The organism is Cytobacillus sp. C11.1, from assembly GCF_058145115.1.
The window spans coordinates 3,970,245-4,027,915 of sequence record NZ_CM176935.1; the positions used below are offsets into that span (position 1 = coordinate 3,970,245).

Genomic DNA, 57,671 nt, shown 5'->3' on the forward strand with positions numbered 1-57,671 from the left:
GCTGCTTAGTGCAAACCTTCGTTCAATATGATGCCTGTTTGCATTTTTTATTCCTAAAGCATCATTAGCAATGAGGATTCGCTGAATATTAGCAGAACCTTCACCGAAATGAAGCATATTTGCGTAATTTACATATTTCATAATTGGGTATTCATCTGATATGCCATTGCCTCCAAAGATTTCTAAAGCATTCCTGGAGACTTTGGCAGCTACTTCTGAGGCAAAATATTTTGCATAAGAGCTTTCCCTTGTAGCCGTTTCTCCTTTGTCCTTCAAGTATGCACTTCTGTAGGTTTGGAGTCTCGCTGCATCTGTTTCCACAACCATGTCTGCAATCAAATGCTTGATCATCTGGTATTCTCCAATCGGGTTCCCGCCTACTATTCTTTCATTACAGTATTTAATAGATTCATCTACACACCCCTGGGCAATGCCAACAAGACGGGATGAGACAGTAAGCCTGCCGTAATCCAGTGCATTCATTGCAATTTTAAATCCTTCGCCTTCTTTCCCAAGAAGATTTTCTTTCGGGATTCGGTAATCCTCTAAAAATACTTCGCAGCTTCTCATCATGTGGCCCAAAGAGCTAATCTCTATGGGTTTGGCGGTAAAACCAGGGCGGTTTGTTTCAATAATAAATGCTGAGATCCCTTTGTGGCCTGCTTTCATATCCGTTTTAGCAAAAAGGACTCCCACATCTGCTTCGTTCGCAAAAGTAATCCATGTCTTAGAACCATTGATTACATATTCATCGCCATCCAATCGTGCAGTCGTCTTCATGGATCCGGCTGGGTCAGACCCCCCTCCTGACTCTGTAAGAGCAAACATACCAATGAGATTTGCTTTTATTAAATCGGGGACATATTTCTTGATTTGTTCCTCTGTCCCCCAATTTAAAATTGTGAAAGGACAAGTCATCGCCTGCATATTGAAAGCGTATCCAAAAGAAGGATGGGCTTTGGAGATTTCCTCTGCAATAATGGCTAAGTTCAGAAAACCCATTTCAGATCCGCCATACTTTTCCGGAAAACAGGCTCCAAATAATCCTGCTGCCCCCATTTTCTGTAATATTTCCTTCGGGAATCTTCTTTCTTGCTCAAAATATTTTACATTCTCTAAAATCTCCTTTTCAGCAATGGCTTTTGCCATGTTTTTCACTTGTAAATTTTCATTGCTTAATTCAAAATTCATATAATCAAACCTTTCTATAAGTCTTTTATTCATCTCCAAGAATCTCAATTCTCTTTTCTAATGAATCTTTATATGGCTGCTCCCATTCTATTAGCTGCATCAGCAAGCCAAGTGAGCTTTTTGGATGGGTGAAAAACTCCTTCTTTACTCCATGACTTTCTTTAGAACCGATTATGTTGACTTCATTTTTCAGCAAGCTGTTATGTAACTCTTCGGAGTCTTCAATTTTTAATGCGATATGATGCAAGCCTTCTCCTTTCTTTTCCAGGAATTTGTAAACATCCCCCTCGGAACTCAAAGGTGTTTCAAAGCCAATTATCACTTCTCCCAATAAAAAATACGCAGCACGGGTATTTTGTTCCGGCAAATCTAATTCTTTTATAAATTTCCCTTTAAAAATGGTGGAAAAGAGCTGCTTGCTTTTTTCCAGATCTTTCACAGCGAAAACAATATGATCTATATTACCCAATATTAAAGCACTTCCTTATGAAAACATCGTGATTTGAGTTAGAATTTTTAGAATGTTTGAAATTAACTTTGTTTTTATATTATTATATATATAAATATAATTCAAGATTATATAGATATTTTCTAAAATTTAATTGATACTTGTTAATTGTTCGATTTTTCTTCAAGAAAGGACGGATCTTGTGAGGAAAGGAAAACTTGCAGCCTACCCAAAGATAACTTTGTTTAATCCGCTTTTTGCCCAGACAATATCAGCTTTTGGAGTTTTAACATTACCCCCGCTGTCGAGTTTCATTGTTATGGATATGGAGCTTTCTGCCTTTTTCATGGGTTTATTAATGGCTTCCTTTTATCTGGGCTGTATTATTTTTTCATTTTTCACAGGTCAAATAATCTATTTTTTAGGAATACAAAAATCGATTGTTTTTTCACTCTTAATTATCGGAATCTTCATCATGTTGAGCACACTCACCCATTCTGTTTGGACCATGCTGTTCTTATTGGCAATTGCCGGTATGGGCTACAGTTTAATTAATCCTGCTATAAATCTATTGATCACAAAGGAATTTCCAATGGAAGTACGCGGTTTTGTCATGAGTGTAAAGCAAATGGGGGTAACATTAGGAGGAGTATTAACAGCCTTATTGCTTCCGAAGCTTGCCTTTGTTTTTAATTGGAGAATTTCACTTTTTATTGGAGGTGCACTTGTGGCGTGCCTCTCACTATATTTCTTGCATATTCTTAAAGACTATCCTGCAAGTTCTGATAGGGGAGACAGTCAGAGCCACTTGAAAAATATAAGGGTTTTCTTTAAAAATTCCAGGCTTGTACGATTAAGCATCCTATCTTTTTTCTTTGTAGGTGCCCAATTTTCTTATTTTATGTATCTGGTCCTGTTCTTAAATTTAGATTTAAAATATTCTGTAGCTGCTTCCAGTGTTTTGCTTGCCCTCTCCCAAGCTTCAGGTGCAATCGGGAGAGTGATTTGGGGTGCAGCAAGCGATCGTATTGGTGATAAACGAAAAATACTTACCTTGATAGGTACTCTTTCATCAGGTTCTCTTGTATTGTTATCCCTCACCCCTTTCTTTACGATCCCATCCATTTTAATAGTACTGCTAACTATTCTTCTTGGCTTTACGATAAGCGGATGGAATGGGATATATCAAGCCGCAATTATAGAATATGGCGGAGAGCAAACGGCAGCAGTATCCAGCGGTGTTAGTTTGACTTTTACATATTTGGGAATATTTTTATTTCCGCTCTTTTTTGGATGGACAAAAGATACTTTTTCAAGCTTTAGTATTTCCTGGGTCATCGTTTCTATCTGTTTGATTGTTTCCACCTTTATGATCCATAAAGAAAAAAACACTCCTTCAGTAAAACCAAGTACATTCGCTGGATAAATTTTCAAAACCAGAAGTCAACGGTATATAAAATTAGGCACCAACCAGCTTCCAATAAGGCAAAATTAATATATACACTTCTATAAGCAGCATGATTAATAAAAATAGTCCCATATTAAAAACATCTTTTGGTGAAATTACACTTCGGTCATAAACCATTAGAAGCGGTGTAGATTGGGCAGGATAAAACTTTATGCAGTCGACTGTTATTGCAGCCAGCAATCCAAAAACAACAGGATTCATTTGCAGGTTATGTGCGAGCCCAATGTATAAAGGAACAAGAAATGTGACACATACAGTGATATTTGGAATAAACAGGTTGAAAATAACTGTTGAAACAATACAGCACATAATTAGAACATTCTCTGGCACGCCATTTTTTATATTTTCTGTAATGAAATAGCTTGCCAGATCCAATACTCCATAACGATTTAGAGCTTCAATCAAAGATAGTAATGAACCAATAATGATGGCGTTTTCCCAAATAGTTGATGCTTTAAGATCGTCAAAATTCAAGCTGTCAGTAAAAAGTAAAAGCAATACCAACCCGATTAATGCCGGTACTGCAGGATTAAGCATATGCCACTTATCCGTTACCCATAAAGCTACTATTAGAATAAGAACGGAAAAGATTACCCAATCATCCTTAGCTAAGACATTCTTCATGGCTGGCTTTATAGTGGTGTTAAGAGAGACCTTCTTCAAGTTTTTTACCGGATATCTAAATAAAATATAAAGCAGGCCGGATAGCATCATTACATAATAAGGGAAAGCCATTAAAATAAACCATTCTCCCCAACTGATCCCGCCAATCAAACTTGCTGTAACAATTGCAGACATCCCCCCCGTTAGGAAAGCTGAGGAAGCCATTGGATTTATGAGCCCCAGCATCAAGTATATTCTTTTCCCTTCCCAAAGACGTTCATTATGTATAAAGTTTTTTAATAAGGGGAGCAGCATGGCATTACGAGTAATAGACGAAGGCAGAAGCAAAGAGAGCGGCAAAAAAGAAAGCATTAAAAGAACAGGTACCGGCATTTTGGGATAGTTCAGAACAGCTTTTTCAAATCTAAATAAAAACCAACTTCCAAGACCGGATTTGGAAATGGCAATTCCAATCCCTGTGACAGAAATTAAAAAGAAAATGACCGGCGAATGAAATCCGTAAACGGCTAATGCCTGTTCCTCAATTGGAGAAAGAAGAAATAAAAGAATAATAATACCAAAGCCGGTTATAACGGGAGGGATTGCTTCTGTTATAAACAATAAAACCGATAATAGCACTATAATCATGAATGAGTATGGCTCACTTACTAAAAATGATATTAATAGTAGCACAAAGATCAGAGAAGGCATGATTGCTTTGTACAATTAACTCCCCCCTTTAATACCAATTAATATTCGCTTTAATAATATATGATCGTCCTTCCTTTCAAAGCCGTTTTTCGTTGATTTCACTTAAAGAACCTTTTTTGTTTAACCTGTCAGATTCAGAAACTATTATAGGAAAGAAGATAACACGCCAACCACTGTCAAGGCCGCCCTGTTCCCCTTTTCCTTTTATATTTGGCATTCAATTAAAAAGAAGTCCAGAAGATTCTCCTCCCTTCCGGACTTCAATTGGCTATTTTAAAGTCATTGTTGATATTGACACCCTGTTGATTGGAGCAGCAGGCACGCGATACTCGAAAATGCATTCGCATTTTCTTCGTACAGTCCTACAACTGGATTTCAAATGAAGTCCAAATAGCATCTGTAACAACCCCAGGATTGCTGGCAGAGTTGAATATCTCGAAAGCACCTTCAAAATATTCACCTTCTGGCGCTTACCATACCATTAGACGGTGATGCCTTCTGTTCTGCCATTGCAATTCCCGAAAATTTCCTACTGGAAAATATCTTCAGTAGGACAACAGGCATTATTTGATCCCGATGAGCATCACATCGTTTTTCTCCTTTCAATAGCTATTAACATTCTTTTTCAAAATGCAGAGAAAGGCAATAGGTTCCTCTGCATATATCACCTTCATTACCTTCACAATTAAATGAGAGACTTGCAATATTACCAATTGTCATTGATTTTGTCTGACCTCTGGCTACAGTAAATAATTCACCTAAAGTACCTCCCCCGTTCACAGCTGCACTAACGACTATATCGCAATTACCTTTGTTAAAAACTGAAAGGCTTGCAGATGGAAGGTCGCTAAGGTCCATCGCACTCCAATATTCTTCAGGTCCTTCCCCACAGCTTTGTTCTATATTTCCGCAGATATTGTCATGAATAATTTCTTTTTTCTTGGCAGGAGGTGGCGGTGGCGGCGGTGGCTTCGGGTGATGGTCGTCTCCATGTCCAGGGTGATCATCTGGCGGAAAGTTCGGTGGATTATAACCGGAATTACATCGGCATAAATCCGATCGAAAACCACAATATGGGCAAAAATCCATAATTAATCACATCCTTATAATAGTTTCTATACTATTTTATTAGCCATAGGGACAAGGTGCCTGTGCTTTTAACTGTGTTTATGTGATAAGTTTAATTCACACTTGACAAATCGGATTAATAAGAATTAAAATTGTAATAACAAAGCTCTGTTAAATTTGCCTGTTGATTTCCGCTGCAGGCACTCCCGCAGGAGTCTCGTGCCTTTCGCTCCAATCAACAGGGGTGCTAAAAACAACAAAAAGCTTTAACAGAGCCAAAAAACCAAGGAGGGTTAAAATAATGCCATTGAATAGAGAAACTTTAATTAATAAACTGTTATTACTTTCAAAATTCCAGCAAAATCATAATTTATTTCGTTTAAGTGACCGGAAACTGGAAGCTCTGTATCTTGACCATATTTTATATTCCCCTCACCCTCATAGCGGACATCAATCCATTAGGTTAACCGGTAAAAATAGATAAAAAAAAGCCTGCAATGCTGTTGTTTAAGCATTGCAGGCTTTTTTTGTACGAGTAGATTACTTCAATGTCCTATACTTCAATTAAAAATTTACTTGAGGACTCTAAATCGGATACTGTGAATAGTAAATGGTTATCCTTTGATCGCTATATTATTTGCCTCCGACAAAATGCTTTTTTGATATCGTTATAAGAATGAGTGTTAATAAGACTAATAATGAAATAAAAACAATTAAATCCATATGCGTCTTAATTGCCACATTCATTAGCCGGTTTATTTTATGCATAAAAGGTTCTTGTATTGGCTCACTTCTCTGGTCAGAATAGTAAAGATGTGTAACCGTATTACCTCCTAAAACTGGTTCCCAGCCAAATTCGCCTTCTTCAAGCCAAATTTCAATTTCATCATTTATTGAAATGTCCATTCTTTTTCCGCCTGCAAAGCCTTCCTGCCAGGATGGAATATAGATATAGAATACCTCTATAATTTCTCCTAAAGTTTCTGGTGCCTTTATGACTTTTTCGATTTTAAGTTCCATCTTTCTGATTTGCTGGTTAAAATCATCTACAGTTAAATCTTTATGAAAAACATCAGATTTAACGGTGGCGATTATTTGCAAAGGAGCAGCTGCTTTCAATTTCTCAACCTCCGAGGGATCAGGAGCCGACATTATTGCAGAAGGATAATATAAAGAAAAGAGCAAAACCCAGGATAAAGCCACTATGCGCCTAGCCATAAAAGTCCCCCTTTATTTCAATTAGACGTTGGTCAAGCCAGTTCAGTTTCAAGTTCTGATATTTATGAAAAAAAAATAGAGGAAATCCTTAGATTTCCTCTAAACTGTTAGTTCCTTGCAAGTTTTGGCATCACTTTTTCCTGCTTTGTTTCCTCAATAGAATCTTCTGCAGGTTTGGCACGCTTAATGAAGAAAGCAAGAACCAGAGCAACTGCAGCGATAAAAGTTGCTACAAAGAAAGCGTCATTGATTCCACCGAGCATCGCTTTCATTAAAACTTGCTGCTGCATTTCTGCCATTGCGGCTTCGGTCATTTGAGTGCCGCCATTTGCCATAGCTGCTTCTTTGGCTATCTCAGCAGCATGGGTTTCCGTCCTGGTTGACATTACTGTGACCAATAATGCTGTTCCAATTGCACCTGCGACCTGGTTTAATGTATTGTTCATGGCTGTACCATGGGGATACAAGCGTCTTGGTAATTGGTTCAGCCCATTAGTAGAAACAGGCATCATAACCATTGACATACCAAACATCCTTACCGCATTTAGGACGATTAATTGTGAATAGGTGGTTTCCGTCGTTAACCTGCTAAAAACATAGGTAGTAGCAACAATAATGGCTAAACCAACAATTGCTAAGATACGGCCGCCAATTTTATCAAAAAGCCGGCCAGTTATAGGAGACATTATCGCCATGACTAGCGCACCCGGCAGCATCATTAATCCTGCATCCAATGGGGATATCCCGCGGATGGTTTGAACATAAATTGGAATCAGGATCATTCCGGAAAACAGAGCCATATTTACCGTCATCGCAATAGCTGAAGATAATGCAAACATCGGATATTTGTATACCCCAAAATTAAGCATTGGACGGTCGGCTTTTGACTGCCTGACAATAAACCATATTAAAGTAATGACTCCAATCGCAATCGTTAAGTAAACATGCGGGCTATCCCAGCCTTTATTTCCAGCTGAGCTGAATCCATATAGAATTCCGCCGAATCCAATACTTGATAGGGTAAGTGAAAAGATATCCAAACGAATATTTACTTTTTCCTTTTTATCCTTTAATAAAATACCGCCCACCAGGAGAATAACTGCTGCTATGGGCGAAAGGAAGTGGAAAAGCATTCTCCAATCGTAATGCTCAACAATCCAGCCTGATAGAGTCGGCCCAATTGCAGGTGCAAACATTAATATCAGACCAAATACACCCATCGCTGCACCGCGCTTTTCCACCGGAAAGCTAATCAGCATGACATTCATTAAAAGCGGCATCATAATTGCTGAACCTGAAGCCTGCAGCATTCTTCCTGCCAGCAATACTGGGAATACATGAGCAACCCCTGCCACAAGCGTACCAATCGTAAATAAACCCATTGCGACGATAAATAATCTGCGGACAGTGTATTTTTCAATTAAAAAGGCAGTAGCAGGGATTAAAATACCATTAACAAGCATAAATCCGGTGGTCAGCCACTGCACAGTTGCCGCTTCTATTTTCAAGTCTGCCATAATAGAAGGCAATGCAATATTCAATAAAGTATTATTTAAAAAGGCAATAAAAGCCCCTATCATTAAAACAGCCAAAATCCCATAAGGAGGGCGATCTGTTTTAATATTTATATCATGTTCCATTAAATTTTTCCTCCTGTACACTCAGTTCATTCTTTTATACTTACGTTACACATAAAACATATAATATACCATGAGTCCAATTAATGCAATAAAAAAAACCTTGTAAATAGAGGGTTTGTATTAATCAAAAGAATAAGGTACTATAAGATTATACCGATAGTTCAAATATAATGACAGGTGATAACGAATGAATGACAGGAAACAGCTTGTAATTAAGAAAGCACATCAATTATTTCTGGATAAAGGCTTCCAAGCTACATCTATCCAGGATATTTTAGAATACACGGGAATATCAAAAGGAACATTTTACAACTACTTTTCCTCAAAAAATGAACTGCTAATATCTATTTTTAAAACATTGCATAAAAAAATGGAGTATGAGCGAAATCAGCTTCTTATTGGCAAGGATCCGACAAGCATCAAGATTTTTACTATGCAGATTGAGTTTCAAATGAATATGAATCGCTCAAATAATTTAGTCACTCTTTTTGAGGAAGTGCTTGTTTCACACGATCCGGAACTTATGCAGTTTATAAAAGAAGGACAATTAAGAATGGTGCATTGGATTTTTCAGCGGTTTATTGAAATCTTTGGGGAAGAGAAAAAGCCATATTTGCTGGATTGTGCCGTTATGTTTCTCGGGATTCTTCATCATAACGTTAAATTCTATACGAAATTTTTTGATCAGCCCTCCGGCATCAATCATGTGATTCGATATAGTGTGGATCGCATTTCAAAAGTGGTTGAAGAAGTTAGTTCTGCAGGCGAACAGCTGCTAAAACCTGAACTGATAGACAACCGCTTTAACCATTTAAAGCATCATGATCAGGAATTTAAACACAATCTATGTAAAACCATATTCGCTTTGAAAAAATCAGTTCAGCAGCAGGACCAGGCTCATTGCAATGAGCTTTTGGATTTTGTTCAGGAAGAACTGCTGCATTCTAAAAAGCCTAGAAAGTTTTTAATCGATAGTGCTCTTCAGTCCCTGCGGAACTGCCTTGCCTTTTTAGATGAAAAAGAATTTGAATCACTTGTCCAGCTTGCTGCTTTATGTTTTAAACAAACTGAGGAAGAACCCGTCTAATTATTCAAGCCTGCCCGTTTATGGGCAGGCTTTTTTCATGTCTTACAAGAAGACCTGTCTTTTCCCTTTTTCCGCTAAGCATTCATATTCCTTCCAAAAACGGAAACAATAATGAATGATGCCAAACTAACCGGTGATTTCTTATGAAAAAAGTGCTAAAAAAGAAGAGAACCTCTATTGACTTTGTCCTCAGTGATTTGGAACGAATCTTCTCCAAGTCCAATGATTTTAAAAAGGCACCGTATAGCAATAAAAAAACGGGCATAAATTTTTCATTCATTCATTTCAGTACACTTACTGATAAACAAATCATTAGCAGGAGTATCCTCCCCGGACTGCTTCAGGGTGAATTTTCGAAACTGGATGACTTAAAGAAGCTTCTGCCTTCAGCAGACATCCAAATATGTGAGGACCTTTCTGTGGCCGAACAAAAGCTGCTTAATGGCTATGTTATGGTTTTGGTGGACGATGAGGAAGAAAGAGCGGCCTTCATAGCCGCCCAAAAAGAGTTTGTCCGCGAAATTGCTCATGCAGAAGTTGAACATACGGTTATTGGTCCAAAAGAAGCTTTTGTGGAATCTATTGGTCAAAATTTAAATTTAATCAGAAAAAGGCTGCCTATTTCGGAACTTACTATTGAGGAATATTCGATAGGCAGTATCTCTAAAACACCAGTAGCGGTTGTCTACATCGATGGCATAACGAATGAAGATTATGTCAACATGGTAAAGGAGCGCCTGGAAAAGATTGATTTTGATGAAATAACAGACAGTTCCTATATTGCCCAGCTGATATCGGATAACTCAAATTCACCTTTTCCGCAATTATTGGATACTGAAAGACCGGACAGAGCTGCAGCTGTACTGGCGGAGGGTAAGATCGTAATTGTTGTAGATGGTTCTCCCCATGTTTTGATTACACCCACAACCTTTGCAGAATTTTTCAGTTCCTTTGAAGATTATTTTCTAAACTGGATCATAGCATCTTTTGTAAGGATACTCCGGGCGTTTGCTGTAATCTTTTCCATACAAATAACACCTATTTATGTAGCAACGCTTACTTACCATCAAGAAATGATTCCAACTGATTTATTGGGAACATTAGTGTCCTCAAGACAGCATATCCCGCTTCCGCCGTTTTATGAAGCTTTGCTGCTTGAATTGGTTATTGAACTTTTGAGAGAGGCTGGAGCAAGATTGCCAACCAAGGTTGGCCAGACAATCGGTATCGTTGGAGGGATTGTCATTGGGACTGCATCTGTTGAAGCAGGACTAACCAGTAATGTCCTTCTTATTTTCATTGCATTAGCAGCTCTTGCAGCATTTACTACACCTGTTTATAAAATGAACAATACCATCCGGCTTTTAAGATTCCCATTTTTGGTTTTTGCAAATCTTTGGGGGTTAGTGGGTGTATTATTTTGCTCATGCATATTATTAACCCATATGATAAGGCTGACATCACTTGGCAGGCCCTTTTTGCAGCCTTTTTATCCGCCTAGATACCGGGACTTAAAGGACTCCTTTATTAGGTTCCCATTTAACCCGCTTCGGCCAGTATATTTAAGAACACAAAATCCATACCGATTTCCTCAGGAAAAAATAAAAAAAGTAAAAAAGGATATCGATGAATAAGCCTGGCTAAAAGCCAGGCTGTTTATGATTTCGAATTTTGCCGGTTAACTGCTTTCACTTTTGTTCGATTTCTCTTCCCATGGTTCAAAAGTAAATGGGATTCCAATCATTTTAGCTGTTAACTCATCATAGGATACTAAATCTTTTTTGGACAACTCTTGCAGCGACTTCTTCCCCATCGCACGCAAGGCGATTTTAATTTCCTCCGTACTCGCTGTTAAAAATTTCTCTGCTGATTTTACCCCATCTTCTATTTTAAATGTATCTTTAAATTTCCCCTGGTTCCAAACGGCTTGAGTAGGCGGTTCAAAAGGGAGTGAGTTTAGGGTATGCAGATGGGATACAGTAAATAGTATAACGGATCCTAAATAAACAGCATCTGCTCCAAGGGCAAGAACCTTTAGAAAGTGGCCTGGTGTAAAAAGGCCTCCTGAAACAATTAAACTGACTTCTCCCTTCTTTTTTATTTTTTCAAGATGATTGGCAGCCCGAACAACCGCATGCAAAGTAGGGATTCCAAAGTCATCAGCTAAAAGAGGCGGTGCTCCCATAGTGGCTGCCTGTCCTCCATCTACCGCAATGAAATCCACTCCCATTTCTATCAGGTTGTCAATATCTTCTTCGATTTTTCCGCCGGCTCCTATTTTTGCCCCGATTGGCACTCCGCCTGACAGCTTCCTAAGTTCCTCCACCAGTTCCTTCAAATCATTTAAGGTCTGATTTTCAAAATAATGTTCTAATATGTGAGCGACCTCATTCTCCTTAAGGCCCATAATTTCCCTTGCGCGTCCAGTTAAATTCTCCGGCGAAATATTCCCGCCCATTCCAAGCATTGCACCTTGGCCCAGCTTAAGCTCAATCATATCAGCACGTTTGATGACCTCTTCTTCTTTCCCCCATTCGGTTTTTGAAAACTGAAGAATATACTTTCCCGCACTCTCCAGCTCTTCCGGGAGGATTCCGCCTTCCCCTGAATTAATGGCAGTCCCTGTATTCTTCGCTGCTGTAGCGAGTGCTATTTTCACCTGCTCGCTTAAGGCTATACCATAAGCCATTCCGCTGATCATAAACGGAATATTAATGCTCATCGGCTTTTTTGCTTTTGGGCCAATGGTCACCTTAACATCCACATCCTCATCACCATCAATTGGAAAAGGCGAAGTCTGTACAGGGATAAAGGTAATTGGGTCAAAATGAGGCCATTTTTTCGAAGAGCCAAACGGTCTGTGCAGGATATCACCCGTTTCAGCCCGTAGGTTATTTTCAAGTGCATTTTGTACACCCATATGGCGGAATCCAGGGATTATTTCAATTAAGTTTTCCTGATAGCTGTCTGTAAAAATAATTTTCCCGGCAAGCTTCACAATCCGTTTCATGATCCACCGCCAGCCAATAAGCAAGAATAAGAAAATGAAAAATAATAATGAAATCATTCCTAAAATAATTATTTGTAAAATATCAGACATACAAATTTCACCAAATCCTATAATAGTCTTTTGTACTCCATTATTGCCATAGGATGAGAATTTAACCTGTGAATAGGAAATCATTACCTACAAGCAGGAATGTAACTTGTAATCGTTTCTCAGTATTGATATGAATCCTAAGAATATAATAGAAGTAAAGAAACGGTGACCTTTTATATCTGCTAAAGTTTGTGATAAAAGGAGTCTTTAAATGCACTTGCTAAATAACACAGCACATCGCAGTTGGCCCATCCCCTCTAACAATTGGATAATGAGGCAAAGATGGAAAAATTTCCTGTTTTTGCACTGGCCAGTAAAACCGGAGCTTTTAAAAAATTTGATTCCTTCCTCCTTAAAATTAGATACTTTCCAAGGTTACGCATGGGTAGGATATATTGCATTTTTGATGGATGGCATTTACCTCCGCGGAATGCCACAATGGCCTTTGACAAGAAGTTTCCCTGAAATAAATATCAGAACCTATGTACAATATGATGGTAAGCCAGGAATATTCTTTTTATCCATTGATGTGGAAAATTGGGCTTCCTTAAAGATCGCACGGCCTTGGTTTAGGCTCCCTTATCATGAAGCGAACGTTGCGTTTGAAAATAAAGGGACAGCCTATTCTTTTCAAAGTCTGCGCAAAGTAAAGACTAGCCGTCCAATGTCATTCAAAGCTTCATATAAGCCGGTCTCAAATGTATTTTTTCCTGAAGAAGGCACCCTGGACCACTGGCTGACAGAAAGATATTGCCTATATAGTACTGATAATACATCGAAAATCTTTTGCGGCGAAATTCATCATCTGCCCTGGGCGCTCCAAAAGGCGGAATTTGAAATACGGTCCAATACCCTTCTTTCCCCTTTCAATATAGACCTAATAGATACTAACCCAGTTGCCCATTATTCAGCTGGCGTTGAAGCACTTATATGGAATATCCAAAAAGTTAGCGTTGGTTGAGAAAGCTACTTGCATTCTTTTTCCCCGAATAATCTTATAGAAAGTTGTTCAATCTATCAAAAGGGCATTCTTACTGAAATGAGGTGAAAGTGTGAATAATCCTGAATCATATCAACCAAAAAACACTGAAGATCCAAAGCGTACTGAAGGCAGTCTTCTTGAATCTATGATGGAGCCCATGGACCAACTTTCAAAGGTCGCTCCAGAAAATACGGAGAGAAAAACGAATAATATTGAAGAACGAATATAAAGAAGAAAAACCGGCACCCAGTGCTAAATACAAGGATGCCGGCTTTTCACTTATTGTTTGCTTACTTAGTTATCTGGTATATTCTCGCCTCATGAGGAAAGAGGATTTCTTCATTATTTTCTAAATCCCGCTGACTATTGGAGAGAATCAGTTTCCGATCGGTAAATCCCTCAAATGTAAAAGTCTTCTCCTCGTCACAATGATTCAAGACAATGAGCCAGGTGAAATTTTTGTATGAGCGTGTATAAACATATAAATGCTCATCGTCAGGTAATATATCCTTATAGTCACCATAAACCATTACGTCGTTTTCTTTTCTTAATGCGATCAGTTTTCTATAATAATAGTAAACCGAATCAGGGTCTTTTAGTGCAGCTTCCACATTTATTTCGTTGTAGTTTGGATTAACCTTTATCCATGGTTCGCCAATTGAAAAGCCTGCTTGTGGTGAATCATTCCACTGCATAGGCGTTCTGGAATTATCACGGCTTAGAAGAAGCAAGCTTTCAAATACCTCCTGCGGATCGCGGCCTTTAGATACTTCTTCATGGAATTTATTCTTCATCGCAATATCATTATAATCCTCAATGGAATCAAATCGGACACCTGTCATTCCAATCTCTTCCCCCTGAAAGATATAAGGAGTTCCGGGCAGAGTATGAATCATCGTCGCCAACAGCTTCGCGGATTGAACACGATACTTACTGTCATTGCCGTAGCGGGTCACTTGCCTTGTGTGGTCATGATTGTTCAGAAATTGCGAATTCCAGCCCCTTTGCTTAAGGCCATCATACCAGCTTGATTGAATTTCCTTATACCGAAGCATATCCCAGGTTGGCATATCATCTGCTACTTGGAAATGGAATAATGTATTTAGCTCATTCCGGCTCTCATCTACATAAAGCAATCCTTCCTCAGGAGAAACAAATGGAATCTCGCCGACTGTCATGACATCATAATGCTGAAGAACCTCCCCGTGCATTTCCTGAAGATAGTCATGAATGCCGGGGTTATTAGCCAAATAGCTGATATTATATGGATTCTCTGCATCTAAAAAATCTTCTTTTTTGGCCAGGAGATTAATGACATCCATTCTGAAGCCATCGATGCCTTTATCAAGCCAGAATCTCATCATTTTATAAATTTCATTTCGAAGCACAGGGTTTTTCCAATTAAGGTCCGGCTGCTCGACCGCGAAGGAATGATAATAATATTGGCCGGTTTCTTCATCCCATTCCCAGCAAGACGGTGCAAAATAGGAACGCCAGTTATTCGGCGCCTTCCTATCCTTTGGATCTTCCCAAATATACCAATCTCTTTTTGGGTGATCTTTTGAAGAACGGGACTCAACAAACCAAGGATGCTGATCGGAAGTATGATTAACAACGAGATCCATAATTACCCTTAAACCGCGATTATGGATTTCCTGGATTAACTCTTCAAAAATCGCCATATCCCCTGCCTTTTCCATAATTCCATAGTAATCTGAAATATCATATCCATTATCACGGTCTGGTGATTCATAAAATGGATTGAGCCAGATCACATCTATGCCAAGATCCTTAATATAATCAAGCTTTTCTATTACTCCTTTTAAATCACCATAGCCATCTCCATCGGAATCAAAAAAGCTTCGCCAATAGATTTGATAAACAACCGCTTCTTTCCACCACTTTTTATTCACGACCACACCTCTTTTTTTAACTTTGGCTCTGTTAAAGCTCATTGTTGTTTTTAGAAGCCCTGTTGATTGGAGTGGAAGGCACGAGACTCATGCGGGAGTAGCTCACCAAGGGAGACCCCACAGACGCAGAGCGTCGAGGAGGCTCCCGGTAGCCCCGCGGAAAGCGAGTGCCTGCAACGGAAATCAACAGCCAAATTTAACAGAGCCTTAACTTTAGTAACTCGTAAAAAAGGGCCTTTTAAAAGGCCCTCCTCATTATTTCTTTAAACGGTATACTCTTGCCTCATAAGGCTTTAGCGTTAAATCATTAATAGATTCATTTTCATTCACATTTAGATTTGAAATCAGCAATTCTTTAGAGGAATAATCTAAAGTCTCCGGTAACTTGAACAGAGGAGTTTCCTCGCTGAAGTTACACATGACCAGCAATTGGTCATCGCCAAGTGATCTAGTAAATGCAAAAATCTGCTCATCATCTTCCATGACTAAGTCAAATGTTCCGTATACAATGACTTCGTTTTGCTTTCTAAGCTGAATTAGCTTTTTATAATAATGGAAGATTGATTCTTCATCTTTTAAAACAGCTTCTGCATTAATTTCTTCAAAATTAGGATTTACATTGATCCACGGCGTTCCAGTCGAAAAACCTGCATTAGGACTGGCATCCCATTGAACCGGGGTTCTGGCATTATCACGGCTCCGCTCATGGATCCCTTTAAAAATTTCTTCGTGAGTCAATGAATCAGGAGTTAAATCACGGTATGCATTTAATGTTTCAATATCGCGATAATCGCTAATATCATTAAATTTTACATTTGTCATGCCGATTTCTTCGCCCTGGTAAATATATGGAGTCCCCTGCATCATGTGAAGACAGGTAGCAATCATCTTCCCTGAAACAACACGGTATTCATCGGAGTCATTCCCCCATCTGGAAATAGCCCGCGGCTGGTCATGATTGCTCCAGTACAAGCTGTTCCACCCATCATTTTCAAGGCCTTTTTGCCACTTTGTGAAAATTCCTTTTAGGTCTGTTAACTTCCACGGACGCGGATCCCATTTGCCAAATTGGCCGTCACCCAGCCCAACATGTTCAAAATGGAACACCATATTTAATTCGTTACGATCTTCGCCAGTATAAAGTTTGCCTTCTTCGACTGTAACACCCGGCATCTCGCCAACCGTAATCGTATCATAATCGCTAAGTGCTTCTTTATTCATTTCTTGCAGAAATTCGTGGATTCTCGGTCCATTCATATAATACGTGCTTCCGTTCCCATATTTATGACCTTCACTGATCTCTCCCTGCGGATAGCTTGTATCTTTGGAAATGAAGTTGATGACATCCATTCGGAACCCATCAATGCCTTTATCAAGCCAATAGCGCATCATTTCATAGACTTCATTTCTTAGAACGGGATTTTCCCAATTGAGATCAGGCTGTTTTTTGCTGAAAAGATGCAAATAATATTCGCCTGTTTGTTCATCAAATTCCCATACATTTCCGCCAAACGCAGCGCCCCAGTTGGTTGGAGGCTCTCCATTGTCTGGCTTCTTCCAGATATAATAATCTCTGTAAGGGTTATCTTTGGATTTGCGTGATTCCTGGAACCATTGGTGCTCGTCACTTGAGTGATTGACAACAAGGTCCATCATGATTTTAATGCCGTGTTCATGTGCTTTAGCCAGCATACGGTCGAAGTCCTGCATGGTTCCGAATTCTTCCATGATATTGCGGTAATCTGAGATGTCATAGCCATTATCATCATTAGGGGATTTGTAAACCGGCGATAGCCAGATTACATCGATTCCCAGTTCGCTTAAGTAAGGGATTTTTTCTGTGATGCCATTGATATCGCCAATTCCGTCTCCGTTGGAATCGTTAAAGCTTCTTGGATAGATTTGATAAATGACGCTTTCTTTCCACCATGTTTTTTTCAATTATTACAACTCCGATCGAATATAAATTCATATTACAATTAGGCTCTGTTGGATGGGGCCTGTTGATTTCCACTCCAGGCACTCGCTTTCCGCGGGCTACCGGGAGCCTCCTCGGCGCTTACGCTCCTGCGGGGTCTCCCTTGGTACGCTTCTCCCGCAGGAGTCTCGTGCCTTCCATTCCAATCAACAGGGAGCCAATATAAATAATTAACATAATCACAGCCACTTCTTAAGTGATTAGCTTATTTAATCGAACCTTTCATTACTCCGCTAATGATCCATTTTTGGGCAAAGATGTATACGATGATCATAGGAGCAAGTGCCATTAAGTAGGAGGCGAATGCCAGGTTATAGTCTGTGCTGAATTGTCCCTGGAAAATATATTGTACGAGCGGGAGTGTGGCCATTTCCCGGTCGCTCAGAAGTACAAGCGGGAGCATGAAGTCATTCCAGGCTCCAAGGCTGGTAATGATAGCGACTGTTGCATTCATTGGGGCAAGCAGCGGGAATATGACTTTCCAGAAAACACCCCAAGTACTTGCGCCATCCATAATGGCTGCTTCTTCCAGTTCAACGGGAATAGCTCTGATATAGCCAATGTAGATAAATACATTAAAGGAAAGATTGAAAACAATATATAGAATGATTAACCCAACCAGATTATCCATTCCCCATGAACTAGTCTGCTTTACAAGCGGAAGCATGATAATCGGGAACGGGATAAACATCGCACTTAAAAAGTAAAAGTATAGGAACTTATAAAACTTTTTATGAAGATTGCGTGCAATGGCGTAGGATACCAGTGAATTTGTCAGCACTGTAAAGATGACTACAAAAATAGTAACAAACGCACTGTTTTTAAATGCATTGAAAAAATTAGTCATTTCAATTGCTTTTGCAAAGTTATCAAACGACCATGATTTTGGAAGCGCCATTAAATTGCCGGCCATTTCAGGCGGTGTTTTGAAGGCGATTGTGATCGTTAAATATAGTGGAAAAAGAATAAGCAATGAACCTAAAATTAAGAGAGTGGTGACAAGCCAGCTAGTATTTTTGCGATTCATTAGTTTTCCACCTCTCTTTTATTTAAGAATTTTAATTGAATGACAGAGAAGACGATAATGACGATAAAGTAAATGACTGCATTTGCCGATTGATAGGCAAATTCTCCACCTTCAAATCCTCCACGGTAAATAAGCAAAGAGATGGATTCTGTTGACTTTCCTGGACCTCCGCCAGTTAATGCAACAATCTGATCGAACACCATCAGGAAGTTTTTCAGTGACAGCACCATATTAATCGTGAAGAATGGCGCGATCAGCGGGAATGTAATCTTCCAGAACTTTGTCCAAACACCTGCACCGTCAATGCTTGCGGCTTCATATAAATCCTCTGAAATCGTTACTAGGCCGGCAAGGTACAGAATCGTATTGAATGACACTGCCTGCCATACTGCTACGATTACGATTCCAATCCAGGCCAAATCAGGATTTCCAAGAATATTACGGGTTAAAAACTCCCAGCCGAAGGCATCACCGATCTGCGGCAGAAAATGAGCAAAAATAAAGTTAAAGATAAAGCCAACGATTAAAATACTAAGGATATAAGGCAAAAAGTAAATCGCCCGCAGCGTTTTGTGAAATTTTATCTTCGAGTTAAGCCCGATGGCAACCAAAAGACTAATGATATTAACGAGAATGGTAGAAACGATCGCAAATTTAAAGGTAAATAGGTAGGCATCCCCTGCTCGCTCATCTTTAAAAACGTTCAGGTAGTTTTTTAATCCAACAAAATTCCAATCTCCATACCCTTTCCAATCCGTAAAGCTGTAAAAAATCCCTTGCAAGGCAGGAAAGCTATGAAAAATGAAGAAAAGGAGGAAAGCGGGTATCGTGATAATCAGAAACACACTGTTTTTCTTTTTCATATTGACAACTCCTTTTTAGAAAGCCAGGGAATCTTAAGGGATTCCCTGGCGTCTATGCATTAGCGGTTTTGTACTTTTTCCCACTCACTGTCCATTTTCTTCAGGAATTTTTCTTTATCTTTCTTGATTAGGAATTCCTGAACAAGATTTTCAGCTCCCATGCCTGCTGGGTAGTAGTGGTCTGGGAAGCTTGTGATGGTTCCATTTTCAAAGTTAGCTTTGATTCCTTCGAACACAGGATTCTCCTGATACACACCCTCAATGGCAGAGAAAGCTTTTTGCTCGTCAATGTATTTTTGAGCTGTATCTTTATTCATCATGAATTCAACGAATTTCTTTGCTTCTTCTTTGTGCTCAGTACCTTCACTAACTGCTAAAAGAACGTCTACTCCAGAAACAAGTTTGTTTTGTTCAGGATCATTTGTTACAGGCATTGGGAATACACCTAGCTCCATGTCAGGATTTGCTTTCAGGATTTCAGGAATGGCCCAGTTGCCTTGCAGATAGAAAACAGATTTTCCGTTGGCAAAAGCATTATTTCCATCACCGTAAGCAACGCCCATATTATCTTTGTGGCCAAATTGGACTAACGTGGACATTTTGTCTGCAACTTCATCATAATTTTCCGCGAAAGATTTTTCGCCGGCATTTTTCTTTTCAGCAAAGTCTTCACCTGCGATATTAGCACCAAGAGAGTTCCATGGAATCATGCCTGTCCATGCGTCTTTTAATGTGAAGTAGATTGGTGTATCTCCTGCTGCTTTCACTTTCTCAAGGCTTGCGATAAATTCATCCCAAGTTGCCGGTACTTTAAGACCGTGTTCCTCAAATTTTGTTTTGTTGTATATTACTGCATTGGCATTTGTAGCATATGGAAGCCCAAATGTTCCTTCTGCTTCAGGACCAACCAAACGATTGATCATATCGATATAAGATGGCTGAACCTTTTTTTCCAATTCTGTGCCTGCAAAGTCCTCAAGTACACCTGCACGGCCCAGCTCCCCATAGGTTGCGTTACCTGCGATGGACATAATGTCAGGCAGGTCATTTTTTGTTAGGCGTGTTTTTAAAACTGTTTCCGCTTCTGGCGGTGCATCCAGCTTGATTTTAATATCAGGGTTTTGTGCTTCGAATTCTTTAATTAAACCTTTATAGGTTTCAATGCTTTCTGACTTATTGGAGAAGAGTTCCAAAGTTACCTTTCCATCATCGGATCCGCCTGAAGAGCATCCCGCTAATAAAGAGGCACCTAATGTTAAAGCCATCACACCTGCAGTCATTTTTTTAAACATGATTTTTCCCCCTAAATATTTTTATTTATTATGGTCATTTAACGTAAACGTTTACGTGAATGGCCCAAGAAAAGAGAGTCATTATTTCCTCTCTTTCACACTCATTCTTTCAACGATTTTATGCGGCATTATTCGGCTCTCAGGCGTATCACCCGTTTCCAAAAGAGCAAAAAGCATTTCTGCAGATGTTTCACCCATTTTTGCCAAAGGCTGTCCTACTGTGGTCAGCGGCGGGATGGACATTTCAGCAAGGCTTAAATTATCATAACCCATGACCGATAGCTCATCTGGAACCTTAATACCCCTTTGATACGCTGCTGATAATGCACCGATCGCAATCTCGTCACTAGCTGCAAAAATGGCTGTGACATCAGGAAACTGATCAACCATTCTTTTTAAGCCTTCGACTCCATCAGGAAAGGTAAATCCCCTGCTGAAAACAATGTTTTGTTCATCGATCGGAATGTCGTGATCGGCCAGCGCCTTTTTAAAGCCTTCTATCCTTGGAATACCGGCAATGATGTCCTCTTTATTACCGCTTATCATCCCGATTTTTGTATGGCCCTTATCGATTAAATGCTTGGCAGCTGAATAGGCTGCATGAAAGTCATTGACCTTTACAAACGGCACCGGGTACGCATACGATTCTGTAGAGAGCAGAATCATCGGCATTTTCGACTTGGCCACATACTGATAATATTCATCTTTTAGTATCTCACTGGCGAAAATAATTCCGTCGACACGTTTTTCTATGAGCAGCTGAAGATATTTCATTGTCTTCTCGCCGTTTGATTCTGTATGGCAGACAATGACGCTGGAACCGTTATCATTTGCGGCTTTTTCAATACCGTCCAGCAAATCAGTAACCAAAGAGCTGGAAAGCTTTGGAAAAAGCACACCAATCGTATGGGTTCTTTTATTTATTAATCCTCTTGCCACCGCATTCGGCTGGTAGCCAAGCTCTTCAATCACTTTGAGAACTTTTGATTTCGTTTTTTCCGAATAGCCGCCCTGGCCATTCAGGATTCTTGAAACGGTTGCAATTGAAACATTTGCCTTTTTGGCAACATCTTTGATGGTAAAGGACATATCCCACCTACTTTATTTCACTATTTTTTAGATAGATTACGAAAACGTTTACGTTGTAATAATAACACGGCGTGAAAACCCTTTCAATATTATTTGGTGAAAAAATGTGAAATAATTTAAATTAGTTTCTAATCCCATAATCAAAATAAAAAACCGGCCCCATTTTTGTACAGGCCGGAAAATAATTCATTTATCGTTTTATATGGTTCATAATACTCTTTCATGCACTTTATCTAGAATTAATGCCTCCAGCATCTTAGATGCACATGGTTCTGCAGGGGTAGAATGTGGCTCAAACCCAAACTCCCTGATTCGCTTTTCCGAACTGCTTCCCATGCAAACTACTGTTGAGTTTTTTATGATTTCTTCTGCCTCTATACCGAATAGACTTCCATTTTCGATAAAGGCATCCACAGAGGTACTGCTTGGAAATACGATTGTATCAAGTGAAGCTTCCATAAGCATATTTTTTACCACAGGAACAAAAGCTTCATCTAGGATAGTTTCGCTGGTCTGAAAAATATCATGTTTTCCATAACGTTCAAGATAATAGCCTCTTTTTTCATCCATTTTCCTGTTACCAATAATTAAAAGCCCTCCGCAATGAGTCATATCATCCGCCAGATAACCAGATAATCCACGCTCCATTAAGACCTTTAACGATTTTTTAGACAAACAGTAAATTGTTGCGTGCAGGTTTCTAATATCTATTTTTCTGCTAATCATCAAATCAAAAAACTCATTGATGCTCTCAGGCGAGGTGAATAAAATCCGCTCATACATGAATAATTGATTGAGGATGGTTTCATTTATCTGAACTTCTTTTTTAGTCCACTTAGGAAATTCAATGACATCTGCACCCTGATCTTTTAACATTTCCGCTACAGGGCTTTTAGCAGTACCGGTACGTGCTAAAAGAATTTGCCTTCCATACAGAGGCTTTTTTTCAAACCATTTTAATTTATCCCTTACTGAAACAATATCACCAACTAAAGTAATAGCAGGATTTTTAATTCCTGTCTCCTTCACTGTTTTTGCAATATTCCCCAGTGTTCCCTGCACTGTCTGCTGTCTTCCATACGTTCCCCATTGGATAAGAATGACCGGGGTTTCTTCCGGTTTTCCATGCAGGATAAGATTTTCAGCAATAAAGGAGATGTTTGTTACACCCATATAAAAGGCAATGGTATCGACACTAGCAACTAATCCGGCCCAATCGATATTGGGCTTCCCTTCCTTCGATTTGTCATGCGCAGTTACCACCGCAAAGGAAACACCATATTCGCGATGCGTAACAGGGATGCCTGCATATAAAGGCGCTGCAATTCCAGAAGATATTCCCGGAACAATTTCAAATGGAATTTCATTTGTTACAAGCGCTTCGGCTTCCTCGCCTACTCTGCCAAAAACTCCCGGGTCACCGCCTTTTAAGCGGACAACGATGCATCCGTTCATTGCTTTCTGAATGAGAAAATCATTGATTAATTCCTGTTTAAGTAAATGCTGCTGCGGAAATTTCCCGCAATAAATCAACTCACAATGGGAAGGGGCATACTCTAATAGTTTGGGGTTTATAAGCCTGTCATATAAAATAACATCTGCTTGCTGAATTGCTTTTAACCCTTTAATTGTCATCAAGCCTTCATCCCCAGGACCTGCTCCTACAAGAAATACCTTACCTTTTTTCAAGTCCCCACCCCTTTGTCTTCTTTTTAATCGCCGGTGTTCATCTGGTAGTAATTGGCCAGTTCTACAATAGCACTGCCCATTCTCTCCACCTTGGGGAAAATCACCCGATTTATTCCTTCATCATATAAAGCTTGTGCGGTTACCTTACCGACTGCCAAAGCAATAACTTTATCGGAGAAAGCCCTTTTCAATTGATTTTCGGCATCCTGTTTACGTGCAAATTGAATTAAATGACGTACCTGTGGAGTACTCGTAAAAACCGCCGCTTCCAGTTTTCCTTCAAGCAGCTCAGATAGAAGTCGTTCCATTACTTCCGTTTCCGGCGGATTGTGGATATACGGAAGAATTTCTTCATATTGAGCATGCTGTTCGTCCAGCCACTGGATTAGCCTTGGTGCGGGGTCGCCATGAAGCTGAAGAGCCACATTGCTTTTCTCCAAAGAATAAGCTGCTAGGCTGCGTACCAGCCCCGCGGTACTTCCATCGTCATCCCGGACTTCCGGTGATAGTCCCAGCCTTTTTAGCAAATTAACCGTTTTATAGCCTCGTGCTGCAATTCTTGTATTATGCAGAGTCCCAATAAACTCTTCTCCCATCCCCATTTCTAAAGCTGTATTATACAAGGTCTCCACACCTATACCAGTGGTAAAGATAATCCAATCAAACTTGCCTGCTGTAATCCGTTGTATATGTTCTTTTAATTTGGTATCTACACGCAAGGATGTACCTTGCGCAGGCCTGCTAACAGCGATACCCCCCAGGTTTTCAACGATTTTGCTTATTTCTTCTATTTTTCTTGATCCAAGAAGAGCAATTCGCTTTCCCTCCAGCTTTTTCATCCAAAAAACCTCCAGCCTAATCTTCTTTTATTCTTCTATTATAAGATAGACTGTACCATTCTCAACAACTGTTTTATAAGTTTGAACACACCCCGTATCAGGAGCTTGCACCTTGCCGTCTTCCAGACAAATTTTCCAATCATGCATAGGGCAAAAAACAGAATCGCCGCTGACCAAGCCCTCAGTCAATACACCGCCTTTATGAGGACATCTATTTTCTATTGCACGGATTTTGCCATTAGATAATCTGAACACAGCAATATCTGTCCCTCCGACTTTCACCGTTTTCCCTAATTTTTCCGGTAATTCATGCATAGAACCTATCAGAACCTTGACAACACTTTTATTTACCAAAAGAAATTCCCCCTTTATGATCGTACGAGATTCTCAAACAACTCAGATTTTGTTTTATTGTTTTGGATAATCTCTTTCCAAGGATCCTTGTATACTGATAGTGCTTCATCCATCCGGGCATTTAATTCTTCGCGCTTCTCTTTGTCATTCAGCACCGACTGAATATGTGCCAGACCTACACGATCAACCCAAGCGGAGGTACGTTCCAAATAACTGGCCGTTTCTCTATAGTATTGAAGATACGCACCTGTGATTTCCATTAATTCTTCATCTGTCTTCACTTTATAAAGCAAATCCCCGCCTCTTACATGGGTGCCTCCATTGCCGCCAACATAAATTTCCCAGCCTCCGTCTATGCCGATGAATCCAATATCCTTAAACCCTGACTCAGCACAGCTTCTTGGGCAAGCGGATACTGCCATTTTGACTTTATGGGGTGTCTGCAATCCTTCAAATTTCTTTTCCAGCGCTACCCCAACGCCCATGGAATCCTGGGTGCCGAATCGGCAGAATTGCTCACCGACACAGGTTTTGACAGTGCGAAGCGATTTTCCATATGCATAGCCTGATGGCATATCCAGATCTGACCATACCTTAGGCAAATCTTCTTTTTTCACACCGAACAAATCGATCCGCTGGCCCCCGGTTACCTTTACTAAAGGAATTTCATATTTATCAACGACATCAGCAATCTTTCGCAAGTCATTCGAATTCGTTACTCCTCCATACATCCGTGGAACCACCGAATAGGTGCCGTCTTTTTGTATATTGGCATGCATTCTTTCATTGACATAACGTGATTCCCGTTCATCCTCATAATGGGTTGGACGAACCATTCCCAAATAATAATTAATGGCTGGACGGCATTTAGAACAGCCTTCTTCAGAAACCCAGCCCAGGACATTCATTACTTCCTTTACATGGGTTAGCCCTTTTGATCGTATTCCTTCTACTACTTCATCCCTCGATAATGAAGTACAGCTGCAGATCGCTTCTTTTTGGATGCTTCGATCAAACTCTGCTCCAAGCGTATGCTGAAGCAAATCAGCTACAAGCGGTTTACAGCCTCCGCAGGAACGGGAAGCGCTTGTGCAAGATTTAATTTGTTCTACTGTCGTGCACCCATTGGCTTGAATGGCTTCAACGATCATTCCTTTTGAAACGCCATTGCATCCACAGACTATTTCTTCGCTATTCATTTCGGCAACGAGGCTTTCTCCAGCCTCTACGCCAATCGGCTCTAAAAGGGAAACTTTCGCAGTGTCAGAAATATCAGCCTGTTTTTTAATCATGGCGAAAAGACGATTTCCTTCCTGGCTGTCTCCAAAAAGAACAGCTCCTACGATCTGATTTCCACGAAAGACAATTTTCTTATAGACACCTTCATGGTCATCAAATATTTTTAAGGCTTTTTTCTCTTTATCTTCTAAAAAATCTCCTGCAGAGAATACTTCCACACCTGATACTTTGAGCTGGGTTGAAAGAACAGAACCTTTATAAGGGGCAGTTTCCACCCCGCAAATATGTTTGGCTAGCACTTTCCCCTGTTCATATAGAGGGGCGACCAGACCATATGGAATACCATTATGCTCGGCACATTCTCCGACTGAATAAATATGGGGAATACTCGTTTCGAGAAAATCATTTACCACAATGCCGCGATTCACTTGTAATCCGCTTTCCTGCGCAAGTTTAATATTCGGACGGATTCCAACAGCCATTACAACCAAATCAGCTTCCAGCACAGTACCGTCACTGAAGGTCAAGCCTTCTACCCGTTCATTTCCGATAATGGCCTGCGTTTGTTTTTCAAGTAAAAAGTTCATTCCCTGTTTTTCAAGTTCTTTTTGTAATAGCTTTGCTGCTGTTTCGTCCAGCTGCCTTTCCATTAAATAAGGGGAGATATGAATCACAGATACTTCCATACCTAAATTTAATAAGCCTCTTGCTGCCTCCAAACCAAGCAATCCCCCGCCGATGACAGCCGCCTTTTTATATTTTTTCGAAGCCTGCAGCATTTTATCGGTATCCTCCAGATCCCGAAAAGCTGTAACTCCCTCCTTATCAGCTCCCGGTATTGGAAGGATGAATGGCATTGACCCCGTTGCCAGGATGAGCTCATCATATGGCTCAATTCTTCCTTTATCTGACACGACAACCTTCCTGCCAGGATCTGCCTTCACTACCGTTTCATCTGTGTATAATCTAATATTGTTGGCTTCATACCAATCCCAATCATTCAGGGTAATATCCTTTACTTCTGTATCCCCCTGTAAAACTTTTGATAATAGAATGCGATTATAATTGGGATGGGATTCACTTCCAAATATCGTAATTTCAAACTTCTCCGGAGCGACCTTTAAAATTTCTTCCACTGCCCTGACACCAGCCATTCCATTCCCAACAAGGACCAATTTCTTCTTTTCCATTTTTAAAAACAGCCTCCCCGATCATTTGAATTTATTAGAATAAAATATCTCTTACTAAACTTATAGTTTTTCTAAGTGACTAACGTTCACCGCAGTAACTTTAAAACCTGGCATACGGCAAACTGGATCGAGCTGATCCGATACCAGGAGATTGACATTTTGGTTTTCAGCCCAATGAAAAGGGACAAAAATGGTATCCTGCCTGATATCTTCTGTCCATTGGCTCCTAACAATAATGCTGCCTTTTTTTGATTTAATCTTAATCAATGACTTATTCTGAATGCCGAACTTCTTAGCGGTTTCCGGATGAATTTCAGCAAAAGACTCAAAGTTTCTTGCCGCCAGTGATGGACTTTTTCTTGTCTGAACTCCGGTTAAATAATGGGAAATCACTCTTCCTGTCGTAAGGAACAGCGGATATTCCCCATCAGTTGCCTCTTTTGCTATCACAGGTGTATTAGATACAGGTATCATTACAGCTTTACCGTCTTCGTGGGCAAAGGAATCTTCAAAAAGCCTTTCAGTTCCTTTATGGTCAGGATCCGGGCAAGGCCATAGAATTCCTTCCCCCTTTTTAAGACGATCGTATTTAATTCCGTAATAATCGGCAGTACCTTCCCTGCTGGCTTCTCTTAGCTCATTGAATATTTCTTCTGGTCCGGAAAAAGAAAAATACTCTTCCTTCCCTAGCATTCTGGAAATCTCACAAATGATTTGCCAATCATGTTTTACTTCTCCAGGATACGGCTTGCTTGCCGGGCGAAGCAGCACTCTTCCTTCCAGATTCGTCATCGTACCCTCGTTTTCCAAATAAGAAGTTACCGGCAGGATCAAATCAGCCAGCATGGCTGTTTCTGAAATAAACATATCGGCAGCAACAAGAAAATCGAGTTTTTCCAGGGCCTTTTTCACAAAGTCTGCATTCGGGTTAGAGACGATGGGATTTGAGCCCATTAATAGCATTCCTTTTATCTCGCCATCCTCGATTTTATTCATCATTTCATAAGCAGAGACACCTTTGCCGGGCAATTCACTTTCGCGTATATTCCAAACACGTGCGATATAATGGCGATGATCTGGATTTTCAATAGAACGGTAACCGGGAAGTTGATCAGCTTTAAGGCCATGCTCCCGTCCTCCCTGTCCGTTTCCCTGTCCCGTGATTGCCCCATAGCCTCATCCAGGCTTACCAATCTTCCCTGTTATTAAAAGAATATTTAAAAAATTTCGGACAGTGTGGTATCCATCTGTTTGCTGTTCAACGCCCCTTGCTGTAAAAATCATTCCGGTTGCTGCTTTCCCAAACATAATAGCTGTTTTCCTAATTTGACTTGCAGGTACCCCTGTCAATTCTTCAACTTCTTCTAACTTAAGGGTGTCTACATAGGCCTTAATTTCTTCAAATCCTTTTGTCCTCCCCTCTATAAACGGAAGGTCAATCTCTTTTTCTTCTACCAGGACCTTCAAAATCCCGTTTGCCAAGGCTGCATCGCTGCCCGGCTTCGGTTTTAAGTGCAAGTCTGCCATTTTAGTTGTGGCAGTCTCCCGCGGATCAATGGCGATAATAAAAGCCCCATTCTCCTTCGCTTTCTCAAAATAAGGAAGAAGTGTTGGCTGGCACTCTGCAATATTGGTTCCCGCCAGAATGATACATTCAGCCAGCGGAATATCATTTAATCCATTCGTCATTCCCCGGTCCAGCCCGAAAGCATGAATAGCAGCCGATGCAGCCGAAGACATGCAGAACCGCCCATTATAATCAATATATTTCGTCCTTAATGCCACTCTCGCAAATTTGCCCAGAAGATAAGCTGTTTCATTGGTTAAAGAGCCTCCGCCATACACGGACAAAGCATTTAATCCATGCTCAGATTGAATTTCTTGGAACTTTTCCTTAATAATCCCCATGGCTTTATCCCATGACACCTGTTCGAATTTTCCGTCCACTTTCTGAAGCGGATATTTGAGGCGTTCAGGATGCAGGGCATGCTGATGGGCATTCAACCCTTTTATGCATAAACGTCCATGTGATGTAGGATTTGCTCTTCCAAGAACCCGATATTGCTTCCTTGTTACAATAGACTGTTCAATTACCTGTTTTTTACATTGCATACTGCAGAAAGGACATTGTGTATCATAAACTTTCTCTGATTGACCTTCCTGCTGCTTGGCTCGGAAATATTTTAATAGCAGTTCTGTCATAGTTCATTCCTTTCCGCCTTTCATATGTTCATTTATTGTTTTACAAACTAAAAAACGGGTAACTTATGGCGGCATTTATATGAATCTTCCACTAGGCGCTGGATTAAGAGTTTTCTTAGTTCCAAATCAAACACCACTTCCCGCAGGTGTATAAGCCCAATCCTTTCTGTCCATTCTGAAACGCTCTCCAAATATTTGGCGGATTCCCTGAAATATTGAACCAATGTGCAAATTACCTCTACCGCTTCCTTCTCAGTTGAAGCAATAGCCAGAAGCTCTCCAGCTTTTAATTGGATTCCTGCATTTCCGCCGATGTAAATTTCCCAGCACTGTCTAAGTTTGATGACCCCAATATCCTTAACACCAAAGCCTGCGCTGCCATGGATGCAAGAAGCGATTCCAATTTCCAGCCGGTTCGGAGATACTAGATATTCCGTTTTTTTCTGAAGCTGGACAGCCAGTTTCTTTGAAGTAACATTTTCACAGCCACAGTCTTTGAAACCGGTAAGCAGGGTGATGCTGACTGAATTATTGTCATGTATAGGAATTAATTTCATGTCTAAGGACTGCCATATTCTCTGCAAATCTTCCTCTTGGATTCCTTTCAGCATGATCCGTCCGTCATTGCTGATGACTATTTCCGGTATACTGTATTGTTCAGCCACGGCTGCTATTTTTTGCAATTGACTGCTATTCGTTTTTCCCAAATATATTTGCGGTTTGATTGTATAGGTGCCGTTTGCCTCCCTGACTGCGTTGTGTGTTTCACCAACAAAGACAGATTGGCCATCTCCCTCATAATCGGGAACTGTCATTTGCAGGATATAATGCAAAGCAGGTACACAGATGGGGCAGCCATTTTCTTTGCGCCAGTCAAGATCTGTAAATATCCCTTCCACACTTCGCAATCCGCGAAGCTGGATCTCCTCTACAACCTCTTCTTCTGATAGATCCGTACACGTACATAATGTGTCAGGTTCGATATCTTCATGGAAATCATCGCTTTTTATATAGTACAGAAGCTCTTCGACCAGCGGCTTGCATCCTCCGCATGTGCCAGAAGCCTTTGTATATTCTGTCACTTCTTCTGCTGTCTTCAGCCCTTTTGTTAAAACAGCTTCTGCAATCGCCTTTTTTGTGACGCCATTACAGTTGCAAACGATACTGGTTTGAGCCATTGAACTTATGCTGTATTCCTTTTTTGAAGAATTCAAAAGAAGCAGCTTTTCTTCATCGGAAAAGTCTTTCTTCTTCTCCATCATGTCCAATAACCTTACATGGTCTTTTATGTCACCTATTAATAAAAATCCAGCCATTTTGTTATGCTTAAAAACAATTTTTTTATACGTTTGTTCATCTTCGTCATATAAAGTCAAAGCTTTTTTATAGCCTTTTTCAAAAAGCTCTCCTGCAGAAAATACATCCGTTCCGGATATCTTCAGCTTTGAAGATAAAATGGAACCTTTATATTCCTCAGTAAACTTGCCGCAGATCTGTTTTGCCAGTACCCTTCCCTGCTCATACAGCGGCTTTACAAGTCCGTAAACCATCCCTCTATGTTCAGCACATTCACCTACAGCGTAAATATCAGGGATACTCGTTTGCATAAAATCATTGACCATTATTCCCAGATTCGTTTTTATTCCACAATCATGTGCAAGCTTAATATTAGGCCTGACACCGGCTGCTATAATCACCAGATCAGCCGGAAGTTCTGTTCCATCTTTAAAAGTAACCCTTTCGACACGGCCGTTTCCTTCAAAGGACTGTGTTTCGTTTTCCAATAAGAATTTCACGCCCTGTTTCTCAAGCGATCTTTGCAAAAGATTTGCTGCTTTAGTGTCCAGCTGTTTATTCATGATTCTTGCTGCATTATGGACAACATGGACATCCATTCCTAAATGGATAAGGCCTTGGGCAGCCTCCAATCCCAGCAAGCCTCCCCCAAGTACTACGGCATTTTCACCTTTTTTTGATGAATGAATGATTTGCCTGCAATCTTCTATTGTTCGGAATGTCATTACTCCTTCTTTGCTGCAGCCAGGGAGCGGCGGAACATTAGGAGTAGAGCCAGTAGCCAATATAAGCTTGTCATAGAAAACTTTCCGATTTTTATTTGTAGTAAGTGCCTTTTTCGCAGTGTTCAACTTCATAACTGTTTCATTTTTGAATAATTGGATTTGATTTTTCACATACCAATCAGATTTATGGATTGTCAGTTTTTCAATGGAAGACTTCCCTTGCAGAATAGAAGACAATAAGATGCGATTGTAATTAAGATGGTTTTCACTTCCGAAAACCGAAATGGAAAACCGGCCGGGATCATGATGGAGGATTTCCTCTACACAGCGAATTCCTGCCATTCCGTTTCCAATAAGAACTAGTTTTTCTTTAGCCATAGTAACCCTCCAGCAACTCGCTTCCCACCTTTCTAAATTTTTCTTTTTGTTATGTTAGATCTTATCACATAGATTTTGTAATTAACATAACTTTTTGATTATTTTTATCATTACAAAACTTTGGCCCTATCTTGCAGATTTACAATTTATGCTACGTTTTTACTTATTTTTTATTGATATGTAAGCGTTTAATCCAGCTAGCAGCAACGGATACAGATGGAAACAGGAATTTTGACTCACGTAAGAAAACCTTACATAATAATTACATAAAAATTTAATATATGCGATGATGTTAAAATATTCAGATATTGAGGGAGGTTTTTTAATGAAGGTTGCAGATGTATTCAAATTTAAAGATGAGCGAATGAAGGTATTGCACTATACATGGCTCGCGTTTTTTATTTCATTTTTCACGTGGTACAACATGGCTCCTTTAGCTACCACCATGCTGAAGGAAATGAATTGGCTTACTGCACAACATATCGCTGCACTAGGTATTCTGAATGTCGCCTTAACGATTCCAGCCAGAATCATAATTGGGAACCTGCTGGATCGGTATGGCCCCAAACTGGTTTATTCTTCTCTTTTGATTGTCATGTCCATTCCGGCATTAATCTTTGCATTTGCAGATAATTGGCTCCAGCTGATGATTTCGCGCTTAATCCTCGGCAGTATAGGTGCAAGCTTTGTCATTGGCATCCGAATGGTTTCTGAGTGGTTTCCCCCAAAAGATGTCGGCTTTGCAGAAGGAATTTATGGGGGCTGGGGAAATTTCGGATCTGCAGCCGCAGCCATGATCCTGCCGGTTATCGGTCTAAACCTTTTCGGAGGCGATGATGGATGGAGATATGCTTTAGCCTTAACAGGACTCATATGTTTTGTTTATGGGGTATTCTACTTTTGGGCTGTAAAGGATACCCCTGAAGGAAAAGCCCTCGTTAAACCGAAAAGATCAGGGGCAATGGAGGTTAGCACATGGGGAGATTTGTTTCGGCTAATCGTATGGTCCATTCCGCTTGGAGGTGCCCTAGCCGTCAGCGCCTGGAGAATTGAAAATCTGGGCTTTATTTCGGAGAGTGCTTTATATATTGTCTGGAGCCTGATTGGACTGGCTTTTCTTATACAGGTTTATAAGATATTGGAAGTGAATATTCCTATATTAAAAGCGGGAGTTCCTGAGGAAGATCAATATAAGTTTAAAAACGTAGCTGCGTTGAACAGTACATACTTTGCGAATTTCGGTGCAGAGCTTGCGATTGTATCAATGCTGCCCATGTTCTTTCAGCTGACATTCTCCCTGACACCCTCGACAGCCGGATTGATTGCAGCTTCTTTCGCTTTTATTAATCTTATTGCCCGTCCACTTGGCGGGATGCTCTCGGATCGGATGGGAAACAGAAAAAGAGTCATGCTCGTTTATATGCTTGGTATATCGGCCGGCCTCTTGGGTATGGGGTTTATCGATTCCAATTGGCCATTATTTGCTGCTGTTATGATGACCATTCTGACTTCCATGTTCATACAAGGAGCTGAAGGGGCAACCTTCGCCGTCATCCCCATGATAAAAAAACGGATAACGGGGCAAATAGCCGGAATGGCAGGAGCTTATGGAAATGTCGGGGCAACGATCTATTTAATCCTGTATACTTTCGTTTCACCACAAACTTTCTTTTTTATCCTGGCAGCCGGGGCGCTGATCAGCTTTGCCATTTGCTATTTCTGGCTGGAAGAGCCTAAAAACTCCTTTAGCTCGGAATATTATATATCTGAACAGGATCGTCAAACTAACGAGGCCCCACGGGTTAAAGAAAGCATAAGGGAACGAAAGGCATTATAAGACCAACATCCCTAATCCCATAACAGCAAAAAGGCTGCCTGGATTTACCCAGGCAGCCTTTTTTATTTATTTATTTATTTATTAGATGGTTCTTCTACTGTTTTTTCACTTTCCTCTTCGGTATTTGCACCTTCGGATTTTTCCGGTTTATAGTCATATTCCGATCGGTCAACCGGTTCAAAATTTTCAGGTGTGTAGAATCGAAGCAGGTCGCCATTTACTACTTTATCAGAAAGTGCCAGTTTTTGCTCAGCACTTTCCTGAAGCTTTTTCGCTTCTTCAAAACGTTCTTCTTCAAGCAGTTCGCCTGTCGTTGAATCATAGAACTTGCCGTCAACAGAAGAGATTGTCGGACTCATAAAGTCGCCGTTTCTGAACGGTACAAGATCATCGTGCTGTTCTGATAATAAATCTGTACCAAACTGCAGATAATCTTTAGTATCGATACCCAGCAAGTGCATTAGGGTTGGCATTAAATCAATCTGTCCGCCAAATTCATGGCTTACTCCGCCTTCCATGCCAGGTACACGTATAAATAACGGAACACGCTGAAGTCCAGCACTATCAAACGGCGTAATTTCTTTGCCGAGAACTTCTTCCATTGCTTTGTTATGGTTTTTTGAAATACCATAATGGTCACCGTACATCACGATAATGGAGTTGTCATACAGGCCGGATGCTTTAAGCTGCTCAAAGAACTCTTTAAGTGCTTCATCAGCATAACGGGCTGTCTGGAAGTAGTTATCCACCGATTTATCGCCTGTTGTATGCGGCTCAATCGTCGCCTTCTCCTGATCCATATGGTACGGATAGTGATGCGATACAGTAATAAATTTTGAGTAAAATGGCTGTGGAAGTGATTCCAAATATGGCATGGATTGCTCAAAGAATGGTTTATCCATTAATCCATAGTCAGCCATGTCCTCTGGCTTTAGATCATAATAGTTTGCATCAAAGAAATTGTCATAGCCAAATGATTTATAAATCTCATTACGGTTCCAGAAGCTTCCGGAGTTGCCGTGGAATACGGCAGATGAATAACCTTTATCCTTCAAGATTGCCGGAGCAGCATGGTATGTGTTCATACCTTTCGTAGTGAATGCAGAGCCCTGTGGCAATCCGTATAAAGAGTTCTCCAAAATAAACTCGGCATCTGCTGTTTTACCTTGCGCAGTCTGATGGAAGAAATTATCAAAATACATTGTGTTTTCTTCACGGGTTAATGAGTTTAAGAATGGCGTTACTTCTTCACCATGCAACTCATAGTTCATAAGGAAAGTCTGAATAGATTCAAGATGCAGATAAATCACATTCATACCCTCTGCTGCACCAAAGTACTTCGGGTTCGGTTCTGCGTAATTGGATTTCGTAAAGTTTATGACTTCTGTTGTATCGCTGCTGTCCGCCATAACACGCTGAGCGGATGCTTTCGTACTTTGCACCGCGTCATAGATCGTATAATTGTACATACCCAGATACTTAACGATATAGTTACGGTCAAATCCTCTAGTCAATAGCTCAGGACGGTCTGTTTCAGCAATGCCCAGGTTTGCAAAGGAAACAGCCAGTGAAGCATAAATCAATGCTGCCACTCTGCGGCGGGACATATCCTTTGTTTCAACTTTTACGACTTTAAATACAAGCAATCCTATCAGCACTAAAACATCAATAAAGAAAAGGAAGTCATACGAATTCAAAAGAGAGCTTACACTGCTGCTTACATCACCAAAGTTTTGGGTTTGGGTTAGTGTAGGCAGCGTAATAAAGTCGTTAAAGAAACGATAGTACACCACGTTTGCAAATAATAGGAAAGATAAAATGAAATATATAACCATTAAGGCAATATACTTCTTTCTTCCCTTAAAGAAAAATGCAAGTCCTAAAAATAGCAGTGAAGACCCAAGCGGATTAATAAATAAGAGGATCTGCTGCAATGTACTTTCAATACCTAAATTAAATTGTGTCATTTGAGTTATATACGTTTTCATCCAAAGCAGAAATACTGCCAAAAAGAAAAAGCCAATATATTTATTAAAAATACCATGACTCTTTTGAAGTAAAGTATTCAAAATCATACACCTACCTTCTAGCACATTATTCTAACATAATTCACTATCAATTTTAAAATCATATGTTGGCAATCAATCTAGTAATTAGTATAACTGTTAAATATTACAAAACTATGAACAAACTAAGAAATAACTTAAAGTACTGTGCAAGAATATAACTATACTCCGTTTTTGCAAAAAGTCAAGCATGTCCGGATAAAACAGCTATTCCCGCCTATAAGAACAGTACTTTAGGCTCTGAACCCGAAGTGCTTTTAACTGATCTTACTATAAAATGATAGAACCATCTAATTACTTAACAGAAAATAAACTCACGTATATATAGACGATTGAAAAGCTATTTAGTTTCATTTTTTATGTAAAAACTTATTAAAATATAATTTTTGAAGCAAAGAGAAAAAACAGACAACAGCCAATTTATATGATAGACAATAAAAAAATATACCTTGATGCGGAAATTTAACATGGCGGTAAGACATAATTTACATCACTAAATGGCCAGTCTGGCTGCCAATAATCATTTAACGATGCCGCTCTCGTTGCCTATAATGGCAAAATCCCGCTAAATAATACACAGTAATAAAGGTTACTTGCTACTATCGAAATAGCTTCAGTCATGACCTATAAACAATTCCTCCAGGAAAACATTCTTAAACCCCTTCAGCTTAAAAATATAAAAGTGAAAGTTATGTTGTTTTTAATAAACTGCTATAAAGATAAGTTGTTTTCAACCTTGCATAACGCAAATGAACCTATGTAAATACGAATTAAAGCCAGTTTCATATGGCAGTTATTTCAGTAAATGAGGATTTTATGAATAAAGAAGAGTATTTTTAAAAAAATACAGACAAAAAACCGCACAAAATTTTTAAGTGCGGTTTTTGGCTACAATATTTTTTTTATGTTTTATTTTTGCATCAGTGTTGGAGACCGTTTTACCAAACCGATTTAAAGTCCCCGCTCTTCTCAGAATTGCTTGCTGTTAAGATTTCTATGTTTTTGGTTACTTTCGTTGTATAAGTGAAGTCGCCATAACAATATGGGTAGCGGAAGTTACTTTTATCACCGCCGCAGTTATATACTTGCGGGTTCTTTTCTGCCTGTACAAGAGAGAACTCCTTGGCTATCTCCTCACTATGCTTCCCGCCTTGCTTAGCTACGAAGTCAATATAGCCAATCCCCATATTATAAGCCTGGATAACAGTTGGGAAATCTACATTTTTCTGGTTACCATAATTTAAAGCTCTCTGAAAATGTTTTACTCCCTGTTTAATGCTCTGTTCCGGATCACTGATGGAGTTGGGGGGCAAACCAGCAGATTCAGAGGCCTGCATGGGATCTCCACCCTTTCCTTTGCTTTCCTGCTGCATAATAGCCGCAAGCACCAATGTATATTCTTCAAGATTTACCTCTTCCAATTCCCTTCGAAGAACCGGCGTGTATTTTTGCACATCTTCAGCTACAGGATTTGGCAGGAACGTCACCGCTTTTTCCTCTACGTTGAGCTTTAGAAATTGGTCAATTAAGACAAAGGAAAAAATAATCGTAAATAATAATAAAGCTATATTTGAACTGCGTTTTACTCTTTTTTTGCTTTTTTTGCGCTTCATTGCTGTTCTCCCGGTTTCTCTATTAGTTCAGTTTTTTTCTATTATACTAATTTAGGAGAATAACGGCAAAGCATTATAATTTTAATAGAAAAGTCATTGTTAGTATTCCCTTTTTTAAACTGGCAAAATATTTATCGGTCAGTTTACATAGTTTATCAGTCAAATCTTTAATATATCGGTTAGTTTTCCGATATATCGGTCAGTTCGCTTCGTACCAGCTTGTCACTAATTTCACTAGGAAATTAATAAAAACGGAGGCAATTCAGCCCCCGTTCTATTTTTTTCTTTTAACAACCACTCCTGCTTGTTCCTCCAGCGTCTGAATGACAGAAGACATATCCTGATCACTAAGTCCCTTGTCTGCAGCGTTTTGAAATGCCCTTTCTGCCATTTGCCCTGTATATTGCGTCAGCCCTGCTTCCTTCAAAAGCCTGTTCGCCAGGCGGACATCCTTATGGACATATTTCACTGCCCCGCCAGGATCGAAATTCCTATCAAATACGTACTGTTCCATATGTCTCCGCAAAATCCTGCTATCTCCATAGCTAACCTTTAAAATGTTAAAGAGCTGTTCGGAATCTAAACCATAAGCTGCCCCGGCTACCATTGCCTCCGATGCTGCCAGGGAATGGACTGCAACAAGATACTGATTGATAAGTTTGGCAATGCTGCCTGAACCAGAAGGACCAAGATATTCAACGGTTTCACCCATCACCTTCAGGATATGGTTTACTTTTTCGAAAGCAGCTTTCTCACCTCCGACCATTATCGTTAAAGTGCCGCTTTCCGCACCTTCAGGCCCTCCGCTTACAGGAGAATCAAGATAACGGATCCCTTTCACATTTGCCAGCTCATATATTTCTTTACTTGTATCCTCTCCTACTGATGTCAAGTCAATGCAGACAGTTCCAGGGCGAGCATATTCGATAATGCCCTCATTTCCTGTATAAACCTCCAAAACATCCCCTGGCATGGATAAGCAAGTACAAATCACGTCACATTGGCGGGCAAGCGAGCTGATGGAATCAGCAGGATCCGCTCCCTGCTCCAGTAGCGCCTTAGCCTTCTCAATCGTCCGGTTATATACATACACCTGATAGCCGTTATTAAGCAGGCGTTTAACCATCCGCGAGCCCATTACTCCGGTTCCAATAAAACCAATTTTCATGCTATATCCTCCCTACTATGATCCTTTAGCCACTCAAAGCTTTCCTCGCTTCTGCCTTGCGGGTTATACTCAAGGCCAATATAGCCTTTATAGGCATCTTTCAAATGCTGAAGTATTTCCTTATAATTCATTTCTCCTGTACCTGGCTCATGCCTTCCCGGGTTATCTGCAATCTGCACATGCTCCACAAGATTAGAATATTTTTGAAAGATTGAAAGCGGTTTTCCATGGATTCTTTCAATATGGTAAAAATCAAACTGAAGCTTCACATTTGGCAAATCAACAACTTTCAATATCTCCACAGCCTGTTCTATATCACTTAAGAAATAGCCAGGCATATCGAAAGGGTTGATAGGTTCTATTAATAGTGAGATCCCATATTCCGCCATTTTTGAACCAGCATACAAAAGATTATCAATATATACTTGTTTTGCTTCTTCTTGATCGCTTTCAGAAACGATTCCAGCCATACAATGGATGTTTGTAACCTTTAAGGCATTTGCATAACGGATTGCTTCATCTACTGATCTACGAAACTCTTCAATACGGCGGGGATTTGCAGCAATGCCACGTTCTCCTTTTTCCCAAACACCTGGCGGCAAATTAATCAAAAGCATTGATAACCGATTCTGCTCGAGCTCCCTCTGAATTTCTTCTATTGTGCAGTCATACGGAAATTGGCACTCAACATATAAAAAACCATATTCCCTGGCTTTTTTAAAACGCTCCAAAAAAGGGACTTCTGTAAAAACGGTTGAAACATTAACGGCGAATTTCTTCATCACAACCTCCATCAATTAAAAAGGAAATTTTTGATCTTCCTCCAGATTTAAGATAAATGCTTTAACCAAATCCTTTGTGGCTTCAAGGTCCGCATAATCAATAACCTCAACGGGCGAATGGGCATAACGGGAAGGGATTGAGAGAACACCTGTTGGAATTCCCTTATTGGCGTAAGCCACTGCCCCGCCATCTGTTCCAATGCCCGGGAAGACTTCAAGCTGATAAGGTATTTTGCTTTCCTTTGCCTGCTTTATCAATAAATCTTTCATCGTCTTATGTACAATCAAACTGAAATCCATCACTTTAATGCCTGTTCCTCTGCCCAGACCGAGACTGCCATCCATAGTTTCTTCTGGTGTATCACTGACTGCAGTCGTATCAATGGCAATAGCGGCATCGGCTTTTAAATGTTCTGCCGCTGTTTTAGCTCCCCTTAAACCGACCTCCTCCTGAACCGCAAAAAGGAAAATCAATTCGCCGGCAAAAGTTGCATCTTTTAATTCTTCAAGTGCTTGTACCAGCACAGCGCACCCAGCTCGGTCATCTAGCGCCTTTGATCGAATCTTTTTGCTCTTTTCAGGTCCAAAAACCTGGAACCCGGTACCCCAGGTAACAGGTGTTCCAATTTCAACACCCATTTCCGCCGCCTCTTCTTTTGAAGCAGCACCAATATCAATATACATTTGAGAATGCTTTCTCACTTTATTGGGATCATCAAATTTCACATAGTGAGCAGACATTGTGCCGATCACACCGTGCACATCACCTTCAGTTCCTAACACTTTCACTGGCTGGGCAAGAAGAATGCGGTCATCGTTTCCGCCTAATTTTTCAAAACGCAGCAGACCGTTTTCTTCAATCTTTTTAACCATAAATCCGATTTCATCCAAATGAGCCGTTAGTAAAATAACCGGTCCCGGCTTCTCACCTTTCTTCCGTGCAATCACATTCCCGATTGGGTCAATCATGACGGAGTCCGTTTTATCCTCCAGATACTCCTTTAAATAGTAGGATACGGCATGTTCATAACCGCACGGACCAGATAAACTGGTAAGTTTTTTTAGTAAATCTATCATTTATTTAGCTCCTTTTATCTTAGTTGTCAGTTATCCGTTCATTTTCGAGTTCAAACCCATTCACAAAATATTCTATTGTCTCAAGCTCATTCTCATTCAGTTCACGATTTATATACGTTTTATAGGCCTTTTTAATTTTTTCTGTTTGCCCTTCTAATTGTTCGGTTAGTTGGGCAGCCCTCCTAAGCAAATTGGCTTCTTGGAGGTATTCATTCTTCGAAAGGGCCTTCCAGTGGGATAGTATATATGTATCAGCTTCAAATCGATCTATCGAATCCAATAATTGAAGCATACGCTCAGATGTGTAGTTCCATTTGCTAGAATAAAGGTTTGCGTATATGGCATCTCCCAAAAATAAAATTTTTTCTTCCTTAATATATATAACTACTGAATCTGCAGAATGGTCCCCTCCAACATGCTGCACTTGACATGTAATTCCGCCAAGATCAATTTTCAGTTGTTTCTCGAATGTCACCTCGGGCAGTTTGATTCTAATATTCCTTTCTATACCAAACTCTTTCTTTATCGCACTGGCGCAAAACTCAATTTCAACTCCCATCCGCACTCGGTCATCTAATGCTTCATCTGTCCATTCGAATGGAATAAGCTTTTTCATTTCAGCTTTTGTTTGATTTGATGAAACAGACACCATATCCAAAGCTGGTAAGCCAAAAATATGATCCCAATGCCAATGTGTCAGCACAACCATACTTGGTGCCGGAATATCAAGCCTCGCAAGTTCGCTTAAAAAGTAAGCTGCATGCTCCTCGGAATTACCCGCATCAATCATCAAAGTTCGATTCTCACCGACAACTGCACCCAAAATAGGGCGGTCCGTCTCAGAAACAGGGGTCTGATACCAAAATCGATCACTAATTTTTTCTAAAGTTTGCATAAATTCTCCCCCTATTATTGCTTTCTTTCATTAATTCGGTAAAAATAACTGGACACCTTTTTCTATTTTTAAAAAATAGACTGTTTTCGAAACTATGTTGCTTTTTTAATAAGTATTGCGGGCAGTTTGATTTCCGCTTTTAGAAAGAAGGCAAAAATAAAAAGCTGCCCCTATCACTGAGCAGCCCATTAAAAGAATTTAAAGCTATTTAATTTCAACAACCATTTCAATTTCTACCGGGGCTCCTCCTGGGAGGGAAGCCATTCCTACTGCTTTGCGTGCATGTCCATTTTCTTTACCGAAAATTTCGTGAAGCAGATTTGATGCGGCATTAATGACGGCAGGATGGTCTTTAAAATCGCTAGTTGCAGCAACGTATCCATCCATTTTGACTACTCTCTTGACTTTGTTTAAATCTCCAATGATTCCTTTAAGGGCTGCCAGTAAATTTAGCGTACAGATTCTTGCTGCTTCCTGTGCTTCCTCGATACTGATGTCTGCTCCAACAGTCCCAGTGTACTTCTGACCACCATTTACTCTTGGCGTTTGACCGGACAGGAAGACCATATTTCCTGAGATAACCCCCGGCTCAAACGGCATCTTGATATCAACTAGAACAGGAAGCTGGATATTTAACTCTTCCAGTCTTTCTTCAATACCCTTTTTCAATCCTTCCATTGCTAAGCCTCCTGGGAAACACTTTGTTTTAATGAAGAATAAAGCTTTTTCGTGAACTTGAAAGAGCGGTGAGTATAATAAACTTTGGCAAAAGCATGATTTTCACAAAGCGAGCATTTGATTTGGTACGGAGCTTTTCGAATATGAGGCGTTTTCAATAATTGTATAACTTCTTTTAGATGACTATTGCAAACCCACATTATTTCACCCTCTTTTGGTATTCTTTTAAACTCTTTCAATCTGTAATAGGCAAGTTTAGATACGTCTATTACAGATTGAAATGTGCCGGCTTATCATTTGCTTGCAGATACAGTCGGCTTTAATTTATCCGGCTTTCTTTTTTTCACCTGGCTGGTTACTTCCTCGTCCCAGGAGATGGTGATATCACCGTTTGTGACAAATGTCTGGCATCCTAAACGAAAGCCTTTCTCCAGCCACTTTTCCCCCAATTTTCTTCTTTCCTGAATTTTGACATTATCAAGGTATTCCGATCCTTCTTCTGCTTTAAAAACACATGTTCCGCAAATTCCGCCGCCGCAGCGATTTGGAAGTTCTCCATCATAGCGAAGCGACATTCTTAATATATTTGAATCCTCAGGCACCTCTAATTTCTTATTGCTGTTTACAAAATGGATGTTTGGCATGATCGATTTCCTCCTTGTTCTTCTCTTCTTGGTATACAATATACCATATAAATAATATTCAGACAATATAAAACTTTTAAAAAATTAAAGTTTTTCTCTAAACTGTTTTCCCAAGCTTTGTAGTTTTTTAACTTGTGGCAGCAGAGGGGTGATTTCCTCTACAGGATGCTCGCACCAAACGTTCCAATCAACCACTTTTATTTCTCACTCGATCCTTTTCACAATTCCTTTAAAAAAACAATTATTAAACAAGTGCCTTTCTTTATGCATTTTTTTACTGTTCTACTTGCATCTGAAAATATGGAAAACAGGCTGCTCCAGGATAGCCGCCTGCTTAAGTCTAGTTATTAAACTTCTTTTTAATGCCTTCCATATAGGCTATATAGGCTTTCTTTGAATTCTCAATATGAATCCTCATCAGGTACTCAGCTATTTCGGTATCTTTGTCACGCAGTGCCTTCATGATATCGATATGTTCTTTTAGTGAATCCTTCCTTCTGCCTGGTGTTTCATAGCCCATATTGGCAGCCATATGAATAAAATCGATAAGGCCGGAAAGAATTTCGTATAATTTAGGGCTTTTGGATGCTTTATTAATTAGCCTATTCATTTGGATATGCTCAGAATTAAAGTTTTCTTCAGCCTGTTCGTTAAGTTCCATCAGTTCTTGAATTTTCCGGTCCAATTCTTTCTGTGTTTCCATATCCATTCTTTGGGCTGCCAATTTTACAGCAAGGACTTCCAGGGAAGAGAGAATCGTAAATACCTCCAATACTTCATCTTCTGAAATATTAGAAATTACAACTCCTTTTCTTGGGACGGTTTTCACAAAGCCTTGTGATTCAAGCCGGAATAAAGCCTCACGAATTGGGGTGCGGCTTATGTTCAGCTTGGCAGCCAGTTCTCTCTCAACTAGACGGTCGCCAGCCTGGTACTCCCCTTCTAAAATTAACTTTTTTAAGTACAGATAAGCATGTTCGCGTATTGATATTAGCTGATTTTCCTCCCATGTTTTTTCCATTTTTCCACCTGCTATTATTTTTTTATAGTCCGATAGAGATTAAGATAAGAAAATACCTCCATAAAACAATGCGCCAAAAATGACGAGAGAAGGATGTACCTTAAACTTGATTAATGTTAAATAGCTGACTGCTGCAAGCAGCACAAGATGAAGTACGCCGCTGTTTTCAAAGGCTGTTAAAAAAAATTGGTATGCCATGACAGCCAGCAGTACAGCAATGATCGGCTGTACGGATTTCGTCATGAGTTTGACCTTAGGCGAGTCTTTAAATAAGTTAACAAACTTAAACAGCAAAATGACTGCCAAAGCGGATGGAAGAATGGTTGCTGCAAGAGCTATAACCGCTCCTAAAACCCCGCCTAATTCGTAGCCGATAAAGCCTGCCATTTTTGTGGCGATGGGACCCGGCAGAGCATTCGCTATAGCAAGTACATCCCCAAACTCAGATAGTGTCATCCACCCATTGTTGTTTACCACTTCAATCTGAATCAGCGGGATGGTTGCCGGTCCGCCCCCGTAGCCTAGTAAATTCGCAATTAAAAACGCCCAGAAAATATCCCAATAGATCATGAGCTTTTCTCCCTTACTGGAATGAATTCTTCCTTAACACTCTTCTCAGTCTTTTCTTTCCGATGCGCAATATAAAAAGCAGAAATCAGGACAGCAGCAATCAATATTCCCGGATGCCATTCCATAATCTGGACAAAGATTAATGATATGGCCGCGAGCAACAGTGTTTTGGCCATGCCCAGTCCCTTGCTGCCTTTTTGGAAAAACCGGTAGGCCATCTCAGCAAGCATAAAGCCGATAACAGGTGTTACGCCTTGGACCATTCCGCTTACGATAGGCGATTGGCGGAACGAGTAAAGCACGCCCAGCAAGCCAAGCATGGCGATGATGGATGGCAGGATATGTGTAAGGATTGCTACGGTTGCCCCAAGCCCTCCTTTTACTTTAAAGCCAATATAAGCTGCCATTTTTGTTGCTATAGGCCCAGGCATCGTATTGGCTAAAGCTAAAATCTCCCCAAATTCTTCCTCACTCATCCACTTATATTTTTTAACTGCCTCAAATTCGATCAGCGGTATTGTCGAAGGACCTCCTCCATACCCTGTCACACCGGTGCGAGCAAATCCAATCGCCAATTCAAGATAAGGTTTCATGCGATCCTCCCTCTCTATCTTTTTTCAAAAGTCCCTATGACTGAATAAGGACCCCATTCCGCTATTACCATAACGAATGAGGCCCTTTTCTATTATTTTTTAATGTCTGCTTCTGTTACCACTTCATATCCGTCTTTTTCCAGATAAGATTGTAGTGCTTGTAAAGCAGCGGTTCCAACAGCCGTATCTTGCTCGCCATTCCCGCCGCTGATTCCGATTCCTCCAACTACTTCTCCGTTTACCACGATTGGGAAACCGCCAACAAACACAGCAAACTTGCCGTTAAGCATATGCTGGATGCCGAATGCTTCATTTCCTGGCAGTGCCGGACCGTTTGGCTCTTTATTAAATAAATGAGTCGAACGTTTATGACCTGAAGCTGTATAGGCTTTAGCAATGGCAATTTCAGGGCCTGTGATTCTTGCTCCGTTCATCCTTTCAAGAGCAAGCAGGCTTCCTCCATCATCTACAATCGCAATCGTTTCAAGAACATTAATTTCAGCTGATCTTTCCTTCGCTGCTTCAATCATTAACTTTGCTTCTTCTAATTCCAATTTAAGGGCTGTTTTCATGTTCATTCTCCTTCTATCTAATTAGTAGCCGATATAAACAGTTTTGACTTGCGTGAAGAATTCAAGGCCAACTCTGCCGGATTCACGGAAGGTTGCCGTACTGGATTGCTTCAAGCCGCCAAACGGAGCATTAATCAAGTTGCCGGTCGTTGTCCGGTTCACTTTTACCGTCCCTGCCTGAATGTCTTTTGTGAACCTGTTTGCCGTTTTTAAATTATTGGTTACAATCGAAGCAGACAATCCATAGTCAACATCATTCGCGATCGCGATGGCTTCTTCATATGTATCTACTTCGATAACGGCAATCACTGGACCAAATATTTCTTCTTTTGCAATGCGGTGATTTGGTTTTACATTGGTGAAAATGGCCGGCGATACAAAGAATCCTTTCTCGTATGCAGCAGTGGTCAAATGTTCACCCCCATATACAAGTTCAGCTCCATCTTCTTTGCCGAATTCAATATACTTCAGGACATTTTTTAATTGCTTTTCATTTGCAAGCGGGCCGATTTTAACTCCCTCTTCAAAACCGTTGCCGATTTTAAGAGCACTTGTTTTCTCAATCAATTTTTGCACGTATGCTTCTTTTACTTCCCTCAACACTATAACTCTGCTTGTTCCCGTACACGCTTGCCCTGTTAAGGAGAAGCCTCCATTTACGGTTAACGTCGCAGCAAGGTCGAGATCCGCATCACCCATGACAACGAGCGGATTTTTCCCGCCAAGCTCCATTTGGGTACGGGTAGTGAAAGCGCTCTTGCGGTGGATATCTACTCCTGCAGCGGTTGAACCGGTAAAAGTGACAGCTTTAACAGCTGGATGAGTGACTAATGGATCCCCAACATCTGATGCCTTGCCAGTGACAAAGTTCAGGACACCTTTTGGCAGTCCAGCCTGCTGCAATGCTTCGACCAGCCGAACAGCGATTAGGGGAGTATCTGAAGAAGGTTTGAAGACAACTGTGTTGCCTGTAATTAAAGCTGGAGCAATTTTTCTGGCAGCAATGGAAATAGGAAAGTTCCAAGGTGTAATGACACTCACTACCCCTAGCGGCTCCCTTTCCGTCGATACTTTCATATTCGGGTCATCATTCGGGAAGGTCTCGCCTGTGAAGCTTTGTCCTTCCACCGCATAATAGCGAAGCGTCTGGGCTGATCTCAGAACTTCATTTTTAGCATCATTCATATGCTTTCCTTCTTCTCTTGACAGTTCTTCTGCATATTTGGGTGCATTTTCTTCCAGAATTGAAGCAGCTTTGTTTAAAATGGCAGCCCGCTTGGATGGGGCTGTTTTTGCCCATTCTTGAAAAGCTTCGTTTGCAGCTTCGATTGCCAGTTTTACATCGGTTTCATTTGATGCCTGAAAAACACCAACTACATCTTCGGTGTTTGCAGGATTTACGCTATAAAACTTTTTTTGGCTGGCTGATTCCTGCCATTCTCCGTTAATGTAGTTTTGGAATGTTTCTACTTTTGTTGTAATCAAAGTTATCACCTTACTCTCTGTTTATTTCACCGTTTACTTCGCAAATTCACTGTTTATAAAAATAGCCGCCACTTAGACCTCGATTGACAAGATTTAGTGTGACGGCCTGGAATAGAAAATTCTTCAACTTGAATGAGTCTTTTTTGGTTGTTTAGCTCTGGTAATTTGGCCTGTTGATTTCCGCTCCAGGAGCTCGCTTTCCGCGGGGCGGGCGGTGAGCCTCCTCGTCGCTTCGCGTCTGTGGGGTCTCACCTGTCCGCTGCTCCCGCAGGAGTCTCGCTCCTTCCGCTCCAATCAACAGAGTGCTAAATCATTAGTTGGCTTTCTTACAGCCAATTCTATTATTCATTACTTCATATTTATTTAGCTTCCACTAAAGAACCCAGATCCTGTTCTAGGTACTCTCTCCAAAGGCCATCCATGTACATGCGACGCATTTTGGCACCTGTTCGGACTACTTCTAGGCAGCGCTGCTGTAGTTCTGGCGTGTCTGCGTGGTCTAGAACAATTTTGTAGCCGCGTTCTCCATGGATTTCATCGGATACGATGTGAAGGTCGAAGAATTCAATTTCTTCATCTGTAAATCCATATTGTGCACGAAGAGCAGGGGTTTGTTTACGATAGATATCAGGTACCTGAGACTCAAGGCCAACAACTAGAGCTGCTGTTGCAACAACAAAGTTTTCACGTGCAGCCACTGCATAGCACCAGCTTTGAAGGCCTAATGTTGTTGGAGCCATGTTTTCAGGATTGATGACGCGTTCACGAGTTGTTCCGCAAGCTTCCGCGAAGCGAATCAGCAGGTCTGTATGACGGTCAGCAGCAATTTCTTCTTCATACATATTTTGAAGTGTGAAGTCTTTTGCTGCTTCGAATTTTGGATCAGATGGAGTGTTGTGGTAGATATACGCTAAGTAGTCTGCGAAAGGTCCTACATAGTGGTAATGGTTTTCAGCCCATCTTGCAAAGTGCTTTCTTTCAAGCTTTCCTTCAGCCCAAGCTACTGTAAATGGAGCTTTCTGACTATGATTTCCTTTAATCGCTTCCTCTAGTTCTTTGCGAAATTCATCTTTAGATAATAATTCTGGCATGTATAAACTCCTCCTCGATTTTTATGTAGCCTAGTGGCATTTGATATTTTGTATACCAAAACTATTGAAAAAATAATAGGTTGCTAGTTTACAACCTCTATCCTTCTTGTTTTTTGGTCTTTGGTATACCTTAATTGAATAATAACCTATTCTTTTTCACTTGTAAACACAATTTTTAGAATTTTTTAAAGATTAATTAAAATTTCTATTGAGAACTAGAATTAATATAGCAGTTCAGCTTTGGAGATCAAGCAGCTCGGAAAGTTCTTCAGTAAGGTTCTTTAAGGCTTCATCTACAATTTGCTTACCAATTTCCCTAGAGCCCTGTCTTCCATCCCCAATACATCCGTTTTGGGTCATTTCCTCATAGAAATAGAATCCCTGGACCGCTTTGCCAGGCCGCAGCCTTTTCCATCTTCCATCCTCTCGGATATCTCCTTTTTCTAATAGTTCGGTTCTGACCAGTTCTGGTGCCAGGTACAAAGCTTCTGAAACTTCACGCTCACAGCTGTGGCCAAAAAGAGGCGATTTTACAAATTTCCCAATTGACTCCTTGGCTGATGCGGTTGTTTTTGCATAGTAGACTTCAACATCCAATTCTTTTGTAATCGTCATGGCGGCAAGATTCAAAGTAGATTGGTTGCCTCCATGTGAATTTAGAAATAGAAACTTCTTAATACCATGCTGCTTCAATGACGAAACCATGTCCTTTAAAACAGCAATCAAGGTAGCTGGCTGCAGAGCGATTGTTCCAGGAAAATGTATGTGATGCTCGGAAACTCCCATATTCACAACCGGAGTCACAATGGCATATGGAAACATTCTTTCTCCCAGCTTTATAGCCATCATCTCCGCAAGCACTGCATCACAGCTTTCAGCCATATGCGGCCCATGCTGTTCATGCGCACCAACTGGAATGATTGCAAATTCAACTGTTTCTAATGACTCTTCTACTTCTTTCCACGTCATTTTTGTTAGATCATAACAATTCATTTAAAAATCACCTGCTATTCTAAGGTATTTTGTATACCAGTAAAATTAAAAAATAAAAAACTATTTCGTAATGGCCGCTGTTGTCTTCTTTGGCGGATTTACAGAGATATTTTCCTGGGATATTTCAATATCCTTCTGAATCGTTAATTGGCAAGTTAATCTGTAGCCCTCATTCACCTTGTCACCTAGCATTTTTTCCTCTTTCCAATTAGGCGGTGCTAAATCTTCTCCCCCGCTAATAACAACGCAAGTACACTTTGTACATCTTCCCATTCCGCAGCCATACTTTAACTCTGGAAATTGGCGATCCCCGCTAATACTACTAAATTTGCATTATCTTTTACTTGCTGTTCCACTTTCTTCCCATCAACATGGAGAGTAACCTTTGGCATATCATTACCCCTTTCAGTTTATTCGAAAAATTTAGATACTTTCCAAGAGTATACAACCTTTCTGGAAGATTGGCAAATAGGATTTTTAATTTAGGCTGTTTTCGCAAACTTTGTTGCTTTTTAAACAAGTATTGTAGAGAGGTTGATTTCCGCTCCAGGCTGCTCGCTTTCCGCGGGGTGGGCGGTGAGCCTCCTCAGTTTAACTGGCTAACATTATATATTTTTCATCACTTTAACGGAATTATTAAAAAATTTAGAATATATCATTGAACATTTCTTCTCCTTGTTATAAAATACATATAAGATGTATGGTATACAATATTCCAGATTGGAGGAGATATGCGAGAAGCATACATATAGGAGAGACATTTTTTTACCTGCACATTCTAAAAATATTAAAGGAGTGGTAAATATGGGAAAATATATTGTTTTAACAAATAAAGATACCTTCCAAACGATTCTAGAAAATGAGGGCTTAAAGCCGGTTGAAACCTATCATTTTTATTTCTTCGATAAATTAAAGGCAAAATACACGATCGCAGAGGTTTTGGATGAGAATATGAAAATCCAGTTGTTTGAAGAATATGAAGGAAAAGAATATGTTAACCATATCGGTGTGAAATTCTTTGAGCGATTTGAAACTCTTGAAGCCGCCCGCGAGGAATTAGATGAGATTGTAAAAGCTTCAGGCAACAGTGAGGACTCCATCCACTCCAAGCTTGTTAAGTCTGATGAAGTAGCTGTGTAAACCTTCTGTCAATAAGAAGATTTTGAACCCGGAGGAAGCTTCTCTTCTTCCGGGTTTGTTGTTCAGGGAACATAATGGTACAGCAGAATATCTTGTAAATGATCGCTTCATATACTAATAGATCTACTATGAACTTTCAAAGGTATCTGTAAAATAAAAAACCGCCAAGGATGGCGGCTTGTTTAGAATTTTAATGTCTTTCTCAATCGTGCTAATTTTCTTTGGGACTTCTCAATTGCATATTTAGAACCAAATAGAAAGTTGAACATTTGGATTTCCTCCTTTTTTTATCTTCCCTGTTATCATTATTATATAATGAGTTTTACTTGTTTACAACAAAATTGTATACCAAATACCATATTTTTAATTAAATTATGGCAAATTGGTGAATGAAACCTTCAAAATAAACATTTTGGTATACAACCTCAACTTAAAAAGAGTTTTTAATTTCTTTTTGCCAAACAAAAGGGATTTCATTCACGATATTATAAGATGAAGGATTCTTAACGATTGCGAGGGTGTCTGATATGCTTAGAGTTTTATTTGTATCTGTAATTAGCCTATATTTGCTGTCCACTCTAATGCCTGAATGGAAATCGGTCCCCTCATCTCCATTTTATGTTTCATTATAGTTGTTTTGACATTCAGGCTTGCAAAGAGATTCGTCCAAGTCTTGGGGGGCATCTTCCTTGGGCTCGGGGTTTTGCTGCTTTGGACAAGCGGCTCTCAGTGGCAAAATTATATCCTTGCTTTTGGACCAATGCTTGACTTGCTTACCATGTTTACTTTAATACCTATTTTGGGGATTCCCATTAAGATTGGGAGATATGGCGAGGGCATACAGGCGATTATTCAGAAAAAAGTAAAGACTTCTGGCCATTTATATATGATGACTTCCGGTATCTCTTACTTTTTTAGCATTTTTATGAACCTTGCAACCCTTCCCATGACATACTATTCCATACGTCCAGCGCTGGGTAGCTTTCCTGTCCGGAATAAGGAACGGTTTATGAGCAGGGCGATCTCGAGAGGTTTTGCCATGCCTTTATTATGGGCTCCTGTTACACCTATTGTCGGGATTGTTATTACAATGACAGGAGTTAGCTGGGGATCCATCCTTCCCTATGTCATTCCGTTAAGCATGTTGGGCTTAGGATTGGATTGGTTTATTGGTTCCCGCAAATCCCAAACGATGGTCATCCCACCACCTGGAAAATCCGTACATGAAACGGCAGCAGCTCTGGAAACTGGCTATGCCGGGCGGCCTGGCCGGGTTTTTCAAATTCTGGTTGCAATTGCTATCTTTAATCTTATTGTTTCCCTTGCAGAAACTCAATTCTCATTGCCGTTCTTAATTCTTGTCTCATTGATTGTCATTCCATTTGCGTTTAGCTGGTCCCTCTTCCTGAAAAAAGGAAAAGAATTTGGCAATCAGCTGATTGAACACCTCCAAACATTTTCTATGAGCATGAAGGATCAATTCTTCATCTTTCTATCTACCGGATTTTTTATTTCAGCTATTAATTATTCCAATTTCAATGAAAAATTGTATGGCTGGATTGCAGCATTCATTGACTTTGCAGGAGTGGAAATTTTCCTGATTATTCTGCCACTCATTCCTTTGGGACTGGCCTTTTTGGGCCTTCACCCTGCAGTATCACTCGCTTTAATGATTGAAGGCGTTAACCCGGATGCAATCGGAATCTCTCCGCATATTTTGACAGTCGCGATGCTGTCAGGAGCTGTTTCCTCCTTTTTGGTAGGTCCTTATAATGCTACGCTGGGCCTTATGTCAAACATTATTAAAGTCAATTCCTATAAAGTATCCAACTGGAATATGCCATTTGCAGCTATATATGTTGCTTGTGTTATGCTGTATTTATTCTTATTAGAAAGACTGTTAAATTAATAGATTTCCAGGTCCCCTCTGCCGGGCGCAGGGGGATTTTTTATCGGTTTGGCCGATAAAAATGAATTTTCGTTGATATATGCTTGGTTTTCGTTGATAAATCCGAAAACAAGGCTGAATATAATTGCTCCAAAACAAAAAAAGATGCTGATGTAGTTAATCAGCATCTTTTTCACTGCTTTCTTTTATTTCTCTCACAATCTCCTGTGCAAAATGACCCAAATTGCCTTCGCTATAGGAACGGATGACTTCAGGCGCGAGTGATGTGAGTGCCCTTTTTATATAAGCGGACGGATAGCCTTTTTTGGTGAAGTCTTTTTCGATTTCCAATGCCGTTTTTACTGCATAATAGGTAGCCAGCTTGTTAATTTCGACTAATCTGTCTTCGCGATCTTTATTGATTTTTCCTAATGGTTTGTATAGTTCCATTACTTGTTCTGGCAAATGCTCCTCGGTAATAAACAAACCATTTCCATGCTCCAATAAATCTCTGGAATGGCCCATATATTTTATGCCATACACACTGTAAGACGGGAGTCTCTCGCAGACTACTTTAGTAGGCAGAGCTGTAGCCATATTGATAAAGATTACCGAGGATGAAAGCCCTTCAGCTGCTATGTTTTCCATAAAGGGAATCACCTTGCCGGCCGGCAAAGCCAATATGAGGATATCCACCTCTCTCAAATCCTGTTCATTTAATAAATAACCGTTTGGAAAACGCTGAATAAATCGATTGGCTTTCGTCCTGCTTGGATGATAGACACCTATTTGGATGTTTTCTTTATTCCAATGCGCCATCATAGCAGCACCCAATTTTCCAATGCCCGCCAAGGCAACTTTGAGTTTCTTCACTAGATCACTCCTTATCTGCTAAACATTTTTAACTATAAAAAGGGCATCCCTTCAGTTAGTTTATTTCTAACTTTGCAGGATAGCCCTCTATTTTTCAAGCATGCAGATTATTCTTTTACCAGATTAATATTCCAATTAAAGTTGCGAGGAATAGGCTTGTGATAACCGGGATAAAGTTTTTCCTGGCCAATTCGAGCGGAGAGAGCTGCAGGAAGCCTGCTACTGCCACAAGGGATGACCATGCAACAATTGTTCCTCCTCCCCAAATGGCACCCATTTGTCCAATCGCTGCCAATGTGGAAGGATCGATGCCGCTTCCATTTGCCAATGCGCCAGATAAAGCACCTGTTAATGGCAGGCCAGAAAAGCCTGAACCGTCCAATCCTGTGATAAGGCCAACAATTAAAATACCAAAACCTGCAATAAATGCATTTTCGGGAATATAGGATTGGCCTGCCTGGATCATATCAAACAAAAATGCCGGTTTGGCAGCGCTTTCATCTAATGATAAGATTGTGCCTGTGAAGTCTGCACTTCCCATAAAGAAGAATCCGGCAATCGGAATAACCGGTGCCATCGCCCTGAACGCAAACACAAAACCTTCTGTCAAATGATCGCTAATCTTATCTAAGGCATGAATGCGGTTAAATGCAATGGTCGCGAGCACCAACAGGAGCGTTGCAACCCCTCCGATAAATGCAGCTCCATCTGTTCCTTCAAAGCCTGTTGCTCCAGTTAATTTTGATTGGAACATATAAACCATAACAGCAAGCATGGACAAGGGAACTAAAACAGCAAATACCTTTCCCCATGTATTCTTTCTCTGGATCGCTTCAGCGCTTTCTTCAGCTGTTGCAGCAAGTTCATTGGCTACCCCGAAAAAAGCTGCATCTTCAGGATTAAGCCCCGATTCAGCGTTATCATTCTTGACGATTGATTTTCTATGAGCAAAATAGATATAGGCAAGTGCACTTACTCCAGTAATCAAGGAAAGAACTAACGTTTTATCAGCAACTAACACTTTATCAATGCCCGCTGCTTTGGCACTTAGCATCGGTGCTACTTGCATAATATAATCTGAAGAAAGAGCCATACCCTGGCCTGCGATAACAATAACCATCGCGGAAGTCATTACTGGAAGACCAGCACGCACTGCCGCAGGAACCAGCAAGGCGCAAATAAGCGGAACAGCAGGAGTCGGCCAGAAAAATAATGAAATGACGTATGTTGTAACCATTAAAACAAGGTACGAAACATGCCCATTTACCATAATCTTTTCAATCGGACCGATAAGCTTCTTATCAGCTCCCAAATCTTTCAAAGAATTAAGCAGAGCAATCATGAGGGAAATGATTAAGAATATGCTAAAAAGCTCTTTTGCAGCAAGGAGGTTCGCGTTAAAAACGGCCTGGAAACCTGATATCAAATTTCCTTTATAAATGACTGCCACTAAGAAAGTTCCCATAATAACCGGCAGCACAACACCTCTCCTAAAAAGCATCGTGGCAATAACTGACACAGTAACAAGTGCATATACCCAATGAGCAAATGTTAATTCCATTAATTCCCCTCCATTTTTTTATAAAATGTAACTCCCTATTAAGAAAAGCAAATAGATTGTAAATTGCTGGTTGGAAAGAGGCTATGATTATGCTTGATCTAGCTGTCTATGTATACCTCATTCTCACAATTTTTTTAAATGACCAGGAGGATAAGAAAAATTTACCAAATAGCATACTGCATTTGGTGGATTGTATACCAATTGTGTTAAAAAAAACATGTTGCCTTCTCTAGAGTAACTCATGATTTCTTCTACTCACACTAATATAATGATTTCAGCTTGATTTAACCTACTCTTGGAGACTAGTGAGACCCTTCCTGTTAATCACCTCCCGTTGCCACTATTAATAACTTGTATACTATAATAACACTAAAAATATATATTGTGCAAATAATTTTGAAAATTTTGATGTTTTAGCATATTCTTAAAAATCCCTTGCTTTTTAATCAGTATTTGGGTAGAATCAAGGTTAAATTTGTATATAGTATATCGTATACCAAATAAAAGCGTTTGCTTCCCCTTTTCACCATATAAATAAAATACATAAAATAAGGAGTGTCCTATATGTTAAAAGCTGGAATCATCGGTTATGGCACGCTTGGAAAAAGCATTGCAGAGTTAATAGAGGGAAACAAGGCCGGCAATATTGAATTAAAAACAATACTTGTTAGAAGAGAAACAGAATCTATGAAAGCTTCTCAACAAACATTTGGTTTTACTGCAGATGAAGAAGAGTTTTTTAATGGGGATTTGGATATTGTCATTGAAGCAGCAGGTCATCAAGCATTACAGATGTACGGGGAGAAAGCACTGACAAGCGGCAGCCACATTATTATCCTTTCTGTTGGGGCGCTGGGAGACATGGAATTCTTTGAAAATCTTCAAGAAACGGCCCAAAAGTACAATCAGCAAATCTTTATTCCTTCTGCAGCCATTGCCGGACTGGACCGAATCGCTGCCGGGGCTTTGGGTGAGATCGAAGAGATAACCCTTATAACAAGGAAACACCCGAGGAGCTGGGCAGGTACTATTGCAGAAGAAAAAGTAGATCTAGCAACCTTAACCGAGCCAGTTTGCATTTATGAAGGCAACGCACGTGAATCCTCGAAGTTATTCCCGCAAAGCGTAAATGTTTCAGCGGCTTTAAGTCTTGCCGGTGTCGGCTTTGAAAACACAAAAGTACAGGTTTTTGCTGATCCGACCATTCAAACAAATACTCATACCATCAAAGCGAAAGGCTATTTTGGCGAAACTGAGATATCCGTTTCAAATGTGCCTTATGAAACAAACCCCAAATCCAGTCCGATTGTAGCCATGAGCGTGGCAAAAGTTTTAAAAAATTTAACTTCACCTTTAGTAATTGGAGTATAAAAACCTAGGTATTATTGAATTTAGCAGCTATGGAGTTCATTAAGCTGATTAACGACGATTTCGGTCGGATTACTACTGTAATGGTAGTTAATCGAGTGGATTAACTACCATTTGAGGGCGCTCACTCCTGTTTTGGTCGTTAATTGAACGGATTTACGACCATTTCCGGGCATTCACTCCTGTTTTGGGAGTTAATCGAATGAATTAACGACGATTTCGGGGCATTCACTCCTGTTTTAGGAGTTAATCGCACGGATTAACGACGATTTCAGGCGATCACTTCTGTTTTGGAAGTTAACCGCACGGATTAACGACGATTTCAGGCGATCACTCCTGTTTTGGGAGTTAGTCGCACGGATTAACGACGATTTCGAGCGATCAATACTGATATGGGATTAATCAAGTGGATTAACGATGAAAGCCATACTGCATAAGTACATAATTGGGTTATCGTAGTTCATTAGGCCTTAAAAATAAGAAAGAGCATATACTGCTCTTTCTCAGTCTTTCTTTTCGCTCGGCTGAACGGCTTCTACATATGCTTTTTTAGAGTTTTCAATATGTATTTTTGTTAAATATTCTGCCATTTCCATTTCTTTATTGACAATGGCTTCCATTATTTTTAAATGCTCTTCCATTGACTGTTTCGCCCTGCCTGGGTTTTTGTGGCCGATCTTTGCAAAAGCCCGGATATAATCGGATAGTCCGCTTAGCATTTCGTAAAGCTTTACATTTTTTGCAGAGCTGTATAGGAGATGATTCAGGTCCCTATGAAGGTCGGAAGCATCCTCATCAGGATTATTCAGGTAATCTTCAACCTTTTTAATGCTTGCTGAGAACTTGCTTTTCGTCTCATCATCCAGCTTTTGCACTGCTAGTTTCGCAGCTAGAACCTCAAGAGAAGAAAGGATCGTGAATACTTCTATAATTTCTTTTTCAGAAATATCTGCAACGATAACCCCTTTTCTTGGCACGGTTTTGACAAACCCCTGGGATTCCAGCCGAAAAAGCGCTTCGCGAATTGGCGTCCTGCTGATGTTCAGCCTTTCTGCAAGTTCCCGTTCCACCAGCCGGTCTCCCGCTTTAAATTCACCATCTAATATTAAATCTTTAATATGAAGATAAACTCTCTCGCGAATAGAGATCAAATTATCTTCCGTCCAATTATTCCCCATCAAGTTCCCTCTTTCACTTTGGTATACTTTATACTGATTATAACTTACCTATTTGCAGAACAGCAATTTTTCTGGTTGTTTTAACCAAAAATATCTTTTAAGTTACATTTGTTTTCTCTTCATACCCTCTTGATATCCTGTCTTTCACAGCTACTCGTGCAATAATTTCACTAATAATCTCAGCCAGCTTTAAGACAGTGTATAATCGAGTACTGTTTAAGGAATGGACAGGGGATAGAGGATCGAGCGTATTGACGATCGCCTTCAAATGGTAATTCCCCACACTTGGCAAAACCCTATTGACAGCATTCCCAGGAATAAATGGCCCTTCCCTCATTAATATATAGCCAATTTGCCGCTCATCTCCCAGACAGGCATCAATCCCGAATACAAACGGATCCCGATGGGTTTCATGTATTTTTTTTAGAACTTTCTTGATATTTAAAGCATGGACCGGCTCTTTAAGGGTTCCATACACTGGGTAAGGAATATTCCGTTCTTCCAAAAGTTTTCCAACTAAAGGGCCAAGTGAATCTCCTGTCGAACGGTCAGAACCAATGCACAAAATAACAATTTCCTTTGAAGTACTGAAGAAGATATCTTCTAGTTTGGAAACCATTTTTTCGATTTCAGCTTCCTCTGTCGTTTCCTTTATTGATATAAAACTAGCAGCATCCACTATTTTTTTGCTTTTTTTGTTCATTGAAAAAGGCCACATTACCTGCTTTCCCTCCTCTCCTGTAACGAAATTATGTAAAGTGTTCTTCTGATAACCGCTATTTTGCAAAGTTTATATTTTTTTAGCAATGATAATTATTCTTAGTGTAAACAATGAATGCAAAAAAGGGAAATATTAATATAGTTAAACTTATTACTTCATTATTTACCCTTTCAGGCACATATATATTCGAAAGACTCTTTTTACAATCATACTAAAATGCATTCATTATGGTTCATGCAAACCACATTAATTTGAGGAATATTTTGG

Annotated in this window: 47 protein-coding genes and 2 pseudogenes (1 of these 49 only partly in view); 9 read left to right on the forward strand and 40 right to left on the reverse strand. The window is 40.1% G+C overall.

The genetic code is table 11. The features are described 5' to 3' along the window. Both AC3ZVC_RS19735 and AC3ZVC_RS19740 read right to left on the reverse strand, forming a co-directional pair. Positions 1-1,224, reverse strand: partial view of an acyl-CoA dehydrogenase family protein gene (locus tag AC3ZVC_RS19735; protein WP_490064886.1) — the 5' portion only. It extends 33 nt beyond the left edge of the window; only the first 1,224 of its 1,257 coding nucleotides appear in the window; it begins with the start codon at positions 1,222-1,224; the stop codon falls past the left edge of the window. Continuing rightward, positions 1,217-1,660: a VOC family protein gene (locus AC3ZVC_RS19740; RefSeq protein WP_490064887.1), complete on the reverse strand. Its 444-nt coding sequence runs from the start codon at positions 1,658-1,660 to the stop codon at positions 1,217-1,219. The genes AC3ZVC_RS19735 and AC3ZVC_RS19740 overlap by 8 nt, the downstream gene beginning before the upstream one ends. Before the next feature lie 181 nt (positions 1,661-1,841). Here AC3ZVC_RS19740 and AC3ZVC_RS19745 point away from each other — a divergent pair, with 181 nt between their 5' ends. Further along, positions 1,842-3,065 carry an MFS transporter gene (locus tag AC3ZVC_RS19745; protein ID WP_490064888.1) on the forward strand — a complete coding sequence of 408 codons (1,224 nt, stop codon included), beginning with the start codon at positions 1,842-1,844 and terminating at the stop codon, positions 3,063-3,065. A gap of 33 nt (positions 3,066-3,098) precedes the next feature. On the opposite strand, the gene AC3ZVC_RS19750 is transcribed toward AC3ZVC_RS19745, so the two are convergent. The 4 genes from AC3ZVC_RS19750 to AC3ZVC_RS19765 all read right to left on the reverse strand — a co-directional run bounded on the left by AC3ZVC_RS19750 (position 3,099) and on the right by AC3ZVC_RS19765 (position 8,347). Beyond that, entirely contained in the window at positions 3,099-4,436 is a 1,338-nt protein-coding gene (locus AC3ZVC_RS19750; RefSeq protein WP_490064889.1) for an SLC13 family permease, read from the reverse strand. Positions 4,437-5,033: 597 nt separating this feature from the next. Then, positions 5,034-5,510: an S-Ena type endospore appendage gene (locus AC3ZVC_RS19755; protein ID WP_490064890.1), complete on the reverse strand. Its 477-nt coding sequence runs from the start codon at positions 5,508-5,510 to the stop codon at positions 5,034-5,036. Positions 5,511-6,122: 612 nt separating this feature from the next. Then, positions 6,123-6,707 (reverse strand): hypothetical protein, encoded by a 585-nt coding sequence (locus AC3ZVC_RS19760; protein ID WP_490064891.1) that lies wholly within the window; start codon positions 6,705-6,707, stop codon positions 6,123-6,125. Between the two features lie 107 nt (positions 6,708-6,814). After that, a complete protein-coding gene (locus tag AC3ZVC_RS19765; RefSeq protein WP_490064892.1) occupies positions 6,815-8,347 on the reverse strand; it encodes a DHA2 family efflux MFS transporter permease subunit in 1,533 nt (510 codons plus the stop codon). A 187-nt stretch (positions 8,348-8,534) separates the two neighbouring features. Here AC3ZVC_RS19765 and AC3ZVC_RS19770 point away from each other — a divergent pair, with 187 nt between their 5' ends. Then, positions 8,535-9,434, forward strand: a complete 900-nt coding sequence (locus tag AC3ZVC_RS19770) for a TetR/AcrR family transcriptional regulator (RefSeq protein ID WP_490064893.1) — start codon at positions 8,535-8,537, stop codon at positions 9,432-9,434. A gap of 143 nt (positions 9,435-9,577) precedes the next feature. Then, the gene (locus AC3ZVC_RS19775) at positions 9,578-11,068 is read left to right on the forward strand and encodes a spore germination protein (protein WP_490064894.1); all 1,491 of its coding nucleotides are present in this window, start codon (positions 9,578-9,580) and stop codon (positions 11,066-11,068) included. 44 nt (positions 11,069-11,112) lie between these two features. Here the strand turns inward: AC3ZVC_RS19775 and AC3ZVC_RS19780 are convergent, their stop codons facing one another. Next, entirely contained in the window at positions 11,113-12,534 is a 1,422-nt protein-coding gene (locus AC3ZVC_RS19780) for an FMN-binding glutamate synthase family protein (protein ID WP_490064895.1), read from the reverse strand. A gap of 271 nt (positions 12,535-12,805) precedes the next feature. Between AC3ZVC_RS19780 and AC3ZVC_RS19785 the strand changes: the two genes are divergently transcribed. Further along, positions 12,806-13,495 carry a YqjF family protein gene (locus AC3ZVC_RS19785; RefSeq protein WP_490068969.1) on the forward strand — a complete coding sequence of 230 codons (690 nt, stop codon included), beginning with the start codon at positions 12,806-12,808 and terminating at the stop codon, positions 13,493-13,495. Positions 13,496-13,586: 91 nt separating this feature from the next. Then, the gene (locus AC3ZVC_RS19790) at positions 13,587-13,745 is read left to right on the forward strand and encodes a hypothetical protein (protein WP_490064896.1); all 159 of its coding nucleotides are present in this window, start codon (positions 13,587-13,589) and stop codon (positions 13,743-13,745) included. Between the two features lie 61 nt (positions 13,746-13,806). Here the strand turns inward: AC3ZVC_RS19790 and AC3ZVC_RS19795 are convergent, their stop codons facing one another. The 12 genes and pseudogenes from AC3ZVC_RS19795 to nirB (AC3ZVC_RS19850) form a co-directional block, all read right to left on the reverse strand. Then, entirely contained in the window at positions 13,807-15,429 is a 1,623-nt protein-coding gene (locus tag AC3ZVC_RS19795) for a glycoside hydrolase family 13 protein (RefSeq protein ID WP_490064897.1), read from the reverse strand. Between the two features lie 255 nt (positions 15,430-15,684). After that, on the reverse strand, positions 15,685-17,370 hold the full coding sequence (locus tag AC3ZVC_RS19800; RefSeq protein ID WP_490064898.1) for a glycoside hydrolase family 13 protein: 1,686 nt from the start codon (positions 17,368-17,370) through the stop codon (positions 15,685-15,687). A gap of 242 nt (positions 17,371-17,612) precedes the next feature. Then, a complete protein-coding gene (locus tag AC3ZVC_RS19805; protein ID WP_214727708.1) occupies positions 17,613-18,434 on the reverse strand; it encodes a carbohydrate ABC transporter permease in 822 nt (273 codons plus the stop codon). Beyond that, positions 18,434-19,297 carry a carbohydrate ABC transporter permease gene (locus AC3ZVC_RS19810; RefSeq protein ID WP_214727710.1) on the reverse strand — a complete coding sequence of 288 codons (864 nt, stop codon included), beginning with the start codon at positions 19,295-19,297 and terminating at the stop codon, positions 18,434-18,436. The genes AC3ZVC_RS19805 and AC3ZVC_RS19810 overlap by 1 nt, the downstream gene beginning before the upstream one ends. Before the next feature lie 59 nt (positions 19,298-19,356). Then, positions 19,357-20,589, reverse strand: coding sequence for an ABC transporter substrate-binding protein (locus AC3ZVC_RS19815; RefSeq protein WP_490064899.1), 1,233 nt, complete (start codon positions 20,587-20,589; stop codon positions 19,357-19,359). 81 nt (positions 20,590-20,670) lie between these two features. Further along, complete coding sequence (locus AC3ZVC_RS19820; protein ID WP_490064900.1) at positions 20,671-21,678, reverse strand: LacI family DNA-binding transcriptional regulator; 1,008 nt, start codon at positions 21,676-21,678, stop codon at positions 20,671-20,673. A gap of 207 nt (positions 21,679-21,885) precedes the next feature. After that, positions 21,886-23,367: a uroporphyrinogen-III C-methyltransferase gene (gene cobA / locus AC3ZVC_RS19825; RefSeq protein WP_490064901.1), complete on the reverse strand. Its 1,482-nt coding sequence runs from the start codon at positions 23,365-23,367 to the stop codon at positions 21,886-21,888. Between the two features lie 23 nt (positions 23,368-23,390). Beyond that, on the reverse strand, positions 23,391-24,206 hold the full coding sequence (locus AC3ZVC_RS19830; RefSeq protein ID WP_490064902.1) for a uroporphyrinogen-III synthase: 816 nt from the start codon (positions 24,204-24,206) through the stop codon (positions 23,391-23,393). A 27-nt stretch (positions 24,207-24,233) separates the two neighbouring features. Beyond that, positions 24,234-24,560, reverse strand: coding sequence for a nitrite reductase small subunit NirD (nirD, locus tag AC3ZVC_RS19835; RefSeq protein WP_490064903.1), 327 nt, complete (start codon positions 24,558-24,560; stop codon positions 24,234-24,236). 14 nt (positions 24,561-24,574) lie between these two features. Further along, positions 24,575-26,989, reverse strand: coding sequence for a nitrite reductase large subunit NirB (gene nirB, locus AC3ZVC_RS19840; RefSeq protein ID WP_490064904.1), 2,415 nt, complete (start codon positions 26,987-26,989; stop codon positions 24,575-24,577). Positions 26,990-27,049: 60 nt separating this feature from the next. Next, positions 27,050-29,191, reverse strand: a pseudogene (nasC, locus tag AC3ZVC_RS19845) (assimilatory nitrate reductase catalytic subunit NasC). A 47-nt stretch (positions 29,192-29,238) separates the two neighbouring features. After that, positions 29,239-31,590, reverse strand: coding sequence for a nitrite reductase large subunit NirB (gene nirB / locus AC3ZVC_RS19850; protein ID WP_490064905.1), 2,352 nt, complete (start codon positions 31,588-31,590; stop codon positions 29,239-29,241). Positions 31,591-31,915: 325 nt separating this feature from the next. Here nirB (AC3ZVC_RS19850) and AC3ZVC_RS19855 point away from each other — a divergent pair, with 325 nt between their 5' ends. Further along, positions 31,916-33,427: a NarK family nitrate/nitrite MFS transporter gene (locus tag AC3ZVC_RS19855; RefSeq protein ID WP_490064906.1), complete on the forward strand. Its 1,512-nt coding sequence runs from the start codon at positions 31,916-31,918 to the stop codon at positions 33,425-33,427. Between the two features lie 74 nt (positions 33,428-33,501). On the opposite strand, the gene ltaS is transcribed toward AC3ZVC_RS19855, so the two are convergent. The 17 genes and pseudogenes from ltaS to AC3ZVC_RS19940 form a co-directional block, all read right to left on the reverse strand. Beyond that, positions 33,502-35,502 carry a lipoteichoic acid synthase gene (gene ltaS, locus AC3ZVC_RS19860; RefSeq protein ID WP_490064907.1) on the reverse strand — a complete coding sequence of 667 codons (2,001 nt, stop codon included), beginning with the start codon at positions 35,500-35,502 and terminating at the stop codon, positions 33,502-33,504. A 929-nt stretch (positions 35,503-36,431) separates the two neighbouring features. Continuing rightward, positions 36,432-37,106, reverse strand: coding sequence for a lysozyme family protein (locus tag AC3ZVC_RS19865; RefSeq protein ID WP_490064908.1), 675 nt, complete (start codon positions 37,104-37,106; stop codon positions 36,432-36,434). Positions 37,107-37,380: 274 nt separating this feature from the next. Further along, positions 37,381-38,274 (reverse strand): NAD(P)-dependent oxidoreductase, encoded by an 894-nt coding sequence (locus tag AC3ZVC_RS19870; protein ID WP_490064909.1) that lies wholly within the window; start codon positions 38,272-38,274, stop codon positions 37,381-37,383. Beyond that, complete coding sequence (locus tag AC3ZVC_RS19875; RefSeq protein WP_490064910.1) at positions 38,271-39,056, reverse strand: hydroxypyruvate isomerase family protein; 786 nt, start codon at positions 39,054-39,056, stop codon at positions 38,271-38,273. Before AC3ZVC_RS19875 ends, AC3ZVC_RS19870 begins: the two co-directional genes overlap by 4 nt. 15 nt (positions 39,057-39,071) lie before the next feature. Beyond that, on the reverse strand, positions 39,072-40,133 hold the full coding sequence (locus AC3ZVC_RS19880) for a M42 family metallopeptidase (RefSeq protein ID WP_490064911.1): 1,062 nt from the start codon (positions 40,131-40,133) through the stop codon (positions 39,072-39,074). A gap of 19 nt (positions 40,134-40,152) precedes the next feature. After that, positions 40,153-41,028 carry an MBL fold metallo-hydrolase gene (locus AC3ZVC_RS19885; protein WP_490064912.1) on the reverse strand — a complete coding sequence of 292 codons (876 nt, stop codon included), beginning with the start codon at positions 41,026-41,028 and terminating at the stop codon, positions 40,153-40,155. 204 nt (positions 41,029-41,232) lie between these two features. After that, a complete protein-coding gene (locus AC3ZVC_RS19890; protein ID WP_490064913.1) occupies positions 41,233-41,706 on the reverse strand; it encodes a RidA family protein in 474 nt (157 codons plus the stop codon). Between the two features lie 293 nt (positions 41,707-41,999). Continuing rightward, a complete protein-coding gene (locus AC3ZVC_RS19895; RefSeq protein ID WP_490064914.1) occupies positions 42,000-42,350 on the reverse strand; it encodes a 2Fe-2S iron-sulfur cluster-binding protein in 351 nt (116 codons plus the stop codon). Between the two features lie 340 nt (positions 42,351-42,690). Further along, entirely contained in the window at positions 42,691-43,371 is a 681-nt protein-coding gene (locus tag AC3ZVC_RS19900) for a GntR family transcriptional regulator (protein ID WP_490064915.1), read from the reverse strand. Between the two features lie 39 nt (positions 43,372-43,410). Further along, a complete protein-coding gene (locus AC3ZVC_RS19905) occupies positions 43,411-43,941 on the reverse strand; it encodes a chromate transporter (protein ID WP_214727737.1) in 531 nt (176 codons plus the stop codon). Then, positions 43,938-44,534: a chromate transporter gene (locus tag AC3ZVC_RS19910; protein WP_214727738.1), complete on the reverse strand. Its 597-nt coding sequence runs from the start codon at positions 44,532-44,534 to the stop codon at positions 43,938-43,940. The genes AC3ZVC_RS19905 and AC3ZVC_RS19910 overlap by 4 nt, the downstream gene beginning before the upstream one ends. A gap of 92 nt (positions 44,535-44,626) precedes the next feature. Next, positions 44,627-45,106, reverse strand: coding sequence for a GlcG/HbpS family heme-binding protein (locus AC3ZVC_RS19915; RefSeq protein WP_490064916.1), 480 nt, complete (start codon positions 45,104-45,106; stop codon positions 44,627-44,629). Between the two features lie 21 nt (positions 45,107-45,127). After that, on the reverse strand, positions 45,128-46,600 hold the full coding sequence (locus AC3ZVC_RS19920; protein WP_490064917.1) for an aldehyde dehydrogenase family protein: 1,473 nt from the start codon (positions 46,598-46,600) through the stop codon (positions 45,128-45,130). 350 nt (positions 46,601-46,950) lie between these two features. Next, the gene (locus AC3ZVC_RS19925) at positions 46,951-47,682 is read right to left on the reverse strand and encodes an iron-containing redox enzyme family protein (protein ID WP_214727741.1); all 732 of its coding nucleotides are present in this window, start codon (positions 47,680-47,682) and stop codon (positions 46,951-46,953) included. 234 nt (positions 47,683-47,916) lie between these two features. Next, positions 47,917-48,675: a creatininase family protein gene (locus AC3ZVC_RS19930; protein ID WP_490064918.1), complete on the reverse strand. Its 759-nt coding sequence runs from the start codon at positions 48,673-48,675 to the stop codon at positions 47,917-47,919. Positions 48,676-48,735: 60 nt separating this feature from the next. Continuing rightward, positions 48,736-48,867, reverse strand: coding sequence for a hypothetical protein (locus tag AC3ZVC_RS19935; RefSeq protein WP_490069010.1), 132 nt, complete (start codon positions 48,865-48,867; stop codon positions 48,736-48,738). Between the two features lie 6 nt (positions 48,868-48,873). After that, positions 48,874-48,948, reverse strand: a pseudogene (locus AC3ZVC_RS19940) (2Fe-2S iron-sulfur cluster-binding protein); the annotation flags it as partial. A 531-nt stretch (positions 48,949-49,479) separates the two neighbouring features. On the opposite strand from AC3ZVC_RS19940, the gene AC3ZVC_RS19945 reads away from it, so the two are divergent. Both AC3ZVC_RS19945 and AC3ZVC_RS19950 read left to right on the forward strand, forming a co-directional pair. Continuing rightward, positions 49,480-49,815 carry a hypothetical protein gene (locus AC3ZVC_RS19945; RefSeq protein ID WP_048008850.1) on the forward strand — a complete coding sequence of 112 codons (336 nt, stop codon included), beginning with the start codon at positions 49,480-49,482 and terminating at the stop codon, positions 49,813-49,815. A gap of 673 nt (positions 49,816-50,488) precedes the next feature. Beyond that, the gene (locus AC3ZVC_RS19950; protein WP_490064919.1) at positions 50,489-51,724 is read left to right on the forward strand and encodes a hypothetical protein; all 1,236 of its coding nucleotides are present in this window, start codon (positions 50,489-50,491) and stop codon (positions 51,722-51,724) included. Positions 51,725-51,880: 156 nt separating this feature from the next. Here AC3ZVC_RS19950 and AC3ZVC_RS19955 read toward each other — a convergent pair whose 3' ends face one another. Continuing rightward, complete coding sequence (locus AC3ZVC_RS19955; protein WP_490064920.1) at positions 51,881-52,576, reverse strand: NAD(P)-binding domain-containing protein; 696 nt, start codon at positions 52,574-52,576, stop codon at positions 51,881-51,883. 115 nt (positions 52,577-52,691) lie between these two features. After that, a complete protein-coding gene (locus AC3ZVC_RS19960) occupies positions 52,692-54,137 on the reverse strand; it encodes a hypothetical protein (RefSeq protein ID WP_490064921.1) in 1,446 nt (481 codons plus the stop codon). Between the two features lie 564 nt (positions 54,138-54,701). Here AC3ZVC_RS19960 and nadX point away from each other — a divergent pair. Then, positions 54,702-55,508: an aspartate dehydrogenase gene (gene nadX, locus AC3ZVC_RS19965; protein WP_490064922.1), complete on the forward strand. Its 807-nt coding sequence runs from the start codon at positions 54,702-54,704 to the stop codon at positions 55,506-55,508. A gap of 500 nt (positions 55,509-56,008) precedes the next feature. Here the strand turns inward: nadX and AC3ZVC_RS19970 are convergent, their stop codons facing one another. Continuing rightward, complete coding sequence (locus AC3ZVC_RS19970) at positions 56,009-56,683, reverse strand: GntR family transcriptional regulator (protein WP_490064923.1); 675 nt, start codon at positions 56,681-56,683, stop codon at positions 56,009-56,011. A 97-nt stretch (positions 56,684-56,780) separates the two neighbouring features. Continuing rightward, the gene (gene yyaC / locus AC3ZVC_RS19975; RefSeq protein ID WP_490064924.1) at positions 56,781-57,401 is read right to left on the reverse strand and encodes a spore protease YyaC; all 621 of its coding nucleotides are present in this window, start codon (positions 57,399-57,401) and stop codon (positions 56,781-56,783) included. Positions 57,402-57,671 lie beyond the last annotated feature (270 nt).

Bases quoted from the DNA above. Each gene is read 5' to 3' on its own strand.
- AC3ZVC_RS19755 (WP_490064890.1), bottom strand. From the start codon at position 5,510: ATGGATTTTTGCCCATATTGTGGTTTTCGATCGGATTTATGCCGATGT.
- AC3ZVC_RS19760 (WP_490064891.1), bottom strand. From the start codon at position 6,707: ATGGCTAGGCGCATAGTGGCTTTATCCTGGGTTTTGCTCTTTTCTTTA.
- AC3ZVC_RS19765 (WP_490064892.1), bottom strand. From the start codon at position 8,347: ATGGAACATGATATAAATATTAAAACAGATCGCCCTCCTTATGGGATT.
- AC3ZVC_RS19770 (WP_490064893.1), top strand. From the start codon at position 8,535: ATGAATGACAGGAAACAGCTTGTAATTAAGAAAGCACATCAATTATTT.
- AC3ZVC_RS19775 (WP_490064894.1), top strand. From the start codon at position 9,578: ATGAAAAAAGTGCTAAAAAAGAAGAGAACCTCTATTGACTTTGTCCTC.
- AC3ZVC_RS19780 (WP_490064895.1), bottom strand. From the start codon at position 12,534: ATGTCTGATATTTTACAAATAATTATTTTAGGAATGATTTCATTATTA.
- AC3ZVC_RS19785 (WP_490068969.1), top strand. From the start codon at position 12,806: ATGAGGCAAAGATGGAAAAATTTCCTGTTTTTGCACTGGCCAGTAAAA.
- AC3ZVC_RS19805 (WP_214727708.1), bottom strand. From the start codon at position 18,434: ATGAATCGCAAAAATACTAGCTGGCTTGTCACCACTCTCTTAATTTTA.
- AC3ZVC_RS19810 (WP_214727710.1), bottom strand. From the start codon at position 19,297: ATGAAAAAGAAAAACAGTGTGTTTCTGATTATCACGATACCCGCTTTC.
- AC3ZVC_RS19815 (WP_490064899.1), bottom strand. From the start codon at position 20,589: ATGTTTAAAAAAATGACTGCAGGTGTGATGGCTTTAACATTAGGTGCC.
- AC3ZVC_RS19820 (WP_490064900.1), bottom strand. From the start codon at position 21,678: ATGTCCTTTACCATCAAAGATGTTGCCAAAAAGGCAAATGTTTCAATT.
- AC3ZVC_RS19830 (WP_490064902.1), bottom strand. From the start codon at position 24,206: ATGAAAAAGCTGGAGGGAAAGCGAATTGCTCTTCTTGGATCAAGAAAA.
- nirB (WP_490064904.1), bottom strand. From the start codon at position 26,989: ATGGAAAAGAAGAAATTGGTCCTTGTTGGGAATGGAATGGCTGGTGTC.
- nirB (WP_490064905.1), bottom strand. From the start codon at position 31,590: ATGGCTAAAGAAAAACTAGTTCTTATTGGAAACGGAATGGCAGGAATT.
- AC3ZVC_RS19855 (WP_490064906.1), top strand. From the start codon at position 31,916: ATGAAGGTTGCAGATGTATTCAAATTTAAAGATGAGCGAATGAAGGTA.
- ltaS (WP_490064907.1), bottom strand. From the start codon at position 35,502: ATGATTTTGAATACTTTACTTCAAAAGAGTCATGGTATTTTTAATAAA.
- AC3ZVC_RS19865 (WP_490064908.1), bottom strand. From the start codon at position 37,106: ATGAAGCGCAAAAAAAGCAAAAAAAGAGTAAAACGCAGTTCAAATATA.
- AC3ZVC_RS19870 (WP_490064909.1), bottom strand. From the start codon at position 38,274: ATGAAAATTGGTTTTATTGGAACCGGAGTAATGGGCTCGCGGATGGTT.
- AC3ZVC_RS19875 (WP_490064910.1), bottom strand. From the start codon at position 39,056: ATGAAGAAATTCGCCGTTAATGTTTCAACCGTTTTTACAGAAGTCCCT.
- AC3ZVC_RS19880 (WP_490064911.1), bottom strand. From the start codon at position 40,133: ATGATAGATTTACTAAAAAAACTTACCAGTTTATCTGGTCCGTGCGGT.
- AC3ZVC_RS19885 (WP_490064912.1), bottom strand. From the start codon at position 41,028: ATGCAAACTTTAGAAAAAATTAGTGATCGATTTTGGTATCAGACCCCT.
- AC3ZVC_RS19890 (WP_490064913.1), bottom strand. From the start codon at position 41,706: ATGGAAGGATTGAAAAAGGGTATTGAAGAAAGACTGGAAGAGTTAAAT.
- AC3ZVC_RS19895 (WP_490064914.1), bottom strand. From the start codon at position 42,350: ATGCCAAACATCCATTTTGTAAACAGCAATAAGAAATTAGAGGTGCCT.
- AC3ZVC_RS19900 (WP_490064915.1), bottom strand. From the start codon at position 43,371: ATGGAAAAAACATGGGAGGAAAATCAGCTAATATCAATACGCGAACAT.
- AC3ZVC_RS19905 (WP_214727737.1), bottom strand. From the start codon at position 43,941: ATGATCTATTGGGATATTTTCTGGGCGTTTTTAATTGCGAATTTACTA.
- AC3ZVC_RS19910 (WP_214727738.1), bottom strand. From the start codon at position 44,534: ATGAAACCTTATCTTGAATTGGCGATTGGATTTGCTCGCACCGGTGTG.
- AC3ZVC_RS19915 (WP_490064916.1), bottom strand. From the start codon at position 45,106: ATGAAAACAGCCCTTAAATTGGAATTAGAAGAAGCAAAGTTAATGATT.
- AC3ZVC_RS19925 (WP_214727741.1), bottom strand. From the start codon at position 47,682: ATGCCAGAATTATTATCTAAAGATGAATTTCGCAAAGAACTAGAGGAA.
- AC3ZVC_RS19930 (WP_490064918.1), bottom strand. From the start codon at position 48,675: ATGAATTGTTATGATCTAACAAAAATGACGTGGAAAGAAGTAGAAGAG.
- AC3ZVC_RS19935 (WP_490069010.1), bottom strand. From the start codon at position 48,867: ATGCTAGGTGACAAGGTGAATGAGGGCTACAGATTAACTTGCCAATTA.
- AC3ZVC_RS19945 (WP_048008850.1), top strand. From the start codon at position 49,480: ATGGGAAAATATATTGTTTTAACAAATAAAGATACCTTCCAAACGATT.
- AC3ZVC_RS19960 (WP_490064921.1), bottom strand. From the start codon at position 54,137: ATGGAATTAACATTTGCTCATTGGGTATATGCACTTGTTACTGTGTCA.
- nadX (WP_490064922.1), top strand. From the start codon at position 54,702: ATGTTAAAAGCTGGAATCATCGGTTATGGCACGCTTGGAAAAAGCATT.
- AC3ZVC_RS19970 (WP_490064923.1), bottom strand. From the start codon at position 56,683: ATGGGGAATAATTGGACGGAAGATAATTTGATCTCTATTCGCGAGAGA.
- yyaC (WP_490064924.1), bottom strand. From the start codon at position 57,401: ATGTGGCCTTTTTCAATGAACAAAAAAAGCAAAAAAATAGTGGATGCT.